Source organism: Streptococcus mitis, assembly GCF_000722695.1.
Taxonomy (GTDB): Bacteria; Bacillota; Bacilli; order Lactobacillales; family Streptococcaceae; genus Streptococcus; species Streptococcus mitis_O.
Genome location: NZ_JPFU01000013.1, coordinates 57,672 through 115,342, shown reverse-complemented (window position 1 = coordinate 115,342; position 57,671 = coordinate 57,672). Strand labels below are relative to the sequence as shown.

Sequence of the window (57,671 nt, the reverse complement as noted above, 5' to 3'; positions counted from 1 at the left end):
AATACTTGACAAGCTTTCTCTTGGTCAGCTGTCTTAAGTACAATATAATCCTCACTTAGTGTTTCAAATTCAGCTTTGCTGATTTCACGGATAATCTTTCCTTGATCTAAAATCCCAAAACGATTAGCTACGAGGTAGAGTTCTGACAAGATATGGCTAGAAATGAGAATGGTGATTCCTTGTTCTTGATTGAGGCGTTGAATCATTAGTCGAAATTCTTTGATACCGATTGGGTCGAGACCATTAATAGGTTCATCTAAGATTAGGAAATCTGGTTTGGATAGGAGGGCAATGGCAATACCAAGTCTTTGTTTCATTCCTAGCGAGAAATCACGAAAGACTTTTTTACCTGTATCTGTCAAACCTACATAGTCCAGCGTTTCTCGAATAACTTGATCAGCATTTGGAATATGACGAATCATACAGTAATATTTCAGATTTTGATAGGCTGTTAAGTGATTATGAGCTACAGGTGATTCGATCACTGAACCTACTCTAGATAGAGCCTTGGTCCACTCATTTTCCGTTTGGCTAGAGAAGAGGGAAACAGTCCCTTTATCTGCAAAGAGTAGTTGCGTAATAATTTTTATTAAGGTAGTCTTCCCAGCTCCGTTTTTCCCAATAAGTCCATAAATGTCTCCCTCTCTTATCGTTAGATGAAGATCCTGAAGGATAGCTTGTTTGTCGAAGTTTTTGGACAATCCATGAATGTCAAGTACTGTTTTCATGATTCTCTCCTTTTGATTTATTTTGTTAACTTTAGTATAAAGTATAGAAATCAAAGAAAGCTCAAGCATTTCTAAAGAGTTTCTAAAGTTTTAGGAATTCTTAAATATCAAAACCCAGTTGGTATGAACTGGGCTTCTTTACTATAAAATATATTTCTCAATGGCACGCGCAACGCCGTCTTCTTCGTTGCTTGCTGTAACGTCATCAGCTAGGGATTTGACATAATCGCTGGCATTTCCCATTGCAATCCCAAGGCCTGCAAACTGGAGCATTTCGATATCGTTATTGGCATCACCCATGGCCATAATTTCTGATGGTTTAATCTGCAAAATCTCAGCTAGACGAGAAAGAGCGGTAGCCTTTGTCGTACCAAGTGGCATAGCTTCATAAATGACAGGTTGCGAACGAACGCCACTGAATCGTTGACAGAGCTCTCTAGCAAAGCGCTCCTCAAAATCGTCTGTTTGCTCTTTGGTGCCCAAAAACATCCCTTGGAACATGCGATACTTGCCACTAGTCGCTTCCTCAAGAGAAATTTCAGTCAGGTCTGAAAAGACTAACTTGGCATCATTTTGAATGATTTCATTAGGCTTGCCACCGAGGACAAAATAATGCTCCTCATCAAAAAGAGTCAACTGAACATCACTTTTTTCAGCTAGGTCATAGAGGTATTCGATGTCTGTTGGACTAAGTTCTTGCCAGTCAACTAGTCCCCAGTCACTTGTCTGGTGAGTTGAACAACCGTTGTTAACAATCACATACTCATTCTGGAGGTCAAGTCCCAATTTTTTATAGTAGGGGAGGACACCAAAAAGTGGGCGACCCGTACAGAGGACCAGTTTGACACCTTTTTCAATAGCTTGGTGAATAGCAGTAATGTGAGCTTGTGGGATTTCCTTGACTTCATTGAGGAGGGTTCCGTCCATATCCAAGGCTAGTAGTTTAATCATAGGTTTTCCTTCTTTATCTTTTGGTATTATTATAGCATATTTTAGAGGAAAGGAGGAGGAATCTTTGGGCTAATCATGGTATAATAAAAGGTAATGAAAATTGCAACGAGGCAGAGATGAAATTACTTTATACTGATATTCGGACTTCTTTGACAGAAATTCTAACTAGAGAGGCAGAGGAGCTAGTTGCTGCTGGCAAGCGGGTCTTCTACATTGCCCCCAACTCTCTTTCTTTTGAAAAGGAACGCGCCGTGCTGGAATGCTTGTTCCAGCAGGCTTCTTTTGCGATTACCGTCACGCGCTTTGCTCAAATGGCTCGTTACCTGGTCTTGAATGACTTGCCTGCTAAAACCAGTTTAGATGACATCGGGCTTGGGATGGTCTTTTACAGATGTCTTGCCGAACTTGATCCTAAGGATTTACGTGTTTATGGAGCTATCAAGCAGGATCCTCAGTTTATCCAGCAGTTGATGGAACTTTATCATGAGATAGCAACTGCTCAGATGAATTTTTTGGACTTGGAAAGTTTGACAGATGAGGATAAGAGAGCAGATTTACTCTTGATTTTTGAGAAAGTAACGGCCTATCTCAATCAAGACCAGTTGGCTCAGGGAAGTCAATTGTCCCATTTGATTGAAGCTATTGAGAATAATAAGGTAAGTAGTGATTTTAGTCAAATCGCCTTGGTTATTGATGGATTTACCCGTTTTTCTGCCGAGGAAGAGCGGATTGTGGACTTACTTCATGGCAAGGGTGTTGAGATTGTCATCGGAGTCTATGCTAGCAAGAAAGCTTATACCAGTCCTTTTAGCGAGGGTAATCTCTACCAAGCTAGTGTGGAGTTTCTCCATCATCTAGCCTCTAAATACCAAACACCTGCTCAGGATTATTCTCAAACTCATGAGCAGATGGATAGTTTTGACAAGGTCTCTCGTTTGCTGGAATCTTCTTATGACTTTTCAGAACTCGCTTTGGATATCGATGAGAAAGACCGTGAAAACTTACAAATCTGGTCTTGCTTGACGCAAAAAGAAGAGTTGGAGTTGGTAGCCCGTAGTATCCGTCAGAAATTGCATGAGAACTCAGACCTGAGCTACAAGCATTTTCGTATTCTCTTGGGCGATGTAGCTTCTTACCAGTTATCGCTGAAAACCATTTTTGACCAGTATCAGATTCCTTTCTATCTTGGTAGAAGCGAATCCATGGCCCATCATCCCTTGACACAGTTTGTCGAGTCTATTTTAGCTTTAAAGCGCTATCGTTTCCGTCAGGAAGATTTGATTAACCTCCTCAGAACAGGTCTGTATACCGACCTTAGTCAGGCTACTATTGACTCATTTGAGCAATATATCCGCTATCTTGGTATCAATGGCTTGCCATCCTTTCAGCAAACCTTTACCAAATCCCACCATGGAAAGTTTGATTTGGAAGGTTTGAATGCCCTTCGTCTGAGAATTTTAGAACCTCTCGAAACCTTATTTACCAGCCGTAAACAAAAGTCTGAAAATCTTCTTAAAAAATGGACAGTCTTTTTGAAGGGAGCTTGTCTCAGCAAGCAACTGCAAGATTTGACAGCCACTATGGAAGCTGTAGAACAGGAAAGACAAGCCGAAGTTTGGAAGGCTTTCTGTCATGTTTTAGAACAATTTGCGACCGTTTTTGCTGGTTCACAGGTTAGTCTAGAGGACTTTCTAGCCTTGCTCCATTCTGGGATGAGTCTATCTCAGTATCGTACTATTCCAGCAACAGTAGACACCGTTCTGGTGCAAAGCTATGATTTGATTACGCCACTGACTGCTGACTTTGTCTATGCCATTGGTCTAACTCAGGACAATTTGCCAAAAATTGCGCAAAACACCAGTCTTTTGACAGATGAAGAGAGACAAAACTTAAACCAAACGACAGAAGAGGGGGCGCAATTGCTAATTGCCAGCAGGGAGAACCTCAAGAAAAATCGCTATACCATGCTTTCCTTGGTCAATTCTGCTCGCAAGCAGTTGGTCTTGTCAGCTCCAAGCCTTTTTAATGAAAGTGAAAGCAAGGAGTCAGCCTATCTTCAAGAGCTGGTCCATTTTGGATTTAGGCGGAAAGAGAAGAGGATGAATCACAAAGGGCTGTCTAAGGAAGATATGGGCTCATATCACAGTCTTTTGTCCAGTCTGGTTTCCTATCACCAGCAGGGCGAGACAAGTGATACTGAGCAAGATTTGACCTTTGTCAAGGTTCTGGCGCGTGTCATGGGGAAAAAACTAGACCAGCAAGGTTTGGAAAATCCTGCCCTCCCAACCAGTCCAAGCAGTAAGCAGTTGACCAAGGATACCTTACAGGCTCTCTATCCCGCTGATCAAGAGTTTTACCTGTCTACGTCTGGTTTGACGGAGTTTTACCGAAACCAATACAGTTATTTCCTCCGCTACATTTTAGGCTTGCAGGAGGAATTACGTCTACGTCCTGATGCCCGCAGTCACGGAAATTTCTTGCACCGTATCTTTGAACGCACCTTGCAGTTGCCTGACGAAGATTCCTTTGACCAACGTTTAGAACAAGCTATTCAAGAAACCAGTCAAGAACGCGAATTTGAAGCCATTTATCAGGAAAGTTTGGAAGCCCAGTTTACCAAGGAAGTTCTGCTTGATGTGGCGCGGACGACTGGACATATTCTCCGACACAATCCAGCCATCGAAACCATCAAAGAAGAGGCAAATTTTGGTGGCAAAGACCAAGCCTTTATTCAATTGGACAATGGACGCAGTGTCTTTGTACGAGGCAAGGTTGACCGCATTGACCGATTGAAAGCTGATGGGGCGATAGGGGTAGTAGACTACAAGTCGAGTCTGACTCAGTTCCAGTTTCCTCATTTCTTTAATGGGCTTAATTCTCAGTTACCAACCTACCTAGCTGCCCTAAAAAGAGAAGGGGAGCAGAACTTTTTTGGTGCCATGTACTTGGAAATGGCTGATCCTGTCCAATCTTTGACGGCCGTTAAAAGTCTGGCAGGTGCAGTAGTAGAAGCTAGCAAGTCAATGAAATACCAAGGTCTCTTTTTAGAAAAAGAAAGCAGTCATTTAGGCGAATTTTACAATAAAAACAAGGCCAATCAGCTGACGGATGAGGAATTCCAGCTCCTACTGGACTACAATGCCCATCTTTATAAAAAAGCAGCTAAGAAGATTTTAACAGGCCAGTTCGCCATTAACCCTTATACTGAAAATGGCAGAAGTATTGCACCGTATGTTCAGCAACATCAAGCCATTACTGGCTTTGAAGCCAATTACCACTTAGGTCAAGCCCGTTTTCTAGAAAAGTTGGACTTAGCTGATGGCAAGCGTCTTGTCGGAGAAAAACTCAAGCAAGCTTGGTTTGAAAAAATAAGAGAGGAGTTGAATCGATGAAGCCTATTCCCTTTTTAATCGAGAAGGAAATTCAAAAATTGCAAGAAGCAGAAGCAAATTCGAACAAGGAACAAAAGAAAACTGCCGAACAAATTGAAGCCATCTACACTTCTGGCCAGAATATCCTGGTCTCAGCGTCGGCTGGTTCTGGTAAAACCTTTGTCATGGCCGAGCGTATTCTGGACCAATTAGCGCGTGGAGTCGAAATTTCTCAACTCTTTATCTCAACCTTTACCGTCAAGGCTGCGACCGAACTTAAAGAACGTTTGGAGAAAAAAATCAGCCAACAAATCCAAGAAAGCGATGACGTTGACCTCAAACAACACTTGGGTTGTCAGTTGGCAGACCTACCCAACTCTGCCATCGGAACCATGGACTCTTTCACACAAAAGTTCCTTAGCAAACACGGTTATCTAATTGATATTGCGCCTAATTTCCGTATTTTACAAAACCAAAGCGAGCAACTCCTTCTAAAAAATGAAGTCTTCCATGAGGTCTTTGAAGCCCATTACCAAGGTAAACAGAAAGAGACCTTTAGTCATTTGCTGAAAAATTTTGCAGGGCGTGGCAAGGACGAACGGGGTCTGCGCCAGCAAGTTTACAAAATCTATGACTTCCTCCAATCCACCAGCAACCCTCAAAAGTGGCTGAATGAATCTTTCCTCAAAGGCTTTGAAAAAGCTGATTTTACCAGTGAAAAAGAAAAACTGACCACACAAATCCAGCAAGCCCTTTGGGATTTGGAAAGCTTTTTCCGTTATCATCTGGATAATGATGCCAAGGAGTTTCCAAAGGCTGCTTATCTAGAAAGTGTTCAATTAATTCTGGATGAAATTGACTCCTTAAATCAAGAGTCCGATAGTCAGGCTTATCAAACGGTTCTTGCGCGTGTTGTCGCAATTTCGAAAGAGAAAAACGGCCGAGCTCTGACCAATGCCAGTCGTAAGGCTGATTTGAAGCCACTGGCCGATGCCTACAACGAAGAGAGAAAGACCCAGTTTGCTAAACTAGGACAACTAGCAGACCAGATAACCATTCTCGACTATCAAGAACGTTATCATGGAGAGACCTGGGAACTAGCTAAAACCTTCCAAGCCTTCATGAGTGATTTTGTAGAAGCTTATCGTCAGCGTAAACGTCAAGAAAATGCCTTTGAATTCGCTGATATTAGCCATTATACCATTGAGATTTTAGAGAATTTCCCACAAGTTCGTGAGGCTTATCAGGAGCGCTTCCACGAAGTTATGGTCGATGAGTATCAGGATACCAACCATATTCAAGAACGGATGTTGGAATTGCTGTCTAATGGTCACAATCGCTTTATGGTGGGAGATATCAAGCAATCTATCTATCGTTTCCGTCAAGCAGACCCGCAGATTTTTAATGAAAAATTTCAACGCTATGTGCAAAATCCAAAAGAGGGCAAGCTCATTCTCCTCAAAGAAAATTTCCGTAGTAGTTCAGAAGTGCTGTCAGCAACCAATGATGTCTTTGAACGTCTCATGGACCAAGAGGTCGGCGAAATCAACTATGATAACATGCACCAACTTGTTTTTGCCAATACCAAGCTGACTCCCAATCCAGACAACAAGGCAGAATTTCTTCTCTACGACAAGGACGATACAGGTGAGGAAGACGAGAGTCAAACAGAAACGAAACTAACAGGCGAAATGCGTCTGGTTATCAAGGAAATTCTTAAACTCCATAAGGAAAAAGGTGTTGCTTTTAAAGAAATTGCCCTTCTGACCTCCAGTCGCAGTCGTAATGACCAGATTCTTCTCGCCCTGTCTGAATACGGAATTCCTGTCAAAACTGACGGAGAGCAAAACAATTATCTCCAATCCCTAGAAGTGCAAGTCATGCTAGATACCCTTCGTGTCATTCATAATCCCCTGCAAGACTATGCCTTGGTTGCCCTTATGAAGTCTCCTATGTTTGGCTTTGATGAGGACGAGTTAGCACGTTTGTCCCTTCAGAAAGCAGAGGATAAAACCCAAGAAAATCTATATGAGAAACTGGTCAATGCTCAAAAACAAGCAGCTAGCCAGAAAAACTTGATTCACTCAACACTAGCTGAGAAACTAAATCAATTCATGGATATCTTGGATTCTTGGCGCTTGTATGCCAAAACGCACTCTCTCTATGACTTGATTTGGAGGATTTACAACGACCGTTTTTATTATGATTACGTTGGGGCTTTGCCAAATGGTCCTGCTAGACAGGCCAATCTCTATGCCCTAGCACTGCGCGCTGATCAGTTTGAAAAGAGTAATTTCAAGGGCTTATCTCGTTTTATCCGTATGATTGACCAAGTCCTAGAAGCCCAGCACGATCTTGCGAGCGTGGCTGTCGCACCGCCAAAAGATGCAGTGGAACTCATGACCATTCACAAGAGTAAAGGGCTAGAGTTTCCTTACGTCTTTATCCTCAATATGGATCAAGATTTCAATAAGCAAGACTCTATGTCAGAAGTCATTCTCAGCCGTAAAAATGGTCTAGGTATCAAATATATTGCCAAGATGGAGACAGGAGCAGTGGAAGCTCACTATCCTAAAAGCATCAAACTCTCCATTCCTAGCCTAACTTATATACAGAATGAAGAGGAATTACAGCTGGCTAGCTATTCAGAGCAGATGCGTCTGCTGTATGTTGCCATGACGCGGGCTGAGAAAAAGCTCTATCTTGTCGGCAAGGGATCTCGTGAAAAGCTGGAAGCCAAGGAATACCCAGCAGCTAAAAATGGAAAACTAGATAGCAGTACTAGACTCCAAGCCAAGAATTTCCAAGATTGGCTTTGGGCTATCAGCAAAGTGTTTGCCAAGGATCATCTCAACTTTAGCTATCGTTTTGTTAGTGAAGACCAGTTGACTAGAGAAACTATCGGTCAATTGGAAAACAAGAGCCCTCTACAAGACAGCTCTCAAGCAGACAACCGCCAGTCAGAGATCATCAAAGAAGCCCTTGAAATGCTGAAAGAGGTTGAAGTCTATAATACTCTTCACCGCGCAGCCATTGAACTTTCTAGTGTTCAAACCCCAAGTCAAATCAAGAAATTCTACGAACCTGTTATGGATATGGAGGGTGTCGAAATTGCTGGTCAAGACCAGTCAGTAGACAAGAAAATCAGCTTTGATTTGCCAGATTTTTCAACTAAAGAAAAGGTAACTGGAGCTGAGATTGGTAGTGCTACCCACGAACTCATGCAGAGAATTGACCTCAGTCAGCGACCAACGCTTACTAGCCTGACAGAAACTCTCAAACAAGTTCAAACCAGCCCAGCTGTCAGAGACAAGATTAATCTTTTGAAAATTCTTGCATTCTTTGACACAGGACTCGGTCAGGAAATTATCGCTAATACCAACCATCTTTATCGCGAGCAACCTTTCTCCATGCTCAAACGAGATCAAAGGAGTCAGGAAGACTTTGTTGTCCGTGGTATCCTTGATGGCTATCTGCTTTACGAGGACAGGATTATTCTGTTCGACTACAAGACAGACCGCTATGATGAACCCAGTCAACTCATAGACCGCTATCGTGGTCAATTAGCCCTTTATGGAGAGGCTTTATCACGAGCCTATTCGATTGAAAATATTGAAAAATACTTGATACTACTCGGTAAAGACGAGGTTCAAGTTGTAAAAGTATAATCTAGAAAGGAGACCTCATGCCACTTCCAGTTAGAAAATCCCTGCATGATGCGGTTTTACAGGCTTCAAAAGCTGATACTTGGGAACAAGCTACCAAGGAATGGAATGAAGTTTCCTTGATTTTTAATGGTATTGGCCGTAGCAATTGTGTATGTGGGAATGCTATCAAATACGCTTACGAACTCTTTAACGGTGTCACAGGTCAACGCCTCTTTCCGATTGGTAGTGATTGTGTTCGGCATTTTCATCGATTAAGCCTTGACCAGCAACTGGAAGAGGAAGAAAAATTACTCAGAAAGGTTGAAAATCTAACCAAAAAAGCCCAGAAAAAGGAAAAAATCAAGGTCAATAAAAGTGACTTTGACGAGCGACTTCTAAAATGGCTCTGGGAAAAAGGTGTTTTCAAGCCCAATCGTGGTAATCAGTTCACACCTGAAAGAGACTACCATCTCTTCCTAGAAGTCTTTCAGGGAGGAAGTTGGACCAAGGCAGAGCCAAAGAAGAAGGCTCGCATGGAAGAAGTCCTAGAAAAATGTATTAAACCCTTTTTACTTGGAAAACCAGATGACCAACTCTATCTTGTCAAGCTAGGCAAGGAGAAAATTGATTACGAACAAGAACTCCGTACCCAGGCAGAGAAAGAGCGCAAGAAGAGAGATAAAATCGCTAAGCAATATGCAGACAATCTGGTTCTAGCTATGGGGCCAGCAGAGCGTGCCTATCAGGATTACTTTGGCTTTACAGAGACCCTGACTCAAGAAGAACGCAAGTGGGAGAAAATACTTTTTGGTAAAAATCGAACAGAACGGGCTATCAAGGCCAAACAATACCAAAAAGAGTTGGAAAAAGACCAACGAATTGCGAGTCAGGATCCAGTTGAAAGAAAGCAGAAGCAGACCTGGCTCCTCAATTCCTATTTCCGTGAGCTTCCTGAAGAAAAATCTCGATTTGCTCGCCTCTTATTAGCATATCGAAAAAGTGGAGAAGTTCCCTTTTCAACCGAGTATCTGTCAGATCATCTCATAGACTTTTTCTATAAAATGAAAGCTTTTGAGTTTGAAATTGCACCAGAACAAGTCCGAGACTTTTTAAAAGAAAGCCTTCAAGCAGAACATTTATCATCAGCCCAAGAAAGCTGGATAGAAGGAATTCTCCTCAACTGCATCAAACCATTTTTAGAACGATTATTGATATAAGCAACACCTACCGTGGAAATGCCATGGTAGGTTATATTTTATCCAAAAAGAGAAAATAGGAAATGGTAAACCTTGCTCCTTGGTATTTTATATATAAAACAAAGTATGAAAACGCAAGGCAATTTTAAGACTTTTTAGAAAATTAAGAGTATAATCAAGGTATATTGTCTTTTTTATAGATAATAGACTAATATAATAAAGGTTTTCGTAACATATATAAATTATATTTCAAGGAGGAATAATGGAAAAGTATTTTGGTGAAAAACAGCAGCGTTTTTCATTTAGAAAATTATCAGTAGGACTTGTATCTGCAACGATTTCAAGTTTATTTTTTATGTCTGTATTAGGTAGTTCATCTGTAGAAGCTCAAGAGACTAAAGGTGTTCACTATAAATATGTGACAGAGTCAGAGCTATCATCAGATGAGCAGAATAAGCTTGTCTATGATATTCCGACATACGTGGAGAATGATGATGAGACTTATTATCTTGTTTATAAATTAAATTCCCCAAATCAACTGGGAGAATTACCCAACACTGGAAGCAAGAATGATATGAAAACCTTAGTTGCTGGTGCTAGCTTAGCAGCTCTGGGGATTTTGATTTTTGCCGTTTCTAAGAAAAAGGTTAAGAATAAAACGGTATTACATTTAGTATTGATTGCAGGAATCGGGAACGGTGTCCTAGTATCAGCTCATGCTTTAGAAAATAATCTTTTGCTAAATTACAATACTGACTATGAATTGACTTCTGGAGAAAAATTGCCTCTTCCTAAAGACATTTCAGGTTACACATATATTGGATATATCAAAGAGGGAAAAACGACTTCTGATTCTAAAGTAAATAATCAAGAGAAATCAGTAGCTAGTCCTACAAAACAACAAAAGGTAGATTATAGTGTTACACCGACTTTTGTAGAGAGTCCATCAACAGTACAAGCTATTCAGGAAGAAAAACCTCTTTCTACTAAATTAACCAATCCAACAAAAGAAGAGAAACAATCTTCAAATTCTCAATCACAATTAGCAGAACATAAGGATGTACAAGCTGGAGATTTGATAACCGACAAAGGCACCCCAGAAGTCCAACCTGAATTGCCAAAAGCAGTTGTAACAGATAAAGACAAACCAGCAGTCCAGCCTGCGTTACCTGAATCAGTTATAACCGACAAAGGTGAACCTGCAGTCCAACCTGAATTATCAAAAGCAGTTGTAAGCGCCAAAGGCGAACCTGAAGTTCAACCAGCTTTACCAGAAGCAGTAGTAACCAACAAAGGCACCCCAGAAGTCCAACCTGAATTGCCAAAAGCAGTTGTAACAGATAAAGACAAACCAGCAGTCCAGCCTGCGTTACCTGAATCAGTTATAACCAACAAAGGTGAACCTGCAATTCAACCAGAGCTTTCCGAAGCGGTAGTAAGTGACAAAGGTAAGTCAGCAGTTCAACCTGCGTTACCTGAAGCAGTTGTAACCGACAAAGGTGAATCAGAGCAGGTAGCTCCACTTCCTGAATACACAGGAGTTCAGTCAGGCTCTATAGTGGAACCAGAACAAGTAGAACCGACAAGAGAATACACAGGAGTACAAGCTGGAGCGTTAGTAGAACCAGAACAAGTAACTCCACAACCAGAGTACAAGGGGACTCAGTCTAGTGCCATCGTCGAACCAGAGACCCATGCTTCCTTACCAGAATATACAGGTGAGCAATCGGGAGCTGTTGTAGCCCCTGAGACAGCTGAAAAACCGGAATATACCAGCACCCAGTCTGGAGCAATAGTCGAACCAGAGCAAGTAGCTCCACTTCCAGAATACACAGGAGTACAGGCTGGAGCAATAGCAGAGCCGGAGAAAGTGGAAGCTCCGAGAGAATATACGGGTATACAAGCTGGAGCTTTAGTAGAACCAGAAAAAGTAGAATCGCCAAGAGAGTATACAGGAGTACAAGCCGGAGCAATAGTAGAGCCGGAGAAAGTAGAGCCAACTAGAGAGTATTCTGGAAGTATTGAACAACCAAGTACAGAAGAGACTAAACCAAATAATGAAAATACGAATACACCAGAAGAAATGAGTATTCAGAAAAAATCTAGTGCGTTAATTAATATGACCTTTATTACAGATTCGACGAAGGGAACTGGAGTGGGATCAGCTACTTTTATTGCACCAAATGTACTTTTAACAGTAGCTCATAATTTTATTAGCAGTTCTTCTGATAATACTACAGGTAAGTTCATAGGGGATGAAACCAAAAATACATATGAATGGATAACTCCCGATGGGCGAAAAGGAAGATTTACTGCTAATGATATCCATTTTTATAATAAACAAGATTATCCAAAAGGATTTATCTATGATTTAGCAGTGATTAAGCTACCTGAAACAACTGGCAGAGAACATGTAGAATTAGTTAAAAATTATACTAAAGTAAATCTTAATGACAAACTAAATGTTCATGGATATCCAGCTGGGAAATACACTCACTTAAAAGATGCTACGGTAGAAATGGAACAAGAATATGCGAATAATACCTACGGTGTCCAATATCAAGGTGGAAATCCTGGTATGAGTGGTGGAGGAATATTTAATGCTAATGGTGAAGTCATTGGGGTCCACCAAAATGGAGCACAAAATCGTTCAGGCGGATTGATTTTATCTCCTACACAATTAGCTTGGATTAAGAGTATTATAGCAGGTAATGAAATTCCACCAGTATACGATGAACTTTATCGTCATAAAGATGAGAAAAAAGATGACGCTAAAGATAAAAAAGAAGTTATTAAGAAATTAGAACTTAGAAATATATCTTCTGTAGAACTATATTCAAAAGATGGTGATAAGTATCGTCATGTAACTTCACTTGCTTCTTTACCAAGTAATGCAGAAGATTACTTTATGAAAGTTAAATCAGAGAACTTTAAAGATGTGATGCTACCAGTTATAAGCATTACTAATGCTAATAAAGATAATAGAGATGTTTATAAAATAGTAGCAAGTGCAAATAATCTGATACATCATGAAAATAATAATGTATTAGAAAATTATACTTACTATTTACCAAAAACTCAGCAAAGTGAAACTGGTGTCTATACATCATTTAAAAATTTAGTAGATGCAATGAATAGCAATCCTAATGGCACATTCCGTTTAGGAGCAACTATGGATGCTCGTGAAGTTGAACTTCCAGATGGTCAAGAAAGTTATGTGAATAATGTATTCCATGGAACATTAGTAGGAACAAATAATGAGAAATATTACGCTATTTATAATTTGAAAAAACCATTATTTGGGGGATTAAATGGTGCTACAGTAGAAAAACTTTCACTAAAAGATGTCAATATTTCAGCAAAAGAAGATGCTGCAACACTTGCAAAAGAAGCGAATAGCAATACCCATATTGATAATGTTCATGCTGATGGAGCAATAGCTGGGGAACATGGAATTGGAGGATTAGTATCACAAGTTAATAATTCTACTATTTCTAACAGTAGCTATACAGGTAGAATAACTAATACATATAAAACAGTTGCTAGTTATCAAATCGGAGGTTTAGTAGGTAAACTTTCTGGTTCGAGGGGATTAATAGATAAGTCGTTCGCATCAATTGATTTAGCATCAAACGCAACTAAAGGGGATCAATCTATTGGTGGAATAGTTGGTGCAGTAGAAGATAGTGCGCTAATTAGTAATAGTTATGCTGAAGGAAATCTTAATAATGTGCAACGTTTTGCAAACGTTGGTGGAGTAGTTGGTAATCTTTGGGACCCAGTAGGCGGATTAGAAAAATCTGGTCGACTTTCTAATGTGCTAAGCGATGTTAATGTTACGAACGGTAATGCAATAACTGGAAAAGATTTCACTGACATGAAAGCAAATCATGTGTATAGCAACAAAAATAATAAGGTTGTAAACGTAGTACAAGAAGATGATGAAATCTTAACTAAGGATTCTGATGTTCAAAGAGGAGAAGTATTAGAAGACGCACAAATTAGAGAGAAAAAAGCTGCTTTTGTATCTAAAAATACTACTAAAACAGAAGATTTTAACTTCTCTTCTAGATATGTAACTGACTATAGAAGTCTTGAGAATGCTGATTCATCAAAAGAAAAAGTATATAAAAATATAGAAAAACTATTACCGTTCTATAATAGAGAAACAATAGTTAAGTACGGAAATTTAGTAGAGGCAAGTAGTAACCTTTATAATAAGGAATTATTGTCAGTAGTTCCTATGAAAGATAATGAAGTAATTAGTGATATTAACAAAAACAAAGAAAGTATAAATAAACTGTTACTATATTACGCGGACAATACATCAGAGACAAAAAATATAGAATATCAAAGTGATTTTTCAAGTGTAGCAGAGTATAGAATAGGCGGTACAAATTTAATTTACACACCGAATACATTACTTCGCAATTATAATAATATTTTAGGAGAAGTTTTACCAGCATTAAATAGTGTAGAATACAAATCAGACGCCATTAGAAAAGTATTAGATGTTTCTAATGATGTTAGCTTAACGGAGTTATATTTAGAAGATCAATTCAATACTACAAAAACTAATTTGAAAGATAGTTTGACAAAACTTCTTACTGCAGATGCTGCAATAGCGGAAAATAACAGTAGGGTAATAGATAATTATGTAATCGAGAAAATTAAAAATAATAAAGAAGCTTTACTTCTAGGATTAACATACTTAGAGCGTTGGTACAATTTCAAATATGGTGAAACAAAAGCAAAAGATTTAGTTATGTACCACTTGGATTTCTTCGGTAAATCAAATAGTTCAGCGTTAGATAATGTTATCGAATTAGGTAAATCTGGATATAATAATTTACTAGCGAAAAATAATGTTATAACTTATAAAGTTTTATTAGCGAAAAATTATAAAACTAATAATTTATTTGATGCATTAGAAAAATATAGAAAAGCTTTTGTACCAGATAAAACAAATAATGAGTGGTTCAAAAATCAAACTAAAGCCTATATTTTAGAAGAAAAATCTTCTATTCCAGAAGTTAGCGAAAAACAATCAAAAGCAGGTACTCCACAATCTATAGGGGTATATGATAGGTTAACTAGCCCATCATGGAAATATCCAAGTATGGTCTTGCCGCTATTAACATTACCTGAAAAATCGGTGTTTATTATAGCCAACATTTCAACAATAGGTTTTGGTGCTTATGATAGATATAGAAGTAAAGATCATCCAGCAGGAAATAATTTAAATGAGTATGTTGAAACAAAAGCTAAAGAAGCGGCTGTTAGATTTAGAGATCACTATGATTATTGGTATAAAATATTAGATGATAAAAATAAAGAAAAATTATATAGAAGTGTTCTAGTCTATGATGCGTTTAGATTTGGTACAGATAAAAGTGAAGATAAAGTTACATATCAAGCAACTTTTGAAACAGATCATCCAGCGATAAAACATTTCTTCGGTCCAGCAGGAAATAATGTTGTTCATAATGCTAATGGAGCCTATGCTACAGGGGATGCATTCTATTATATGGCATATCGCATGCTTGATAAAGATGGTGCGGTAACTTATACACACGAAATGACGCATAACTCAGATAGAGAAATTTATCTTGGAGGATATGGAAGGCGAAATGGACTTGGACCAGAGTTTTATGCTAAAGGACTGCTACAAGCTCCTGATCATCCAGATGATCCTACTATTACGATTAACTCTATTTTGAAATATGAAGACTCAGAAAATCCAACTAGACTTCAGGTGAAAAATCCTACAGAACGATTTAATAATGCAGAAGATTTGCAAAAATATATGCATAATATGTTTGATGTAATTTATATGCTAGAATATCTAGAAGGAAATGCTGTTGTTAACTTAGATATTTCTAAGAAAAATGAGTTATTGAGAAAAATAGAAAATAAATTTGAAACAGATCCAGATGGAAGTAAAGTTTATGCAACCAATGTTATTCGTTATTTAAATGATAGTGAACTTAGCAAATTAACTACATTTAATAGTTTAATTGAAAATGATGTTATTACTAGAAGAGGATATGAAAATGACAATGATAATACCTTTAAACGAAATGGCTATTATACAATTAAACTATTTTCACCAATATATTCTGCTCTAAGTAATGATAAAGGAACTCCGGGTGATTTAATGGGTCGTCGTATGGCATTTGAATTGTTAGCTGCAAAAGGTTTTAAAGATGGAATGGTACCATATATTTCTAATCAATACGCAGAAGAAGCAAAAGCAAATGGTGACGTTATTACATCATATGGTAAAAAAATCGGTAATGTAACTGATGATTTAGTGCTTAAGAAAGTGTTTAATAATGAATATAAATCATGGGTTGATTTCAAAAAAGCAATGTATAATGAGCGAATAGCTAAATTTAATAAATTAATGAGCATTAGCTTCATTAACCCAAATGGAGATTGGTTCAGAAAAGATAGAGTGACAATAACAAATATAAAAGAGCTTCAAAGTATGATAACTGCTGCTGTCAAAGCTGATGCAGAGGATGAACGTGTAAATATTTATCCTGAATATAGTAGAGTTCTAAAATTGAAAAAAGCAATATATAAAGCTTATCTAGATCAAACGAATGATTTTAGAAGTTCAATTTTTGAGAATAAAAAATAGTGTTTGCTATTAGGAAATAAAAAGTAAAGGTAGAGGATTACAATTGTCATTATTAAAAAAAGATAAATTTTCCATTAGGAAAATAAAAGGTATTGTTGGCTCAGTATTCTTGGGAAGTCTTTTATTTGCTCCGTCAATTGTTGGTGCATCGACTTATCACTACTTAGATTATAGTAATTTGACACAAACTGAACGTGATCAGCTCAAACAAGGTAGACCTGACGAATCAAAAGAATCATATGCTTTGGTTTATGAGAAAGACGCACTACCAAATACTGGTCAATCACAATCTATTATGACTGTATTTGGTTTATTGACCATCGGTAGTCTTGTTGTAGTTATTACAAAAGATAAGAGAAATAAAAAAATAGCTACATTTTTGATTATAGGGGCGACAGGTTTAGTTACACTATCAACTACTTCAGCACTTAATTTGAATGCTAACATCCATGAGTCTGGACGTGATGGTGTGTTGCAAATTTCTGGTTATAGATATGTTGGTTACTTGGAACTTGATGATAGAACGGTTTCGTCGGTTTCTACGGCATCAACTGTTTCGCCAGTTGAGCAACCCAAAGTTGTGGCAGAGAAAGGCGAACCTGAGGTTCAGCCAGAATTGCCAGTAGCCGTAGTCTCAGAAAAAGTAGAACCAGCAGTTCATCCTGAATTGCCAGCAGCTGTAGTTACTGGAAAGGGGGAACCTGAAGTTCAACCATCCTTATTCGAAGCAGTCGTAACCGACAAAGGTGAACCAACAGTTCAGCCAGAATTGCCAGCAGCTGTAGTCACTGAAAAGGGGGAACCTGAAGTTCAACCATCCTTATCCGAAGCAGTCGTAACCGATAAAGGTGAACCAGCAGTTCAACCAGCATTATCAGAAGCTGTTGTAACTGAAAAAGGTGAACCGGAAGTTCAGCCAGCGTCACCAGAAGCTGTAGTCACTGAAAAGGTAGAACCAGCAGTTCAACAAGAATTGCCAGTAGCCGTAGTCTCAGAAAAGGTAGAATCTGCAGTTCAACCAGTATTACCTGAAGCCGTAGTATCAGAGAAGGTAGAACCAGCAGTTCATGAAAAATCAGAATATACGGCTCCTTTAAGTACAGTCCCAGACGAAGCGCCTAAAGTAGAGAAAACTGAGTACACAGCTCCTGTAGGTACAATTCCAGATAAAGCGCCTAAAACTGAGAAACCAGAATATACTGAACCTGTAGGTGCAACAGGAGTGGATGAAAAAGGAAACTTGATTGAGCCACCTGTTAGCGAAAAGCCAGAATATACTGAGCCAGTAGGTGCAACAGGAGTGGATGAAAAAGGAAACTTGATTGAGCCACCTGTTAGCGAAAAGCCAGAATATACTGAGCCAGTAGGTGCAACAGGAGTAGATGAAAATGGAAACTTGATTGAACCACCTGTCAGCGAAAAACCAGCATACACGGAACCAGTAGGTGCAACAGGAGTGGATGAAAATGGAAATTTGATTGAACCACCTGTTAGCAAAAAGCCAGAATATACTGAGCCAATATCTACAGTTTCAGAAGTTGCATCAGAAAGAGAAGAGTTGCCTTCTTTACATACCGATATCCGGACCGAGACTATTTCTAAAACGACTATAGAAGAATCTGATCCTACCAAATTTATAGGCGATGATTCTGTTAAACAAATTGGTGAGGATGGCGAACGTCAAATTGTTACTAGCTATGAAGAGTTACATGGCAAAAAAATTAGTGAACCAGTTGAAACAGTAACTATTTTGAAAGAAATGAAGCCTGAAATTCTTGTAAAAGGTACAAAAGAAAAGCCTAAAGAAAAAACGGCTCCTGTTTTGACTTTGGAGCGAACAGATACAAATGTATTAGACCGCTCCGCAAATCTTTCTTATCATTTGGTTAATACAGATGGAGTCAAGATCAATAAAATTACTGCGACAATTAAAGATGGAAATGAAATTGTCAAAACAGTAGATTTAACTTCAGAGCAATTAGATAAGCAGGTAGAAGATTTAAAATTCTACAAGGACTATAAGATAGAAACCACTATGACCTATGACCGTGGTAAGGGAGAAGAAACTGCAACATTAGAAGAGAAACCACTTCGCTTGGATTTGAAAAAAGTTGAAATTAAAAATATAGCATCTACTAATTTAGTGAAGGTAAATGATGATGGTACTGAAACACCTAGTGATTTCATGACTGAAAAACCTTCAGATGAAGATGTGAAGAAAATGTACTTAAAAATCACTAGTCGTGATAATAAAGTAACACGTTTAGCAGTTGATAAGATTGAGTTGGTAACTGAAAAAGAAAAAGAACTTTATAAAATTACAGCAACTGCTCAAGATTTGATTCAACATGTGGATCCATCTAAGACTAGAAATGAATACATTCATTACATTGAAAAACCTCGCCCTAAAGATGATAATGTTTACTATAACTTTAAAGATTTAGTAGATGCTATGAATGCCGATAAAAATGGTACATTTAAAATCGGAGCAGATTTGAATGCAACGAATGTACCAACACCCTTTAAACAATATGTCCCAGGCACGTTTAAGGGACACTTATCAAGTGTTGATGGTAAACAATATACGATTCATAATATTGCCCGTCCCTTATTTGATCGTATTGAAAATGGTTCAGTGAAGAATATTAATTTAGGTAATGTGGATATCAATATGCCTTGGGCTGACGGAATAGCACCTGTTGCTAATATGGTGAAAAATGCAACTGTTGAAGATATTAAAGTCACAGGTAGTGTTATCGCTAATAATAATATTGCAGGAATTGTGAATAAGTTAGACCGTGGAGCAAATATGCGCAATGTTGCATTTATTGGTAAATTACATGCTGGTGGAGATAAGGGGCAAAACCTAGCAGGGATTGTTGGAGAAATTTGGAAGGGTAACCTTGATAGGGCCTTTGTAAATGCCACAATTACTGGTAAACGGGCAAAAGCAGCTGGTATTGTATCTGTTTCAGGTAATGGTATGGACAATTATACTGTTGGAAGAGAAGGTAGTGTACGTCACTCTGTTGCGAAAGGGACGATTGATATTGAAAATCCTGTTGATGTGGGAGGATTCATTAGCACTAACTGGGTCTTGGGAGCTATTGAAGATAATGTTTCCATGATGAAAGTTTCCAAGGGTGAAATCTTCTTTGGTTCACACAATATTGATGATGAAGACGGATATTTCTCTGGAAATCGATTGAATCGTGATTATGTCGTGAAAGATGTTAGTACAGGTCTGTCTTCTTATCAACGCTCAAAACGAATCTCAACGATTTCCCAAGTAGAAGCAGATAAGAAAATTGAATCTTACGGTATCTCAGCAGACAAGTATGAAATCCATGACCCTATTGTTAATACCTTAAACCTCTTAACAAGAAAAGAAGATGAATATAAGTCAACCCAAGACTATAAAGTAGATCGAGATCTAGCTTATCGCAACATTGAAAAGCTTCAACCGTTCTACAACAAAGAGTGGATTGTTAACCAAGGTAACAAACTTGCAGAAGATTCAAACTTAGCTAAGAAGGAAGTCCTTTCTGTTACGGGTATGAAGGATGGTCAATTTGTGACCGATTTATCAGATATTGATCATGTGATGATTCACTATGCAGATAAGACTAAAGAAATCAAAGCTGTTCATCAAAAAGAGTCTAAAGTAGCGCAAGTTCGTGAGTATAGTATCGATGGATTGGGTGACATTGTTTATACACCAAACATGGTTGATAAAAATCGTGATCAATTGATTAAAGACATTAAAGATAGGTTAGCGACTGTTGAATTAATTTCTCCTGAAGTACGTGCCTTGATGGGTAATCGGGATAGAGCTGAAGAAAATACAGAGGAACGTAAAAACGGTTATATCCGAGACCTTTATCTCGAAGAAAGTTTTGCTGAAACGAAAGCTAATCTTGATAAATTGGTCAAATCTTTGATTGAAAATGCTGACCATCAATTAAATAGTGACGAAGCGGCTATGAAAGCACTTGTTAAAAAAGTGGATGAAAATAAAGCTAAAATCGTGATGGCTCTTACTTACCTTAATCGTTACTATGATATCAAGTATGGGGATATGACTATCAAGAACTTGATGATGTTTAAACCTGACTTCTATGGTAAGTCAGTTGACCTTCTTGATTTCTTAATTCGAATTGGATCAAGTGAGCGAAATATCAAGGGCGACAGAACTTTGGATGCTTATCGTGATATGATTGGTGGAACTATTGGTAAGTCTGAATTACATGGCTTCTTAGATTACAACATGCGTCTCTTCACTAACGATACTGATTTAAATGATTGGTTTATCCATGCGGCCAAGAACGTATACGTTGTGGAGCCTAAAACAACGAACCCAGATTTTGTTAACAAACGACATCGTGCATTTGATGGTTTGAACAATGGTGTTCATAATCGTATGATCTTACCTCTATTAACTCTTAAGAATGCACATATATTCTTGATTTCGACTTACAATACAATGGCTTATAGCTCATTTGAGAAATATGGTAAGTTAACAGAAGAATCTCGAAACGAATTTAAGAAAGAAATTGATAAAGTTGCTAAAGGGCAACAAACTTATCTTGATTTCTGGTCAAGATTAGCTCTACCTAATGTACGTGATAGACTTCTTAAGAGTCAAAATATGGTACCAACACCTGTTTGGGATAATCAGACCTACAATGGTTCTCCTGTAGGTCGTCGAGGATTTGACAGTAAAGGTAACCCTGTAGCCCCAATTCGTGAATTATATGGTCCAACATGGAGACACCATGATAGAGACTGGCGTATGGGCGCTATGGCCTCAATATTCCCTAATCCAAATAATGATGACAAAGTCTTATTTATGGTAACGGATATGATTAGTCAATTTGGTATTTCAGCATTTACACATGAAACAACTCATGTTAATGACCGTATGTTATATTTTGGAGGAAATAGTCATCGTGAAGGCACCGACGTTGAAGCATATGCTCAAGGTATGTTGCAAACACCTGATAAATCTACAGGTAACGGTGAGTATGGTGCTCTAGGTCTTAACATGGCCTATCATCGTGAAAATGATGGTGACCAATGGTACAATTATAATCCTGATAAGCTTCAAACTCGTGAAGACATTGATCGATATATGAAAAACTATAATGAAGCACTAATGATGCTAGATCATCTAGAAGCAGATGCAGTTCTAGAATCAGGGGTATCAGATATTAATACGAAGTGGTTCAAGAAAGTTGACAAGGCAATACGGACTATTGACAATTTGAATAAGCTCAAAGCGCCTAATCAATGGGATAAAGTTCGTGATTTGAATGAAGAAGAAAAAGCTAAGAAGTTATCAAGCATCAATGATTTAATCGATAATAATTTTATGACAAAACATGGAAATCCAGGGAATGGAATTTATCGTCCAGAGGATTTCACTCCAAACTCAGCTTACGTGAATGTCAATATGATGGCTGGTATTTACGGTGGGAATACGAGTGATGGTGCACCTGGTTCATTATCATTTAAGCATAATGCTTTCCGTATGTGGGGTTATTATGGTTATGAAAATGGCTTTATCAGTTATGTATCTAATAAATACAAAGCAGAAGCAGATAAAAACAACCATGGTTTACTAAGCGATAAGCTAATAATTAATAAAGTATCGCAAGGAAACTTTAAAACCCTTGAAGAGTGGAAGAGACATTGGTACGGGGAAATTCTTGTTAAAGCTAAGAAAGGTTTTGAGGCTATCGATATTGATGGAACCCATATTAGCAACTATGATGAGTTACGCACTTTATTTGATAAAGCAGTTCGCAAAGATTTGGAGGGAATGTCAGATCCGAAAATTAAAGATCATTTCAAAAATACAGTGGACTTGAAGTCCAAAGTATTCAAAACTCTACTAAAAAATACAGATGGTTTCTTTAATCCTTTGTTTAAATGAATATAACAAATTGCTACTTAATATGATGTTGGGCAAAAACTAGCTTCAAAATAAAACCACACAGTGATTTCAGTTTTATACTCAATTAAGCTGAAAGAAACATTGTGTGGTTTTGTTTTAAAATATATAGTATTTTGAAAAGCCACCGAAAAAGGAATTACTCTTTAGGTGGCTTTTATAGAAGTAAAGTTTAGACTAGAAAAACAAGAAACAACGCACCAAAATTGGTGCGTTATGCTTTTTTATGCTATAATTGAATTATAAAAATAGAGGAGTTTGCCATGATTGGAAAGAACATAAAATCCTTACGTAAAATACATGACTTAACACAACCCGAATTTGCCCGAATTATAGGAATTTCTCGAAATAGCTTAAGTCGGTATGAAAATGGAACTAGTTCAGTCTCTACGGAACTAATAGATATCATTTGTCAGAAGTTTAATGTATCTTATGTCGATATTGTAGGAGAAGATAAAATGCTGAATCCTGTTGAAGATTATGAATTGACTTTAAAAATTGAAATTGTGAAGGAAAGAGGTGCTAATCTATTATCACGACTCTATCGTTATCAAGATAGTCAGGGAATTAGCATTGATGATGAATCTAATCCTTGGATTTTAATGAGTGATGATCTATCTGATTTGATTCATACGAATATCTATTTAGTAGAAAATTTCGATGAAATAGAGAGATATAGCGGTTATTTGGATGGAATTGAACGTATGTTAGAGATATCTGAAAAACGAATGGTAGCCTAATGGAAATCCAAGATTATACCGATAGTGAATTCAAACATGCTCTAGCGCGGAATCTTTGTTCTCTGACAAGAGGAAAAAAGTCCAGTAAGCAACCTATAGCGATTTTGCTTGGAGGGCAAAGTGGTGCCGGTAAAACTACAATTCATCGTATTAAACAGAAAGAATTTCAAGGAAATATTGTTATCATAGATGGCGATAGTTTTCGTTCTCAGCATCCACGCTATTTAGAACTGCAGCAAGAATATGGCAAAGATAGTGTAGAATACACCAAAGATTTTGCAGGGAAAATGGTAGAGTCTTTAGTAACCGAATTGAGTCATTTGAGATACAATCTTTTGATTGAGGGAACTTTACGAACGATTGATATTCCAAAGAAAACAGCACAACTCTTGAAAAATAAGGGATATGAAGTACAATTAGCCTTGATTGCGACAAAACCTAAGCTGTCCTATCTGAGCACTCTTGTCCGATACGAAGAACTGTACGCTATTAATCCAAATCAAGCTCGCGCAACACCAAAAGAACATCATGATTTCATTGTAAATCATCTAGTTGATAATACACGACAATTGGAAGAACTAGCTATCTTTGAAAGAATTCAAATTTACCAACGAGATAGAAGTTGTGTATATGATTCAGGAGAAGATAAGACTGCAGCAGCAGATATTCTTCAAGACTTACTGTTTGGCGAGTGGAGTCAGGTAGAGAAAGAGATGTTGAAGGTGGGACAGGAACGGTTGAGAGAGTTGTGTGATAGAGATAGAGATAGAGATAGAGATAGAGAGGGAAATTATGAAAATTAAAAAAATTTATGTACAAAATTATCGATTATTGAAGGATTTTTCTCTAGAGTTGAAAAATGATTTATCTTTAATTGTTGGTAAAAATAATTGTGGTAAAACTTCGGTTTTATCTGTGTTAGAAAAGATATTCAATAAGAATTCTAGTAATACCTTAACATGGGAAGATATTAGCTTAAGTCATAGAAAAGAAATTTATGAAAAAGTAAAGTTATTTTCTGATATTTCTGAGAAAGACTGGGAACCTATTTTAGGTACTAGTCTTCAAATTTGGATTCAATATTCGGAAATAGATTCGTATCAAAATATCCAAACATTCATGATGGATTTAAATCCCGATAACAATTTTATTATTCTTGAATTTACGTATATAATCCCTATTCAAAAACTTCGTGACTTAAATCTTCAAGTTAGTGATTTTATAGATGATTTTTCAAGATTTGAGTCGTTCATGAAGAAAAATATGAGTAAACTTTTCGAAATGCAGATTTACTCACTGGGATACAATCCTTCTACTCAAAAATTAACAGAAGAAAAATCTGATTTACTTGAAATGAAAGATGTTCATAAAATTATTAAAGTAAGAGGGATCAGTGCTAGTCGAGAAGTATCTAATAAAGAAAATAACCATTCATTGTCTAAGACGTCAAATCGATTTTATAAATTAAATAATGGCGAAGCTATTGACAGTAATGCAATTAATTTACTTCAATCTGCAATTTTAAAGGCGGATGAAACTTTAACGAAAGCTTATAGTGGTGATGATAGTAACGAAGGAATATTTACTCCAGTTTTTGAACGAGTAAAAAGATTTGGTGGAAATAATAGTGAAGCAGAGTTGGCAATTTATTCATCACTGTCTGAGAAGGATATTTTAAGTAATAATACGACGTTGTATTATAAACATGATGATAGTCTATTACCTGAGACATATAATGGTTTGGGATATTTAAATCTATATGGAATAATTTTTGAAATTGAGACTGTAATGGCAGATATAAAACAAGACCCTGCAGATATTAACCTAGTTTATATTGAAGAGCCAGAATCGCATACGCATCCACAATTACAGTATATTTTTATCAAGAATATCAAAGATTTATTAGCAGAACATGTAAAGGAGCTTAAAGAAAAAAGTAGTGCATGTGACATCCAGTCCTTAATTACAACTCATTCATCGCATATTGTATCTGATTGTGATTTTGATGATTTAATTTATTTTAAGCGCAATAATGGTACTGCCACAGCGAAGGCTTTTAATTCTTTAAAAGAAGAATATGGTACAGATAGACTCGGATATAAATTTGTGAAGCAATATCTGACTTTAAATAGTAGTGAATTATTTTTTTCTGATAAAGTTATTTGTATTGAAGGTGATACAGAAAGAATTTTACTACCAACAATGATGAAAAAAGTGGATGTAGCTAACCCAGTTCAACAAAATTCTACTATCATGCCCTTGCTTTCGCAAAATATCTCTATTATTGAAACAGGTGCTCATTCACAAGTATTTAGGAAATTATTTGAATTTTTAGAGCTTAGAATATTGATTATTACTGACATTGATCCAGTAAAGAAGAAAAAAAACGGTCGTCTTACTTCTTGTTCAGCCCAAAAAGCAACAACTACTTCAAATTCATCAATTAAAAATTTTTTTGATATTTCTGGGGATAATAATTTTTTAGCAGTTAGTAATAAACGTTTTGAAGACAAAATCAATTCAGATAATAGCATTCGTATCGCATATCAAATTGGCAATCCAGAGAGTAGCTATCAGCCAGCTAGTTTTGAAGATGCTTTTATTAGCTTGAATAGTCAGTTTATCTTAGATAATAAAGAGAATTTAATAGAATATGAGGCGCTTAAGAGTTTTAGTAAAAGTGATATTTACGATTTGTATCATTTTGCTAGGGATAAAGTGAACAAAAAATCTGCCTTTGCATCAAGTCTATTGTATTTTGAAGATGACCAAAATACTTGGAAAGTTCCTAAATACATTTCGGAGGGATTATTATGGTTGAGAGAACAATAGAGCCAGAGGTAGAAAAGGTATTTGAAGCAATCAAAGAAGATAAAAATTTCATTCTTGAAGGTGGTGCTGGAAGTGGAAAAACTTTTTCATTAATTTCTATAATTGAAAAAATATCAAGAGATGAACCAGATAAATCCATTGTATGTATTACATATACTAACAATGCTGTTGCTGAAATTAGAGAGCGGATAACTAATGATAAATTAAAAGTATCAACGATTCATGAATTTATCTGGAGTATCATAGAACAATTTCAAAATGAAATAAAATGCTGTTTAATTGATCTAATAAATGATGATGAGCAGAAAGCATTTATTAGACCTCTTGATTACCCGAGTGAAGATCCACTTACAGATACTTATTTTGAAAACATTCGTGTAGATTATGATGAGCGTTATTCAATGAGTATAATTGATAATCGCGTTCAAATTAGTCATGAGCATATTTTAATAGTTGCTGAAAAAATGTTTTCTACATATCCTAAGTTATGCGATATTTTGATCGATATAGCTGATTATATTTTTGTAGATGAATACCAGGATACTAGTCCGTTAGTTGTAAAAATTTTATTGGAATATATACAGAATAGAACAAAGAAAAATATTGTGGGATTTTTTGGAGATTCTATGCAAGCCATCTATGACTCAGGAATAGGAGATTTAAGTTCATATAATTTGGAAAAGATAGCAAAAGCTCAAAATCGTCGCAATCCTAAAAAAGTTATTGATTTAGCTAATAAATTTAGAGATGATGGATTGATTCAAACTCCCTCCGACGATGATACGGCACCTAATATGGATAATGGGAGTATCATTCCGGGAACAGTAAAATTTGTCTATGGGAATGATATTAATCAACTTGAAATTCTTAGAGGTAGTCAACTTTATAGAGAGTTAGAATTTAATGCACCCTCAAAAACAAAAGAATTGCGCCTGACGCATAAACTTAACGCAGAAATGGCAGGTTTCTCTAAGTTATTTGAATTATATAATTCTGACATATTTGTGAAATTAGTTGCAAATTTGAAGAAGAAAATTGACACAAATCAGGTAATTGATGATGGAAAATCATTTGAAGAGTTAGTAGAAGAAGATCAAATAGTTGTTGGAAGGGGTGGTCCATTAATAATTGATGTTGTTAAATCTACCCCAGAACTTTTAGATTTTTATGATGAAGTTAAAACATATTCGTTTGAAGAAGTGATTAGTAAGAGTAAAGTTAACAAAGATTCTTTATTAGCATATAAATTTAATGGATCAAGCAGTAGATATGAAGCGGGTACAGATAGAGATAGGATTCTTAGAAGACTAGATCTAATCCATGAACTATTAGATCTATATAAAACAGGTAAGCATAATGAATTTTTACGTATTACTAAATTTAATATAACTTCGTCAGAAGATAAAATTACTCTATCTGAAGTTATGACAAAAATCTCTGTTGATGATATTACAATTGGAAAAGTCATAGAACTTGCAGAGGGAAGTGGATTAATTTCAAAGGATGACTTATTTACTAATTTTATTGAAAATAGAGGATATTATTTATGGTTACGACTTAAGAAATTACCATTTAAAGAATATATAAATAGTATTGCTTATCTTAGAGAATATGTATCTGTCATAACTCAGCATAAAGTTAAAGGTAGTGAATATGAGAATGTCTTAGTTTTGTTAGATAATGGAAGGTGGAATCAATATAATTTTGATACCTTATTTGGTATGGGGGCTACTAGTGAGAAGGTTCAAGATAGAACGAAGAAATTATTCTATGTCGCAATCACTAGATCTATGAAAAATTTAATCGTTTATATGCCGACTAGTGATAGTCAGATTATTAAAAAAGCACAAGATTACTTCGAATTAGATGATATTGTTGATATTTTGTCTTTCGTTGATGAGTAAATTTTGGTAAGGAGGAAATATGATTACATTAGACACTAAATTGTTGGAATTTGATATTACTGGTATTTTAGGTTTTGAAATTAATCAACACATTGATTTTTATAATGATGGGGTTAATGAAGCCTATATGGCAATTAAAAATAATGATAAGAGTACTGCATTATCTATTTTACGAATACTAAAATCACAATTAGATAGAGAATATAAGTATTTTGATTCTAAGAGGTTTTGGGATTTTAATTCTCTAAACGATGCATATAGCTATGTTGATGGTATAAATAGAGCGAGTAGAGCATTAGTAGGGGCACCAAATTATAGAAATTTGGAATCTATGCTCTATGATATTAATGATTATATGACTAGGCATAGATATGAAGAGGATATGTTTTATGGGAATATATTTGCCTTAGCTGTGGATAATCGATTAGATGAGATGACAAATCAAGAATATCATTCTTGTGCTGGACAATTACTTCAAAGGATTAGAGCATTTTATCTGCAACCAGGAAAAGGTACTGCAAAAGAATGTATTAAACTTTCTAAAGGTTTTTCACAAAAGAGTTTAGAACCGTATGTCTTTAAAGAATATTTTGCTAAGTATTTAAGATAGTTTTCTGAGAGCTCAGGCTCTCTTTTTTTTCCCTCATTTTTCATGCTGTGATACCTTTTCCAAATCTTCCCTGTTATCCTAATATCATCCTAAGAAAATCAAGTGTTGATTTTCTACTGGGGATTTGGGGGCGAAGCCACCAAGTTATCTTATCGTTGGCTGTCACAACTAGAATGTTTTGGTCGGCTGGCGATATGATTTTTGGGATATTGTGGACACAATATCTGAGATCACAAAGACCGAACAAGAAGAAAGTGAGGTCTTTAGGAAGCGTACTGACAATGTGAGGTAGACTTACACTGTCAGATAAGTAGAATGTTGAAGGGATATCAGAATGGGACAAGAAATTAAGTCAATCCGAAAGCAATTTAGAATCACGAAACAAGAAGAAAAACAGATAAAAGAAATGATGAGGGAACAAAAAGTGGATAGTTTCTCAGAATTTCTTCGTCAAAATTTATTAAAAAAGAATTATCAGGATAGAATTTTTGAAAGTTGGTTCTCCCTTTGGCAGTCTCAAAAGTTTGAACAGATTAGTCGAGATGTGTATGAAGTTCTGGTTGTCGCAAGAGAAAATCATCAAGTGACTCAAGAGCACGTCTCAATCTTATTGACTTGCATTCAAGAATTGATTGCAGAAGTGAATCAAGTGCAGCCTCTCAGTCGTGAGTTCCGTGAAAAATATATTGGTTAGGAGGATGTAATGGTTTATCGCTATCGTACCAATCTCAAAAAAGTATTTCTAACTGATCCAGAATTACACCAATTGAATGAACAGATTACTAAGAGCAATTGTCAAAATTTCTCAGTCTATGCCAGAAAAGTTTTGCTTAATCCCAATATGTCATTTGTCACGATTAACACTGATACTTATGACCAGTTAGTTTTTGAATTGAGACGGATTGGAAATAACATCAATCAAATTGCACGTGCGATTAATCAAAGCAATCTGATTTCTCAGGACCAATTACAAGAATTGAGTAAAGGAATCGGAGAGTTAATTAAGGAAGTGGACAAAGAATTTCAAGTGGAGGTGAAAAGAATGAAGGAGTTTCATGGTAGTTACTAAACACTTTGCGACGCACGGGAAAAAATATCGTAGGCGTTTAATTAAGTATATTCTCAACCCTGATAAAACGGACAATTTGAAATTGGTATCTGATTTTGGTATGAGCAATTACTTGGACTTCCCTAGTCATGCAGAAATGGTAGAGATGTACAATGTCAACTTCAGCAATAATGACAAGTTGTACGAATCCAGAAACGACCGACAAGAAAAACATCAACAAACGATTCATGCCCATCATCTCATCCAATCATTTTCTCCTGAAGATAATCTGACACCTGAAGAAATTAACCGCATTGGTTATGAGACCATGATGGAATTGACAGGAGGTCGTTTTAAGTTTATCGTAGCAACTCACACAGACAAAGATTATGTTCATAATCACATCCTAATCAATGCTATTGACCGCAATTCAGATAAAAAGTTGATATGGAACTAAGCCTTGGAACGAAATCTCCGTATGATTTCTGACCGTATTTCTAAAGTGTCTGGTGCAAAAATTATTGAGAAACGTTATTCCTATCGAGATTATAAAAAATATAGGGAATCTAGTCATAAGTTTGAATTGAAACAACGTCTTTATTTTTTGCTGCAGCAATCTAAATCGTTTGATGATTTTTTAGAGAAAGCAAAGCAGTTGCATGTTCAGATTGATTTTAGTCAAAAGCATAGCCGTTTTTTGATGACAGATAGAACGATGGTAAAACCAATTCGAGGTCGCCAACTTAGTAAACGAGATTTATATGATGAAGACTTTTTTAAAACATATTTTGCCAAACAAGAGATTGAAAGTCGTTTAAAATTTTTACTAAAGTCTGTTTATTCATTAGAAGAATTGCATGTAAAGGCTAAAGAGTTGAATCTAACCATCGAGTTAAAACAGAAAAATGTGATGTTTACCCTAGAAGAAGATGGCAAAAAGATAAGCCTGAGTCATAAAAAAATTAGCGATAAGAAATTGTACGATGTTCAATTTTTTAATCGTTATTTTGAAGATAGAGAAGTTAGAGATATTCAAGCATTAGAAAATCTTCAGGAAGATTTTCAGACTTTTCGAGAGGAGCAGCATAAGGAGAAAGTCTCCACTGAAGAAATCGAGGAAGCCTTCAAGAAATACAAGGAAAAACGAGATGCTATCCATGAGTTTGAGATTGAACTTACGGATAATCAGATAGAGAAGTTGGTTGATGATGGTGTCTATATCCAGGTTTCGTTTGGTATCAAACAGAGTGGACTCATCTTTATTCCTAACTACCAGCCAGATATTTTTGAGGAAGACAATCATAAAAAATATAAAGTCTACATTCGAGAAACGTCTTCTTACTTTGTCTATAATAAAGAAAACATGGATAATAATTGTTTCATCAAGGGTAGGACCTTAATCAGACAATTGAGCAACGATAGCCAAAAACTCCCCTATAGACGACCAACTTTAAAAAGTCTTCAAGAGAAGATTTCTGAAATTAATCTTATGATTGAACTATCTAACACGAACAAACAATACCAAGAAATCAAAGATGAGCTTGTATTAGAAATTGCAGAGATTGATATGCAGCTAGAAGAAACCCAAGAAAAAATCGCCACCTTAAACAAGATGGCGGAAGTCCTTATCAATTTGAAGAGTGAAGATCATGAGACTAGAAAATTAGCTAAGTATGATTTTGCCCAAATGAACATGACGGAATCAATAATGTTAGATCGACTCAATACAGAATTTTTAAAATTACAACAGGAACTTGGTAATGAAATTAATAAATATGAGGAGATAGCTAGAAGATTGGATTTGTTTGTGAAAATTATTAATACCAATAAATTTACAGTTCTAAAATTTCACGAGAATGCCTTACTAGAATAATATTATTTACGACTAATTCGTTAAAAGATAGAGAATAATTTCATTTATTTTTTGTTTACTAGTTTATTAAAATGGTCAGTATAGTGTAATTTTAACTTATCTTCTTCTAAAATATCGAAGACTTGTATGGCTTGTTTCATTTTTTCAATTCCACTGGTTGATTGGCAACGTTTAAATTCAAAGTAACCAGTTGCATAGAGAAAAACTGTTTGTTCATAAAAGTTTAGTTCATTATCCAACAATGTCTTTATCTTACTAATTAAATAGGAGCAATTAGAAAATTCTTCCTTACCAATGCTTAGAATGAAGCAATTAATAGCAAGCTGAGAGACAATCTGCTTATTAGTTTTATTCAGAGATGAGTAAATATAGTTATTTAACATCTCTTTAGTTAATAAGAAGTAGGAGTTGTAGTTAATTGTGCGTACACAGTTACCTAATAAAATGATTTCATAATAGCCCCATTTTTCAACTTTGAAAAGATAGTCTGTCAGATGAAGAATCTCTTCATCTGATGGAATGATGTTCGAATCCATTGTGTGTAAAATAGATTTTACCATTGTTTTCTCAAAAGAATTTAGAGTGTAATCAGAAGTATCAGAAAGTAGACATGCTATATTATTGATACTTTGTGATGAATATTGCTTACGAATGTACTGTACTAGATTAGCAAATGATTCGGAACTGGTATAGTCGTCATTGTGTAAAACAAGGAACTCATCCAAAGTAATATGTAATTTGTCTAAAATATTGATTAGTCGAATACAAGATATCTCTGACTCCCCACGTTCAAAACGAGATATTTGTGATTTTGAAAGATGTTCATCTGCTACAGAGCATAGACTAATTTGTTTTCCTTTACGAACTTTTCTAAGTGTGATGCCAAGTTTTGATTTCATAATTTCCCATTTTCCCAACAAAAATTAAATCCGTTTTTATTTATTGTACAATAAATAAAAACGGAAAGGAAGTCCAAGTATGAAGAAAATTTCAAAATTTTTACCGATTTTGGTTTTGGTGATGGATATTATCATCATTGTTGGTGGGTAAGATGCTTAGGTGTACACCTAAGTCTTTAGATGATATCTAAAGACTTAGTACTGAAGAGATAAAGATGAAATTAAGGAGCGTATAGGATTCAATTTTGATGATGGAATCAAAGAAATTGTACTTTCTACTGGTGATAGGCATAACGGGGGAAAGACTGCAGTTATATTTAAAAATAATAATGATGATAAAATTTTATATAAGCCTCATTCATTAAATAATGACGTATTTTTGGAGAATTTTTTTAGTTTAGTTAATAGAAGTTTACCTTTAAAATTATACCATCCTAAATCAATTTCAAAAAAAATTATGGATGGCAGGAGTTTATAGAGTTTCAAGAATGTAATCTTGATAATGATTACGAAGATTACTTTTATAGATATGGTGAACTTCTTGCAATAGCTTATGCACTGCAAGTGACAGATCTCCATAAAGAAAACATAATAATGAGTAAGAATTATCCGATTGTTATTGATTCTGAGACTTTATTTACAAATCCAGACTTAAACTGCAACAGGAATTCAACTATTCAAAACCCTGAAACTGTACATGATCTATTTCAAAAGTTTATCAAAGACTCAGTTTTAGACACATTATTGTTACCAAATAATTTTCAAAGCTCTTTATTTGATTTTGATTTAAGTCCGCTGACTAATTATCAACAATTATCTGAAAATATTACTAGATTTACAATAGAAAATGATTTTTCACATAATATTCATTTAAAAGAAGTACATGTAGTACTTCCGAGTAGTAATGTCAAAAAAGAAACTAATAAATTTTATGGTAAGATAATTGATGGATTCAAAGCTTGTTATACTATACTTGAAAATCGTAAGAATTATTTTATTGAAGAAATAAAATTATTGTCAGAAAAATATCCTCTATATCTGAGACAGGTTCTAAGACCAACTATGGTATATGTTAAGTTTTTAGAAGCTTCAACTCACCCAGATTACCTTACGGATATCAAAAATCAGAGAAAGCTATTTCAAAAACTTAATAGCTCGTCATATAAATTAGACAGTACTTTAGGCAAGCAAGTAGAAATTGAAATTAATAGTTTAATGAAAGGAGATGTACCGTACTTTTATACAAAATTTAATAGTCTGAGTATTTATTCTATGGAAAATAAAATTTGTAATTTTTATGCTACATCTATCCAAAGTAAACTACTTGAAAGATTTCAAAAACTGGGAAATAAGGATATGTTAAAGCAGTTGCATGTGATTTTTTTATCTTTATCGACAGTTAAAGATACGACTTTCTCTGACATAAATCAAAGCCCATTACACGATTTTATTATTCCTGTTAATGACGAAAATTCTCTAGTATTAAAGGTCGGCGACTATGTTAATCATCAAGTCGTTTGGAATAATAATAATGAGTTTTGCATACTTCCTTCTGTTAGTCAGATTGATGATAAGAAAGTTATTTTACCAGTTTCTTATTGCCTGTATGATGGTGGTGGAGTAGTTTTACTATTATATTATCTATATTTAAAATTCAACGAAGAAAAGTATAAGATAGTTGCGGATGGTTTACTAAAGGGGTTCGAGTCAATGATTGAAATTGAAACAAATAGAAACTTTTCGGCGTTTAATGGCATTGGATCAGTAATATATATATATTATTGCCTTTTTACACTAACATCGGAACCAGACTATCATGAAAAATATAAGTTTTACTTAGCAATGCTAGAAAAACAAGATATTCCGTTAGATCAACCAATTGATTTTTTAGGAATATCCAGTTTAATTATTTTATTATGTAATATTTATAAGATAGAACATAGCTCAAAACTTTTTACACTATTAAAAAAGTGTATTAATTATTGTATTTCACAATTAGATAATATAACAGTAACAGGTTTAGCACACGGTTATTCTGGAGTGGCAATGTCATTATCATATTACTATGAAATAAATCCTAGTACAGATATATTAAAATGTATAGAGAAATTACTACATAAAGAAGATGAATGTTTCAATAGTATATTAAAAAATTGGAAAGATATAAGAAGAAATCATGATGACTCCTTTCCTAATTTTTGGTGTTATGGAGCTCCGGGCATTTTGTTAGCTAGAAAAGAAATTTTCGATAAAACTAATATTGGGAATAATGATTTATCAATAATTGAAAATGTATTATCTAATGTAGAAAAAATAAGAGAATTGAATTTATGTCATGGTTCTGTAGGTACTATCAGTTGTCTTGATGCAATATTGAAAGATGAAGAAAACCTATTAATAAAAGAATCTATAGATTTATATTTTGATAATGTCGTTTCTCAGGTTATCAAACCAGAATTAAGTACGGATTTGAATACTATGAATACATTTTCTTTTATGCTAGGAGTATCTGGAGTTGTCTATGAAATATCTCGAAAACAAGATGATAGATTACTGAATGTTTTATTACTAGAGTTAAAGAGGACATGATGACTAGAAAAGTACCTAATATTGAGCAAATGTCTCAAATAGAATGTGGTTTATGTTGCTGTTTGTCCATACTACATTTCTATAAGAGCAAAGAGACATTACTAGATTTAAGACGTGATATAGAAAAAGGGAGAGATGGTTATAGTATAGGTGACTTGAAACAGTTATTGAATAAACGAAATTTTGATACTGGTTCATATCAAGTTAAAGATGTAAATAAAATTAGTGAACTTCCGTTACCATTAATAGCATTTTGGGATAATCAACATTATGTAGTTATTTACAAAGTAAAAAAGAATAAGGTCTATATAATGGATCCTTCTAAAGGATATGTAAATTATGAGTTTAAGGAGTTTTCAAAACATTTTAGTAATATAGTACTGCTATCATTTCCTAACGAAAATTACCAATCTTTGAAGTCACAGTTTCCTTCACCATGGATAAGAGTATTCTCTAGTTTTTCAAAGGTAAAAGGTCGATTGATTTTGACGTTGCTATTTTCAATAATAAGTTACTTAATAATACTTTCCGTACCAGTAATGACTTCAAAGTTTATTAATTCTGCATTAGGTAATACATTTTCTTTTCAAACCTCGTTTTTAATTTTATTTTCTCTACTTTGTTTGTACCTTATTTCTATCTTGGCTAGGAGTATGGGAATTCTATTTTCTAATATATTTTTTAGTAGAGATATTGAAAGTTTTACATTTAAGCATTTGCTTAAACTACCATATAGTTTTTTTGAACTCAGGGCAAAAGGAGATATTTTATACAGAATCTCTAGTCTTAGTGGTTTTAGGGAGTTATTTACTAACCAAGTTGTTGGGGGAGTAGTAGATATTGGAATTATTCTAAGTGTTGTAATATATATGTTTCTTAGTTCAAAAACACTAGCAATTATAGCTCTTATATTGAGTTTAATCAATTTTTTGTTTCTGTTTAGTACTAGAAAAATAATGTATGATACGGTTAATAGAGAATTACAAGAACAATCATTGATTTACTCAGTAGAAACAGAAGCATTAAATACTATTTCTTCAATAAAAATATCGGGATTAGAAGATGAAATATATGAAAACTGGTTTAAGCATTTAAAAAACGTATTGACAAAGTATAAGGAACGAAGTATTGTGTATATTTTATACAATTCAGCTACTAATGTATTTCAATTGTTCGCTCCTATAATTATATTGATTTTTGGACTTGATAATGTTTTAAATGGAAAAATTTTATTGGGTGAGGTTGTCGCATTTCAAACTATGGCATCAATTTTATTTAGTTCAGAAATCTCAATATTTAATGCTTATACGCAGTATATTTTGGCAGCAGGATACTTAAATAGAGTAAATGATATCTGGCTTGAAAATGAAGAGAATGTTGAAAATGGTCTTAAAAAGTGTTCTTTAGAAGGTAGAATAGATATTAAGGACCTATCTTTCTCTTATTCCAAAGACTCAGCTCCTGTAATAGAAAATTTAAATTTGACTATTGAGTCAGGACAGAGAATTGCACTAGTCGGTCAATCGGGGTCAGGAAAAAGTACGTTATTAAAAATACTATCAGGATTATATAAGATTGATACAGGAAAAGTTTTATTTGATGGTATAAATATTAATCAAATAGATAAAAAAATATTAAGTCAAAATTTAGGAGTAGTTCCACAAGATTCGTTTTTATTGAACAGAAGTATTCTTGATAACATAACTTTAAAGCACGAAGTTACTTCACAAAAGATAGAGGAAGTTTGTAAAGCAGTTCAAATCTATGATGAAATCATGGCTATGCCGATGAAATTTAATACTATCATCTCAGAGATGGGTTCAAATATTTCAGGTGGTCAAAGACAACGGATAGCACTGGCACGTGCATTAATAAATAATCCTAGTATTGTAATTTTAGATGAAGCAACTAGTGCATTAGACACTATTAATGAGGAAAGAATAACAAAGTATATAAAAAGTCAGGGCTGTACTCAAATAATTGTAGCTCATAGATTGTCAACGATTAAGGATGCGGATATTATTTTTGTAATGAAAGGTGGTAAGATTGTTGAGTCAGGAAATCATAAGTACTTAATGGCTCTTGGTGGAGAGTACTACAGCTTATATACAAAAAGGAAATGAGGTGTAAAGAAAATGAAGAAAGTAAATGAATATGTAATTTCAACAGCAGCCTCACTAGGGGTGATGATTGGAATAGTATTTGCAATTTTTTTAGATTTTCCAGTTGAATATGGTATTTCTTTAGGCTTGTTGAATGGAATAGTATTGGGTTCGCTGATTTTTTACAAAAACAATAAGAATTAAGCACAATTTTTTGCTGTAAACTAAGGAGTAGAGATGGCTATAGTTGAAATTATAAATCTAACAAAAAGATTTAAAGATATTGAAGTTATTCATAACACTTCATTTTATTTAAATAAGGGAAAAGTATATGGTTTTGTTGGACCAAATGGGGCTGGAAAAACTACAATTATCAAAATGATTCTAGGGATTTTAAAACCAGATTCTGGGAAAATAACTATTTTTAATCAAACCGTAGAACAGAATTCCGAAAATATATTATCTAGGATAGGATTAGTCTTGGGACCTTCATTTTATGGTCATCTTGATGCTTATAAAAATTTGAAGTTAATAGCAAATATGAAAGGGCTTAGTTTAGATACTGAAAGACTTAATGAATATCTATCAATGGTAGGATTAAAAGATGTTAAAAAGAAAAAAGTGAAAAATTTTTCAATGGGTATGAAACAACGTCTAAGTATAGCTGCATCATTGTTAGGTAGTCCAGAAATATTAATTTGGGATGAACCAATCAATGGACTTGATCCACAGGGTGTAATTGAAATTAGAAGTTTAATCCGTTTTCTACAGGAGAAAAAAGGTATTACATTTTTAATATCAAGTCATATTCTTAGTGAACTGGATAAAGTGATATCTGATATTATAATTATAAATTATGGGAAAGTTGAATTTTTTGGTTCTTGCCACAACCTTTTACAAAAGTATAATTGTCGAAATCTGGAAGAAGCCTACTTAGCTTGTTTAGCTGGAGGTGAATATGATTAAATTAGAGTTTCTAAAGCAGAAAAAAAGCATCTTATGGTTTGTTATTATTTTTCCAATAATTCTGAATGCTTTGTTATATATAGACTTAACTTTTAGGTATCGAGGTTATTTATTGGTGCATCAAAATGAACTTGCTTTATCTAATTGGCAGTTAATTTTTAAAGAACAAACAATATTTTATTTTTCTGAACTATTTTATTTAGTTCTATCTTTAATAATTTACGAAGTGTTTGCAGTAGAATTTAAAAATGATGCATGGTTAACCGTAATTTCATTGCCATTTAGAAACAAGTACACAATAAATTCTAAATTACTCATTACAGTGGTTTACACATTTACTTTTTGGTTGTCTGATTATATTAGCTTATACGTTATTGGGAAGGCTATTGATAACAGTTTAGAGATTGGTTTGATTTTCTTTTTAAAAACATTTACCATTCAATTAATTTCCTCGTTGATGATAATGTTATTATATTTTCTAACTTTAGTACTTATAAGGAAAATTTCTGGAATAATACCAATTGGTATTATAATGATGATATTAACAATTAGCATATACTACAACGATTATAATTTTAAGATTTACTTACCATTTACTTATCTTTCTCATGCTTTTAGAGTGACTGAAAGTCAATTTTATATGATTTTACTATCTAATATAATAATCATCGTACTTTTTTATATATTAATTCGTAAATTGAACGAAAGAAGTTTTGAGATGAAACTTTAATAGGTAATAAAAATGAAGTTACTTAAAAATGAATTGATTAAGAGTAAAATATTTTTATTTATTATTGTTGACATCTGTATTCAGATTCTAGTCATTCTAGCTATAAAAACATATATTTTAGATATTTCAGCATCATACTCAGAACTTGCTTATAATAAGTATTGGTATGTTTTACACACTGTAATATATATGCTAATGATCTTTCCGATACAAATTTTGTATCAAAATCTAAGAGAGGCATTGATTGAAGATAATAATAATGGTTGGAATATCATGGTGATTAACACTAATAATCTCGCGAAAATCATCTATATAAAAGTAACGATAAATATCGTAAGATGTTTTATTTGTTATTTTGTTTATACAATTTTTTCTTTAATTCAATTAGGTGGTATGGGAACTGATATGTTATTTCCAAATATAATATTTCCCAATATAATGTCATTTCTTTTATTTTTACCTATAGCTATCTTTATGCAAATTTGCTGTATAAGATTTGATTCCATTTTAGCTAAGGCCCTACCTAATATTTTGCTGATACTTATTGTTTTAACCACGTTTCAGAGTGATTGGAATATATTTATACCTGCAACTTATTATTATACAGCAATTCAGTCAACTACAAGCTTAGGTATTAAATTATTAGTTTGTATCTGGATTATGGGATTTGAATTTTCCCTTCTTCCAAAACTAATAAAATTGAAAGAACAAAATCTAGTTTAAATGTTGCTCGAAAATTAAATAATTTAATACGATTAACAATGAAACAATAAAACGTGAGTCATGACTTAAAAGTAATTGACTTTACGATTTTGGTTTTTTACGCTTAATTAAGCAAATTGTATTCACTTTATCAAGTTGTTATTACTCTAAAAAACGTCTAACAGCTATAGAGTGTCTGTTTGTTTCTCTTTACTTTTATTTTAAATAATTCATTAACCTTCCGTAAATTCCCAATAACAAGGTGTATTGAAGAAGTCTGAGACAAAATAGTTCTCAGTCACAAAAAAGCTAGAGATTCCCATTGGTGAACAGCTCCCTGTCAAGTAGACAGTAAATAATATAAAATCTTAAGCGACCTGATTCCTGAATTCCAGTGGAGTCAGGTTGTTTTTTGACCGTCTTTTTTAATATTGTCTTACCCATAATAGATATGCTTATGAGATATGTTTAATAAATTAATCTTAGTTCAAAATGTCCAGTTTGGACACTTTGAATGATTTCTTAGTTTTATATTTATACTTTTCTCAGGAGAAAGCTAGATGTACAGACGTTTGAGAGATTTGAGGGAAGATCACGATTTGACCCAAAAACAAATAGCTAAAATACTTTCGTTTACAAACTCAGCTTATGCTAAAATTGAACGGGGTGAGCATACGTTAACAGCAGATGTATTGGTAACTCTCTCAAACTTTTACGATGTCAGTACAGACTATCTATTGGGATTGACAGATTTTCCTGATAAAATTCGCTTTAGAAAATAATCTCCTCAATTTCATAGAGTGTGAAAATGAGGAGATTTTTTATTTGTTCTTTGACAATTGAATAGTCCAAAATGGTACTTTCCTCATTTGTGGAGCAGTTTTGAATGGCTCGCCATGATAAGAGCGATATTAAAACCATCAATAAAATAAAGTGATACTTTATATGCCATGATACAAATGATATACAATGATACTTCTGACCGTTCAGGCTGCCATCGTAAAAGAGCAGCAAGTGTAATTCTTATGATGACTTCATCAGTCATGCCATGGAGGTAAAAATATTTTTTAGGAAGGATGATGACATGAATATAAAATATATATCTGTCGAAAATTCCATTGCAGAATGGGCCGATAAGAAAGGAATTCTAAAAAGATGGGATGGTTTAAATCAATATACATTGAACAGATGGATTAAAGAAATGCGAGAAAACAGAACATTTTCCATGTATGTAATTAACTCAACCCATAAACTTGTTTTCATTAATCTAGAAGGATTCGAAAGTTTCTTAAGATGGAAGCAAAAGCGGACAAAATAAGGAAGTCATGGTATAATATAGGGTAGTTATTTATTCTATACAACAATGATTTATTTCTTTTTAAGAGTTAAGATGAATTAAATTATGTATTATGTAACTAAAACAAATTCAAAAGGGCAACCCTTATATCAAGTGGTTGAAAAGTACAAAGATCCACTAACAAGAAAGTGGAAATCAGTAACTGTAAGTTATACTAAGAATACTAGTAGGGCGAGGAGACAAGCTGAAAGAGAGGTTCTTGATAAAATAGATAGACTAACTACTTCATTTGAAAGTCAGTTTAGCCCTGAACTGATTACAACATTTGGAGAGTTAAAAGAAAATTGGTTTCAGACTTGGTGTGTCTCTGTTAAACCACAAACAATTCAGAGAGAACTACTGGTTATGAAACGACTTGGGAAAATTATAGGAGATGATTTTTTGTTAGATAGGATTACTCCACTTCTGATGAAAAATAGTCTCAATAAATATTTAGAAATATATGATGCATCGCCTTCAACAATGACTCATATAAAAAGTACTTGTAATAAGATTTTTAATCATGGTGTGTTATATAATGTCATTAAGTTTTCTCCAATGACTGCGGTAAAACTAGATATTTCACTAGAGAAAAGGCGTAAAGCAAAAGAAAGACATGATTCTAAATTTCTAGAAATCCATGAATTACATGCATTTTTTGATGTGTTACGCCAATGCAGAAATGCAAACTATTATGATCTTGCTATAGTATTGTTGCTTACAGGTATTCGAATTAGTGAAGCAGCATTTTTACCATCAGATATTGATTTTGAAAAAGGAATCTTGCATATTGATAAGGCACTTCAATATCATTGTTTAAAAGTTGAACAATTTCATTTTGATACAACTAAAACACTCAATTCAATTAGAGAAGTAGCTTTGCCTGAAGCTGCAAGCGAAGCTATTAAAAGGACAATACAGAGAAATAAAGAGTTTGATGCTTATATGGAGAAACATCCCTGTCCTGCTTTTACACATTCTGAAAGTGTATTTAGAACAGAATACGGCTCTCCAATAACATCAAGCACTTTTCGTCAAATTTTGAAATGAATAGAAGGAAAATTATTGACAAATTGTTTAAGTGACTATGGTTTTAAGTGGGTAAAACATGTTACTCCCCATTCGTTTAGGCATATGCATATTAGTTACCTTCAAAGTAATGAGATGCACATAGCAGTGAAAGATATTATGACTAGAGTAGGACACGCTAACTTTGAGACAACAATGGGTTATACACATAATATAAATCGTTCACAAGAAAATACTGTAAAAGCCTTAAATTAATTTGTAGAAAATCACAATTTCCATTTTGAAGAATTGAAAAGTTATACCTGTAAATATTCCAGAATGATTGAAAAATTCATTGAAACTAGTGATAATAGCAATAAAGTAGAATTAAGTGTTGATGAGTTCAAAGACTTGTTACATCTTAGTCTACGTTACTCACCTAAAAATATTGTTTCAAATTTACTATTAAAAATCAAAAAAATATTGTCAAATACCACCCACAGTTTGATATAAAGATTGTGAAATCAAGTGAGAATCAAATCAGAGGTTTTTCCATTGCATGGTAGTTTTGGTGTTCGCTTGGTGTTTAGACAATAGTAAAATAAAATAGGGGCTCTAAACCCTTGCTACGAAAGGAAAAAAACTCAATGGCTACTATTCAATGGTTTCCTGGTCACATGTCTAAGGCTCGTCGACAGGTGCAGGAAAATTTAAAATTTGTTGATTTTGTGACGATTTTGGTAGATGCACGCTTACCTTTATCTAGTCAAAATCCTATGTTGACCAAGATTGTTGGTGACAAACCAAAACTTTTGATTTTAAACAAGGCAGACTTGGCCGATCCAGCAATGACCAAAGAATGGCGTCAGTATTTTGAATCACAAGGAATCCAGACGCTAGCTATCAACTCCAAAGAGCAAGTAACTGTAAAAGTTGTAACCGATGCTGCTAAGAAACTCATGGCTGATAAGATTGCTCGCCAAAAAGAACGTGGTATCAAGATTGAAACCCTGCGTACCATGATTATTGGGATTCCAAATGCTGGTAAATCAACTCTCATGAACCGTTTGGCTGGTAAGAAGATTGCCGTTGTCGGAAACAAACCAGGGGTTACAAAGGGACAACAGTGGCTTAAAACCAATAAAGATTTGGAAATCTTGGATACACCAGGGATTCTCTGGCCTAAGTTTGAAGATGAAACTGTTGCTCTTAAACTAGCCTTGACAGGAGCTATCAAAGACCAGTTGCTTCCTATGGATGAGGTGACCATTTTTGGTCTCAATTATTTCAAAGAACATTATCCAGAAAAGCTGGCTGAACGCTTCAAACAGATGCAAATTGAAGAAGAAGCGCCTGTTATCATTATGGATATGACCCGTGCCCTCGGTTTCCGTGACGACTATGACCGTTTTTACAGTCTCTTCGTGAAGGAAGTTCGCGATGGCAAACTCGGTAACTATACCTTAGATACCTTAGATACATTGGAAGACCTCGATGGCGACGATTAAAGAAATCAAAGAACTCCTTGCTACAGTCAAGAACCTTGATAACCCTATTTTTTTAGATCTTGAAAAGGACAATCGCTCTGGAGTTCAAAAGGAAATCAGCAAGCGTAAAAAAGCCATTCAGGCTGAATTGGATGAGGATATTCGCTTGGAATCCATGCTTTCCTATGAAAAAGAACTTTATAAGCAAGGATTGACCTTAATTGCTGGTGTTGATGAGGTCGGCCGTGGTCCTCTGGCTGGACCTGTAGTCGCTGCAGCCGTTATTTTACCTAAAAATTGTAAGATTAAAGGTCTCAACGACAGCAAAAAAATCCCTAAAAAGAAACATCTGGAGATTTTCCAAGCCGTTCAAGACCAAGCCTTGGCAATCGGCATTGGTATCATGGATAATAGAGTCATCGACCAAGTCAATATCTATGAAGCAACCAAACTGGCCATGCAGGAAGCAATCTCCCAGCTCAGTCCTCAACCTCAACACCTTTTGATTGATGCCATGAAGTTGGAGTTGCCAATTTCACAAACCTCTATCATCAAGGGTGATGCTAATTCTCTCTCGATCGCAGCAGCTTCTATAGTAGCCAAGGTGACACGTGATGAATTGATGAAGGAATACGATCAGCAGTTCCCTGGCTATGATTTTACTGCTAATGCAGGATATGGAACTGCTAAACACCTAGAAGGCCTCAAAAAACTAGGAGTTACCCCAATTCACCGAACCAGCTTTGAACCCGTTAAATCACTGGTTTCAGGAGAAAAAGAAAGTTAAGTTAGAAGGAATGATTATGGAGGAACAGTCAGAAACACTCAGTTCCAAGAAAGAATTTGCCTTTGCCTCAAGTACTATATTATCCCAAGTTGGACGAGGAATCATTGTTGGTCTCGTCGTAGGGATCATCGTCGGATCCTTTCGGTTTTCAATCGAAAAAGGCTTCCACCTGATACAAGGACTTTATCAAGATCAAGCGCACCTAGTGCGCAATCTTTTTATCATTGGTCTATTTTATTTAATAGTTTGTTGGCTCAGTGCGAAATTAACTCGATCAGAAAAAGATATCAAAGGTTCAGGAATTCCTCAAGTCGAAGCCGAATTAAAGGGATTGATGAGTCTCAACTGGTGGGGAGTTCTTTGGAAAAAATATATTCTAGGAATTTTGGCTATTGCAAGTGGACTCATGCTGGGGCGTGAAGGGCCAAGTATTCAACTCGGAGCGGTTGGTGGTAAAGGTATTGCCAAATGGCTCAAATCCAGTCCAGTAGAGGAACGCTCTCTGATTGCCAGTGGAGCTGCCGCAGGGCTAGCCGCAGCCTTTAATGCACCAATTGCTGGACTTCTCTTTGTCGTAGAAGAAGTTTATCACCATTTTTCACGCTTTTTCTGGGTCTCAACTCTAGCAGCCAGTCTCGTAGCAAACTTTGTCTCTTTACTCATATTTGGCCTAACACCCGTACTGGATATGCCAGACAATATTCCACTTATGTCCTTAGATCAGTATTGGATATATCTCCTTATGGGAGTTTTTCTGGGACTATCTGGTTTTCTCTATGAAAAAGCTGTACTCAATGTTGGTCGAGTTTATGACTGGCTTGGTCAAAAAATCCATTTGGATAGAGCTTATTATCCAATTCTAGCTTTCTTTCTCATCATACCAGTTGGAATCTTCTTACCCCAAATCCTTGGTGGTGGAAACCAGCTGGTTCTTTCCCTAACTGAGCAAGATTTTAGTTTCCAAGTTCTATTAGCTTACTTTTTGATTCGCTTTGTTTGGAGCATGATTAGCTATGGAAGTGGCCTTCCAGGAGGAATTTTCCTACCAATTTTGGCGCTAGGTTCCTTACTCGGTGCCCTAGTTGGTGTTATTTGTGTCAATCTTGGACTTGTCAGTCAGGAGCAATTCCCTATATTTGTCATTCTGGGAATGAGCGGCTATTTTGGAGCCATTTCTAAGGCTCCCTTAACTGCTATGATACTCGTAACTGAGATGGTAGGAGATATTCGCAACCTCATGCCACTCGGACTTGTGACCCTAGTTGCCTACATCATCATGGATCTGCTCAAGGGTGCTCCAGTCTATGAGGCTATGTTGGAAAAAATGCTGCCTGAAGAAGCGTCAGATGAAGGAGAAGTCACACTTATTGAAATCCCTGTTTCAGATAAAATAGCAGGAAAACAAGTACACGAACTCAACTTGCCACATAACGTACTCATCACCACCCAAGTCCATAATGGCAAGAGCCAAACAGTTAACGGCTCAACAAGAATGTATCTGGGGGATATGATTCATCTGGTTATCCCCAAAAGTGAAATTGGAAAAGTCAAAGAATTGTTGTTGTAGTTCTTTTTACATAATTTACATTATGTAAACATTTGATTAATACTCTTCTTCAAACCACGTCAGCTTCGCCTTACCATACTCAAGTACAGCCTGCGGCTAGCTTTCTAGTTTGCTCTTTGATTTTCATTGAGTATAAATACATTAGAAAACCGATTCTCAGTAATGAGATCGGTTATTTTTTACTGATGAGGCATTTCACATACAAATAATTGAACTTTGGTAAAATAAGACTATAATTAAGTTAGAAATAGTAAACCATAAAAGCTAGAAAGGAGTTTACTGTATTTAATCTATACAGTAAGATTAAGAATCATGAAAAAGAAAACGATAGCAATTATACAATGTATTTTGTATCTCATGGCTCCTTATATAGCTCTTCAGTTATGTAGAATGAACAGAAGTTTAGTGGGTGAGTTCTTTATTATTTTCCTTATTCTGTTGACTATTTCATTCTGGTTTAGTATTTGGAAACTAGAAAAAGCACTAGATAATGATTCACAATAATAACTCCAAAGATTTATATCCGTTTTATACAGGTTTAAGTCTTTTTTTAAAAGCTTTATAACATCTTTCCGAAAAACTATAATTTTCTTGAAAAATATATAAACCTATGCTATACTACTAGTAGACTTATTTATGGAGAAAATACATGAAACGTGAGATTTTACTGGAACGAATCGATAAACTAAAACAAATCATGCCCTGGTATGTTTTGGAATACTACCAATCTAAGCTTGCTGTTCCCTACAGTTTTACAACCTTGTACGAATACCTCAAGGAATACGATCGATTTTTCAGCTGGGTTTTAGAGTCTGGAATTTCAAACGCTGATAAACTGTCTGATATTCCTTTATCGGTCTTGGAAAATATGTCAAAGAAAGACATGGAAGCTTTTATCCTATATCTGCGTGAACGTCCTTTGCTGAATGCCAATACAAGCAAACAAGGTGTTTCTCAGACAACCATCAATCGGACCTTGTCAGCCCTTTCTAGTCTTTACAAGTATCTGACCGAGGAAGTTGAAAACGACCAGGGTGAACCTTATTTTTATCGTAATGTAATGAAGAAAGTTTCAACCAAGAAAAAGAAAGAAACGCTTGCTGCTAGAGCTGAAAATATCAAGCAAAAACTCTTTCTAGGTGATGAAACTGAAGGTTTTCTAACTTATATTGACCAAGAGTACCCACAACAGCTCTCAAATCGGGCTCTCTCATCATTCAGTAAAAATAAGGAACGAGATTTAGCCATTATTGCCCTTCTCTTGGCATCTGGTGTCCGTTTATCTGAAGCTGTTAATCTGGATCTAAGAGATCTCAATCTTAAAATGATGGTTATTGATGTCACACGTAAGGGTGGAAAACGTGACTCAGTCAATGTCGCTGCTTTTGCTAAGCCTTACCTAGAGAATTATCTAGCCATTCGAAATCAACGCTATAAGACGGAAAAAACAGATACAGCCCTCTTTTTGACACTCTACAGAGGTGTTCCCAATCGTATCGATGCTTCCAGCGTGGAAAAAATGGTTGCTAAGTATTCTGAGGACTTCAAAGTGCGTGTAACTCCCCACAAACTCCGCCATACCCTAGCCACTAGGCTCTATGATGCAACTAAATCACAAGTTTTGGTTAGCCACCAGCTAGGACACGCCAGTACACAAGTCACTGACCTCTATACCCATATCGTTAATGATGAACAAAAGAATGCTCTGGATAGTTTGTAAGCTACATAAAATAAATTATGTAATACACAGTCAACTGAAACAAGAACAAGACAAAAGAGCCTCGAAAAAAGTACTACAACTCGGTAATGCCTTTTTGAGGTGCTTTTTAATATGAGCCCATGTTTTCTCAATAGGATTGTACTCAGGTGAGTAGGGAGGAAGAGGTAAAAGTTTATGCCCAAACTCTTCACACAAGAGTTCTAGCTTACCCATTCTATGGAATCTTGCATTATCCATAATGATAACTGATGGTTTGTTTAAGGTTGGTAAGAGAAACTTCTGAAACCAAGCTTCAAAAAAGTCGCTCGTCATCGTCTCTTCGTAAGTCATTGGAGCGATTAACTCACCATTTGTTAGCCCTGCAACCAAAGAAATCCTCTGATATCTTCTTCCAGATACTTTACCTCTTATTAACTGACCTTTTAAAGAGCGACCATATTCTCGATAAAAATAAGTATCGAATCCTGTTTCATCAATATAAACAGGTGCTAGATGCTTTAAACTATTAAAATTTTTAAGAAATAAAGCTACTTTTTCTGGGTCTTGTTCATAGTAGGTGTGGTTCTTTTTTTTCGAGTGTAGCCCATAGCTTTGAGAGCATAGTGAATGGTAGTTAGGTGACATCCGAATTCAGCAGCTATCTCAGTCAAATAAGCGTCTGGATTGTCAGTAAGATAGTTTTTAAGTCTATCTCTATCAACCTTTCTTGGTTTTGTTCCTTTTACTTCTTGATGGTTTAATTCTCCTGTTTTCTCTTTTAGCTTTAACCAGCCATAAACGCAAACCAAACTCCCACATAACGGGTCATAGCATGAAAGATACCTTCCCACATAGGAGAAACGATTCCAGTGATATGAGGGATATGATCTAGAAGCATTACTGACGCCATCAGGTACTTCAACTACGTCGCATTCCATTTTTTCATAATAAATCTCTTTATAAATCTCTTTCTTTTTGACGTACATAGAGTATAGCATACATTTTCACGCATAATTGTACACCTATCTTACATTTTTGTAAGACAGACGTAAATATCCAGAATTTATCTTCTAATCCGTAATTCGTTGATACATTTCTGGTCTTCTATCTCGAAATAAGCCCCAGTTTAGGCGTTCGCTTGCTCCCTTGTCTAGGTCATAAGTAACTAACAGAACAGCTTCACCTTGTCTTTCAGCTCGCTCTAGAATAGCGCCTGTTTCATCCGTCATAAAGGATGAACCGTAGAAGTCAAGACTGGAACTCTGTCCGCCATTTTCCTCACTAGGAGTAACTTCTTCCAAACCATAGCGATTGGCTGCAATGACTGGAACAATATTTGCTGCTGCGTGTCCTTGCATGGTACGTTGCCAGTGACCACAACTGTCCGTATCTAGGATAGGCTCAGAGCCAATAGCAGTTGGATAAAAGAGCAATTCTGCCCCATTTAATGCGAGACAACGGGCTGTTTCAGGGAACCATTGATCCCAACAGATACCGATCCCAATCTTAGCATAGCGAGTATCCCAGACCTTGAAACCAGTGTTACCAGGCGTGAAATAGAATTTTTCTTGATAGTAATGGTCATCTGGTATGTGGGTTTTTCGATAAACGCCCAGCACTTCCCCATCTGCATCAATGACAGCAATAGAGTTATACAAGACATTGCCATCTTTTTCATAGAAACTGATTGGTAAAACAACTTGTAGTTCCTTAGCAATGGTTTTAAAATGCTGAATAGCTGTATTGTCTGTCACCGACTGGGCATGCTGGTAGTAGTCATACTGTCGTTCCTGACAAAAGTATGGACGTTCAAATAATTCGGGTAAAAGAATAATTTGTGCACCTTGTTCTGCAGCCTGACGTACTAAACGATCTGCGGTTTGGATATTTGTTGCCACATCCTTGGCGCATTGCATCTGAATGGCTGCAACTCTTACATTTCTCATCTTTTTCTCCTATTCTGGGATTTGTTGGGTGATACAGTGGATATTGCCACCACCTAAGAGAATATCTCTGGCTGGAATTCCGACAACTTTACGGTCTGGGAAACACTTACTGAGGATATCTAAGGCCACTTGGTCGTTTACATCATCAAACTGTGGAACCAAGACAGCCTTGTTAGCGATATAAAAGTTTACATAGGAAGCCGCTAGTCGTTCACCTGCGTATCGCTCTTCTTCTCCTTCTTCATAGATGTAGCCTGGCAAATCCTCTTCTATCACAACTTGTCGAACTGCAGGGATAGGCAATTTATGAATGGTGAAGTGACGACCTTTTGCATCTGTTTCATTTTCTAAAAGCGCTAAATCAGCTGCTGACATGGCATATTGAGGATCGCTTTTGTCGTCTGTCCAAGCCAAGACAAGCTCTGCAGGGCCAACAAAGGCAGCAACATTGTCAACGTGTTCATTGGTTTCATCCTGATAAATACCATAAGGAAGCCAGATAACTTTTTCAGCACCAAGGCTCTCTAATAAGGTGTTTTCGATTTCCTCTTTACTAAGATAAGGATTGCGACCAGGACTAAGCAAGCAACTTTCAGTCACGAGAATGGTTCCTTGTCCATCGCTATGGATTGCGCCGCCTTCCAATACAAAAGTTTTAGCATCATAAACAGGTATTTCCAAGGCCTCAGCAAAACGACTGGCTACTTGGTCATCGGCTTCATAGTCTTGGTAGAGACCATCAACAGCACCACCCCAAGCATTGAAAGACCAATCGACTGCCAACTTTTCTCTTTTATCATTGACAAGAATAGTCGGACCTGTATCACGGGCCCAGGCGTCATTGGTGGGAATGTCTAGATAAATAACGCTATCTCCAAGGTAGTCTTGGGCTTCAGATAGATAGTCTTGCTCCACCAAGAGATAAACTGTTTCCCCTTCTGCTATAGTCTTGATAATTTGAGTAAATGCTCTTTTGGCAGCTTTTCCTTGAAAGGGCCATGAACCTGGTCGAGTCGGCCATATCATGAGGGTACCATGGTGTGGTTCGTACTCTGCTGGCATACGATAGCCTAATTTTTTGGGACTGTCCATCATGATAATCTCCCTTTAAAATCTTGATAGCCAAAGGCTTTAACTAAACTACAGTCACCTCGCTCGTCCATGAGATAGAGACTTGGCAAGCCAATACCGTTAAATGTATTATTTTTTACAAATGAGTAGATTGCCATGTCCTCAAAATAAAGTCTGTCTCCTATTTGGACTGGATTTTCAAAGCTATAATCACCAATTACATCGCCCGTCAGACAAGTATTGGAAGAAAGTCTGTAGGTATGAGCTTTTTCCTGTGCATCAAAGCCATTTCTCAAAGGTGGACGATAGGGCATCTCAAGTACGTCAGGCATATGGCAGGTCGCAGAGGCATCTAAAACCAAGATTTCCATACCGTTTTCGACAATATCCAATATTTCAGTCGCTAGATAACCCGCATTGAGCGCAATGGCTTCACCAGGCTCGATATAGACTTCAAGATTGTAAGTTTCTCGGATACGTTTGACCTCAGAAATCAGCAAATCCACATCATAGTCTTCTCTTGTGATGTGGTGGCCGCCCCCCATATTGAGCCATTTAACGTGATGTAAGTAGGGACCAAACTGCTCTTCTACTGCTTTCAAAGTTGTCTCTAAATCATCTGCTCCCTGCTCGCAAAGGGTATGAAAATGAAGGCCGTCAACCAAGTCCAGCAAATCACTCGGTATCTTGTCTAGAGTGACTCCAAAACGGGATCCAGGGGCACAAGGGTCGTAGAGCGCGTGGTCACCCTGTGTTGAACATTGAGGATTGAGACGTAAACCAACACTGATACCAGCAGCTCGACAACGCGGACCGTGTTTACGCAATTGTCTATCCGAGTTGAAGACGATATGGTCTGTTATCTCAAGCAATTCCTCCATGTCCTCATCCTTGAAGGCAGGCGCAAAGACATGGACTTCCCCTGGAAATTCTTCCCTTGCTAATTTAGCCTCGTAGAGACCACTTGCAGTTGTACCAGATAGATACTGGCTAATCAAGGGATAGGTTTTGTAGAGGGAATAAGCCTTCTGTGCAAGCAAAACCTTGCAACCTGCTTCTTCCTGAACATATTGTAGAACGCGACAGTTTGCTTCTAACTTGGCCAAGTCAATGACATAAGCTGGTGTTGGTACTTGTTCTAACTTCATCAGTCCACCATTTGTGGATTTTCAACCACAACCCATGGCAAACCATACTCATTCAAAGCTTCCATGAACGGATCTGGATCCAATTCTTCAAGGTTATACACTCCAGCTTGTTTCCAAGTACCGTTCATAACCAATTTTGTTCCAATCATGGCTGGAACTCCTGTCGTGTAAGAAATGGCTTGTGAACCAACTTCTGCGTAACATTCTTGATGGTCGCAGACATTGTAGATGTAGATGGTCTTTTCAACACCATCTTTAACACCTGTAAAGATACAGCCGATATTGGTTTTTCCAACAGTACGTGGACCAAGACTGGCAGGATCTGGAAGCAAGGCTTTTAAGAATTGGATTGGTACAATTTCTTGTCCATTAAAGTTAATAGCATCTGTACGAAGGAGACCAACGTTTTCCAAGCATTTCATATGGGTTAGATAAGATTGACCAAAGGTCATAAAGAAACGAATACGTTTGACTTCTGGAATGTTTTTAGCCAATGATTCAATTTCTTCATGGTGAAGGAGATACATGTCTTTTTGTCCAACCTGAGGAAAATCATACTCGCGCTTGATTGACATAGCTTCCACTTCGACCCATTTCCCATCTTCCCAGTAAGAACCTGGCGCAGAAACCTCGCGTAGATTGATTTCTGGGTTGAAGTTGGTCGCAAATGGATAACCGTGGTCACCACCATTACAGTCTAAAATATCGATATAGTGGATTTCATCAAAATAGTGTTTGAGGGCATATGCTGAAAAAACACTAGTCACACCTGGATCAAAACCAGAACCAAGAAGAGCGGTCAAGCCAGCTTTTTTGAATTTCTCTTGATAAGCCCACTGCCATGAGTAGTCAAAGTAGGCTGTAAAACCAAGTTCCTTGCAGCGTTTTTCGTAGATAGCACGCCATTCAGGGTCTTCTGTATCCTCAGCCTCATAGTTGGCTGTATCGATATAGTGCACACCTGTTGCCAAACAAGCGTCCATAATTGTTAAATCTTGATATGGTAAAGCTACATTCAAAACAGCTTCTGGTTTGTAGCTTTCAATCAAAGCAATCACTTCTTCTACCTTGTCAGCATCAAGAGCCGCTGTCTCAATCTTTGTACTTGTTTTACCTTCTAGCTTCGCTTTCAAGTCATCACATTTTGACTTGGTACGGCTAGCAATCATAATCTCTGTAAAGGTTTCGCTATCTTGACAAATCTTTGAAATAGCAACTTGGGCAACGCCCCCACATCCAATAACTAATAAACGACTCATTTTTTTCCTTCCTCTTCTTCTAAAATGTCCTCAACATACTTGGGCAACATAAAGGCTCCCACGTGTAAGTTTGCAGTGTAGTATTCTGTGAAAAGCTGGCGTTTTTTCCAGCCTTCCTTGTCAAAATCTTTGACAGGGTGGTATTTTTTCGAAGCAAATCCAAACAACCAATAGCCAGCTGGACTGGTTGGGATATGGGCCTGATAAACTCGGCTAATTGGAAAGGCTTGATTGACCTTACGGTGCATGCTTCGGCAAGCTGACTCATCCTCATCAAAGAAGGGACTCCCATGCTGGTATATCATGATGCCGTCCTCTTTCAAGGCCCTATAACTGTTACCGTAAAATTCCTTGGTAAAGAGCCCTTCCGTATGTCCAAATGGATCTGTCGCATCGTTGATGATAATATCATAGTCATCTTCACAGTTTCGCAAAAAGCGTAGCCCATTTTGATAGTAAATGGTAACACGAGGATCATCTAGACCTGCAGCAAAGTCTGGAAAATACTCACGACAAACCTCTACCAACATTTCATCAGGTTCTACAATATCGATTTGTTCCAGCTCAGGATAGAGTGTTAATACTTGGGCAACACCGCCGTCGCCACCCCCTATTACCAAAATTTTCTTGGGATTTGGGTGGACAGCCATGGGAACGTGGACGGTCATTTCGTTGTAGACAAAATCATCCGCATCTGAGAACAAAACATGCCCATTTAAAATCAAAATCTTTCCAAAAGCTGGTGTATCTAAGACTTCGATATCCTGCCATTCACTTTTTCCAGCGTAGAGTTGCTTGGCAGTTCTCAGGGACAATTTCACATCTGGAGTATGAACTTCAGAAAACCATAAATCCATCTAGTTCTCCTTTCTCTTAATGACGTTGATGTGATTGACCTCAGGATCTTCCGTCCCTTGGAGGGAACAACCACGTTCCTTGGCAAATTGGATATAGTCTACAATTTCTCGTGTAATGCGTTCACCAGGAGCCAAGATAGGGATTCCTGGAGGATAGCACATGACAAATTCCCCACAGACATGTCCAACAGATTCGTCTAAAGACAAACTTCTTCTCTCTGAATAGAAGGCTTCCTGAGGAGATAACACCAACTCGGGCTGAATATATTCTCCAGCTATCAAGTCCTTCCCATCTCGTGAATAGAGTCTCTTGATATCAGCCAAAGCGCCGACTAAACGCTCGATGTCTTGGATCCGGTCACCAATCGAAATATAGGCCAAGATATTGCCAATATCACCAAACTCAATCTGAATGTCGTATTCGTCTCGTAGGAGGTCGTAAACCTCGATACCTGTTAAGCCAATACCCTGAGTGTAAACTGACAGCTTGGTTACATCAAAATCACATACCGACACACCATCTATTAACTCTTTTGAGTAGGCGTAATAACCGCCAATAGCATTGATTTCACGGCGAGCATACTCTGATAGTTCAATAACCTTCTCAAAGGATTCTTTACCGCGTAGGGCCAAGTTGCGACGCGAAATATCCAAGCTAGCCATCAACAAATAAGAGGCGGATGTTGACTGGGTAAGATTGATAATCTGACGTACGTATTCAGGATTCATCTGCTCCCCGATTAAAAGAAGCGAACTTTGTGTCAAACTCCCACCAGACTTATGCATGGAAACTGCTGCCATATCAGCCCCTGCGTCCATAGCAGAAATTGGAAGTTTATCAGTAAAATGCAAATGCGCTCCGTGGGCCTCATCTACTAAAACCATCACACCAGCTTCATGAGCCATTTTTGTCAATCCCCTTAGGTCTGAACAGATTCCGTAGTAAGTAGGATTGTTAATCAAAATGGCCTTGGCATCTGGATGGTCCTTTATGGCCTGGGCTACTCGGTCATTTTCAAGACCTAAAGCGATACCAATCTTAGGATCTACACTCATCTCGATATAGATGGGAATGGCACCACATAGAACCAGTGCATTAATAGCAGATTTGTGGACATTTCGTGGCAGAATAATCTTATCTCCTGCCTTGCAGGTTGACAGAATCATAGTCTGCACCGATGAAGTTGTTCCCCCAATCATGAGAAAGGCATGGCTAGCTCCAAAAGCATCTGCAGCCAGCTCCTCTGCATCTCGAATAATCGAAATAGGATGCCCTAAATTATCCAAAGGTTTCATCGAATTGACATCAATGCCTACACATTTTTCTCCTAACAGTTCGACAAGTTCTGGATTTCCCCGTCCACGCTTGTGACCTGGAACATCAAAGGGAACAATCCGTTTCTTGCGTAACTTCACCAAGGCCTCATAAATTGGAGCTTGGTTTTGATCTAACTCTTTCAAGACATACTCCTTTACCGTATTTATAGCGCCTCAAGAAGACGAAGGCGACCAAAGGTTGACTCATGAAAAAAGAGCAGGTTTTCACCTGCTCTGCAATCTTCTGACGTTTTTATGTTTGTTTCTGTTGAGTATGTCTGTTCCAGATGTTTCCAAACTCTCTAGTAGCAAATATTACGTACTTTATTGATCGTTTCACAAGATGACGTGTGCTTTCACCACACTAAAAATTTATGAATTAGGACAAGTATCCTAACATCAACTTATAAAAGTAGGCTTTTAACCCTATCAATAATGTGGTTTTTCAACCACGCTTCGGCATTCAACCCTGCCTGTCCGTAGGCATTTTTTACTCGGGTTTATATTTGCTAGAAAACATCATCTCATTTTCTAAGCTTTATTACTATAACATGTTTTTAAGAACTTGTAAAGCATTTTTTGATAAAAAACAAAAATATGTTCGTAAACTCTTTGGTTTATGTAAAAAATATCAATAATTATTTTCTTGTAAACGATTATAAAGTGAACAAAATGATTTTCATATTTAATTTTAAATTTTTTATGCAATTCTATACTCATTACCCTCGGTGTTTGATTTATCAGAAAAAATGCTGAAATTTCTACATCATTAAAATCGTGCAACTTTTTTCAGATAGTTTTAAAAGATTGATTTCCTTATATTTTTCCTTTATACTGGATAAAAAGGAGAATAATATGTCAGAAACAAATCACGAAATCGATTCAAATTTTGCAGGTCGTTTAAATATCCTGCGTGCGGGCGTTCTTGGTGCCAATGATGGGATTATTTCCATTGCTGGTGTGGTTATCGGGGTTGCCAGTGCCACGACCAATATCTGGATTATCTTTTTATCAGGCTTTGCAGCTATCTTGGCAGGTGCCTTTTCAATGGCTGGTGGAGAATATGTATCTGTTTCAACTCAAAAAGATACTGAGGAAGCAGCCGTTGCGCGTGAGCAAGTCTTGCTAGACCAAGATATGGAACTAGCCAAAAAGTCCCTCTATGCTGCCTATATTCAAAATGGCGAGTGTGAAACATCAGCCCAACTTCTCACCAACAAAGCCTTTTTAAATAATCCTCTCAAGGCTTTAGTAGAGGAAAAATATGGGATTGAGTATGAAGAATTTACCAATCCTTGGCACGCTGCCATTTCTAGCTTCGTTGCCTTTTTCCTTGGAAGTTTACCTCCAATGCTCTCAGTAACCATTTTCCCAAGTGAATACCGCATCCCTGCTACTGTCCTGATTGTAGGAGTTTCACTCTTGGTGACTGGATATACAAGTGCTAAACTTGGAAAAGCCCCAACCAAAACAGCTATGATTCGGAACCTCGCTATTGGTCTCTTAACTATGGGTGTTACCTTTCTGCTAGGACAACTTTTCAGCATTTAATACTCTTCGAAAATCTCTTCAAACTACGTCAGCTTCGCCTTGCCGTATATATGGTTACTGACTTCGTCAGTTCTATCCGCAACCTCAAAACAGTGTTTTGAGCTGACTTCGTCAGTTCTATCTACAACCTCAAAGCAGTGCTTTGAGCAACCTGCGGCTAGCTTCCTAGTTTGCTTTTTGATTTTCATTAAGTATAAAATACAAGAAATACCTCGATTTTGAAGTCGAGGTATCTTTTTTTATATTTGTACAATCTTGCGATAGCTTCTTGAAGTAATCATGAAAATCAACACATAGGCGATGAGGAAGATAGCGCAGATAGACAAGGTCACAGTCAACATCATAGTCGTATCCAGTACACCAATCACTTTTAGAATCAGACTAAGCATATGATAGGCAAAGGCTAGATGTATGAAGGCAAAAAGCAAAGGAAGGAAGAAAACAGTTAAAACCTGTTTGTTAATGGTTTGCTTGATTTGCTTTTGATCTAAACCAACTTTCTGCAAGATAATAAAGCGCTCACGGTCTTCATATCCTTCAGAAATTTGCTTGTAGTAGATGACCAGAACGGTTCCGACCATAAAGATAATGGATAGGAAAATACCAATAAAGAAGACACCGCCAAAGAGGACACTCATTTGAGCACTAGCATCTGCTAGAGTGCTACCATACACATAGTTACCTTCAGTGTTTAATTGAGCATTAAACTTTTGTAAGTATTTTTCATATTCTTCAGCGACTTTGAGTTGCTCTTCTTCACTGATACTTACATTCATACCACCGTAAAACTGATTATAGATAGCCGAATCTGGGAATTGGTCCAAAAAGGCTTGTAAATTAGGTACAACAAGGTAATTGTAATCAGAAGTCAAAATATTAAACTGATTTGGGACATGGTTCACAATGAAATCTTTAGTAAATTCTTCTTTTACAGAAAATTGATGATCGTTTAGAGTTAGAGCTTTCTGTTCTTTAACTCCCTCATTCTTGGCAAAGAGTCCAACCTCATTTCCTGATAGAGAAAGTTTTTGACCAGCCATAGTTTCATAATCTTTTTGGTCAAATACCATAAAAACTGTTTTGACTTGGACACGGTTTTGTCCTTTTTCAAATATGGTTAACTTGCTACCTTCTTGGTTTGCAACACCAAA

Annotated in this window: 35 protein-coding genes and 5 pseudogenes (2 of these 40 cut by a window edge); 28 read left to right on the top strand and 12 right to left on the bottom strand. The window is 36.1% G+C overall.

Annotated elements, in window-relative coordinates; translation table 11 throughout:
- Positions 1-728, bottom strand: the 5' portion of a protein-coding gene (locus SK629_RS05835) for an ATP-binding cassette domain-containing protein (RefSeq protein ID WP_042901005.1). The gene continues 181 nt to the left of window position 1, outside the view; only the first 728 of its 909 coding nucleotides appear in the window; it begins with the start codon at positions 726-728; its stop codon lies beyond the left edge, outside the window.
- Positions 729-869: 141 nt separating this feature from the next.
- Positions 870-1,679, bottom strand: coding sequence for a Cof-type HAD-IIB family hydrolase (locus SK629_RS05830; RefSeq protein WP_042901004.1), 810 nt, complete (start codon positions 1,677-1,679; stop codon positions 870-872).
- Positions 1,680-1,795: 116 nt separating this feature from the next.
- Between SK629_RS05830 and rexB the strand changes: the two genes are divergently transcribed.
- The 13 genes and pseudogenes from rexB to SK629_RS11545 all read left to right on the top strand — a co-directional run bounded on the left by rexB (position 1,796) and on the right by SK629_RS11545 (position 31,499).
- On the top strand, positions 1,796-5,071 hold the full coding sequence (gene rexB, locus SK629_RS05825) for an ATP-dependent nuclease subunit B (RefSeq protein ID WP_042901003.1): 3,276 nt from the start codon (positions 1,796-1,798) through the stop codon (positions 5,069-5,071).
- Positions 5,068-8,718: a helicase-exonuclease AddAB subunit AddA gene (addA, locus tag SK629_RS05820; RefSeq protein WP_042901001.1), complete on the top strand. Its 3,651-nt coding sequence runs from the start codon at positions 5,068-5,070 to the stop codon at positions 8,716-8,718. Before rexB ends, addA begins: the two co-directional genes overlap by 4 nt.
- Positions 8,719-8,735: 17 nt before the next feature.
- Positions 8,736-9,914 (top strand): hypothetical protein, encoded by a 1,179-nt coding sequence (locus tag SK629_RS05815; protein WP_042901000.1) that lies wholly within the window; start codon positions 8,736-8,738, stop codon positions 9,912-9,914.
- 241 nt (positions 9,915-10,155) lie between these two features.
- Positions 10,156-16,539: a ZmpA/ZmpB/ZmpC family metallo-endopeptidase gene (locus tag SK629_RS05810; RefSeq protein WP_042900999.1), complete on the top strand. Its 6,384-nt coding sequence runs from the start codon at positions 10,156-10,158 to the stop codon at positions 16,537-16,539.
- Between the two features lie 43 nt (positions 16,540-16,582).
- Positions 16,583-22,474: an SIALI-17 repeat-containing surface protein gene (locus tag SK629_RS05805; RefSeq protein ID WP_042900998.1), complete on the top strand. Its 5,892-nt coding sequence runs from the start codon at positions 16,583-16,585 to the stop codon at positions 22,472-22,474.
- Positions 22,475-22,755: 281 nt separating this feature from the next.
- Positions 22,756-23,232 (top strand): type II toxin-antitoxin system antitoxin PezA, encoded by a 477-nt coding sequence (gene pezA / locus SK629_RS05800; protein WP_042900997.1) that lies wholly within the window; start codon positions 22,756-22,758, stop codon positions 23,230-23,232.
- The gene (pezT, locus tag SK629_RS05795; RefSeq protein ID WP_050492356.1) at positions 23,232-24,035 is read left to right on the top strand and encodes a type II toxin-antitoxin system toxin PezT; all 804 of its coding nucleotides are present in this window, start codon (positions 23,232-23,234) and stop codon (positions 24,033-24,035) included. The genes pezA and pezT overlap by 1 nt, the downstream gene beginning before the upstream one ends.
- Positions 24,025-26,064, top strand: coding sequence for an ATP-dependent nuclease (locus SK629_RS05790; protein ID WP_042900996.1), 2,040 nt, complete (start codon positions 24,025-24,027; stop codon positions 26,062-26,064). Before pezT ends, SK629_RS05790 begins: the two co-directional genes overlap by 11 nt.
- A complete protein-coding gene (locus tag SK629_RS05785; protein ID WP_042900995.1) occupies positions 26,046-27,968 on the top strand; it encodes a UvrD-helicase domain-containing protein in 1,923 nt (640 codons plus the stop codon). Before SK629_RS05790 ends, SK629_RS05785 begins: the two co-directional genes overlap by 19 nt.
- Before the next feature lie 19 nt (positions 27,969-27,987).
- A complete protein-coding gene (locus tag SK629_RS05780) occupies positions 27,988-28,578 on the top strand; it encodes a hypothetical protein (RefSeq protein ID WP_042900994.1) in 591 nt (196 codons plus the stop codon).
- Between the two features lie 334 nt (positions 28,579-28,912).
- Complete coding sequence (locus SK629_RS05775; protein WP_042900993.1) at positions 28,913-29,272, top strand: SAG1252 family conjugative relaxosome accessory protein; 360 nt, start codon at positions 28,913-28,915, stop codon at positions 29,270-29,272.
- A 9-nt stretch (positions 29,273-29,281) separates the two neighbouring features.
- Complete coding sequence (locus SK629_RS05770; protein ID WP_042900992.1) at positions 29,282-29,647, top strand: MobC family plasmid mobilization relaxosome protein; 366 nt, start codon at positions 29,282-29,284, stop codon at positions 29,645-29,647.
- Positions 29,634-31,499: pseudogene (locus tag SK629_RS11545) on the top strand (SAG1250 family conjugative relaxase). Before SK629_RS05770 ends, SK629_RS11545 begins: the two are co-directional and overlap by 14 nt.
- Before the next feature lie 44 nt (positions 31,500-31,543).
- On the opposite strand, the gene SK629_RS05750 reads toward SK629_RS11545, so the two are convergent.
- Positions 31,544-32,398, bottom strand: coding sequence for a helix-turn-helix domain-containing protein (locus SK629_RS05750; RefSeq protein WP_042900990.1), 855 nt, complete (start codon positions 32,396-32,398; stop codon positions 31,544-31,546).
- A 79-nt stretch (positions 32,399-32,477) separates the two neighbouring features.
- Between SK629_RS05750 and shp3 the strand changes: the two genes are divergently transcribed.
- From shp3 to xerS, 14 genes and pseudogenes are all read left to right on the top strand, one after another.
- Positions 32,478-32,549: a peptide pheromone SHP3 gene (gene shp3, locus SK629_RS12130; RefSeq protein WP_001812431.1), complete on the top strand. Its 72-nt coding sequence runs from the start codon at positions 32,478-32,480 to the stop codon at positions 32,547-32,549.
- Between the two features lie 69 nt (positions 32,550-32,618).
- A pseudogene (locus SK629_RS11535) lies at positions 32,619-34,987 on the top strand (type 2 lanthipeptide synthetase LanM family protein).
- Positions 34,987-37,110, top strand: coding sequence for a peptidase domain-containing ABC transporter (locus SK629_RS11530; protein ID WP_080710225.1), 2,124 nt, complete (start codon positions 34,987-34,989; stop codon positions 37,108-37,110). The pseudogene SK629_RS11535 and the gene SK629_RS11530 overlap by 1 nt, the downstream one beginning before the upstream one ends.
- 12 nt (positions 37,111-37,122) lie before the next feature.
- Positions 37,123-37,293 (top strand): hypothetical protein, encoded by a 171-nt coding sequence (locus SK629_RS05725; protein ID WP_000757485.1) that lies wholly within the window; start codon positions 37,123-37,125, stop codon positions 37,291-37,293.
- 33 nt (positions 37,294-37,326) lie between these two features.
- A complete protein-coding gene (locus SK629_RS05720) occupies positions 37,327-38,055 on the top strand; it encodes an ABC transporter ATP-binding protein (RefSeq protein ID WP_042900987.1) in 729 nt (242 codons plus the stop codon).
- A complete protein-coding gene (locus SK629_RS05715; protein WP_042900986.1) occupies positions 38,048-38,785 on the top strand; it encodes an ABC transporter permease in 738 nt (245 codons plus the stop codon). Before SK629_RS05720 ends, SK629_RS05715 begins: the two co-directional genes overlap by 8 nt.
- A gap of 12 nt (positions 38,786-38,797) precedes the next feature.
- Positions 38,798-39,508 (top strand): hypothetical protein, encoded by a 711-nt coding sequence (locus SK629_RS05710; protein WP_042900985.1) that lies wholly within the window; start codon positions 38,798-38,800, stop codon positions 39,506-39,508.
- A gap of 539 nt (positions 39,509-40,047) precedes the next feature.
- The gene (locus SK629_RS05705; protein ID WP_016397755.1) at positions 40,048-40,269 is read left to right on the top strand and encodes a helix-turn-helix domain-containing protein; all 222 of its coding nucleotides are present in this window, start codon (positions 40,048-40,050) and stop codon (positions 40,267-40,269) included.
- A 302-nt stretch (positions 40,270-40,571) separates the two neighbouring features.
- On the top strand, positions 40,572-40,805 hold the full coding sequence (locus SK629_RS05700) for a hypothetical protein (RefSeq protein ID WP_042900984.1): 234 nt from the start codon (positions 40,572-40,574) through the stop codon (positions 40,803-40,805).
- An 84-nt stretch (positions 40,806-40,889) separates the two neighbouring features.
- A pseudogene (locus SK629_RS05695) lies at positions 40,890-42,397 on the top strand (tyrosine-type recombinase/integrase).
- Positions 42,398-42,478: 81 nt separating this feature from the next.
- Entirely contained in the window at positions 42,479-43,339 is an 861-nt protein-coding gene (gene ylqF, locus SK629_RS05690) for a ribosome biogenesis GTPase YlqF (RefSeq protein ID WP_042900983.1), read from the top strand.
- On the top strand, positions 43,326-44,105 hold the full coding sequence (locus SK629_RS05685) for a ribonuclease HII (RefSeq protein ID WP_042900982.1): 780 nt from the start codon (positions 43,326-43,328) through the stop codon (positions 44,103-44,105). Before ylqF ends, SK629_RS05685 begins: the two co-directional genes overlap by 14 nt.
- 16 nt (positions 44,106-44,121) lie before the next feature.
- Positions 44,122-45,672, top strand: coding sequence for a ClC family H(+)/Cl(-) exchange transporter (locus tag SK629_RS05680; RefSeq protein WP_042900981.1), 1,551 nt, complete (start codon positions 44,122-44,124; stop codon positions 45,670-45,672).
- A gap of 649 nt (positions 45,673-46,321) precedes the next feature.
- Positions 46,322-47,392, top strand: coding sequence for a tyrosine recombinase XerS (xerS, locus tag SK629_RS05670; RefSeq protein ID WP_042900979.1), 1,071 nt, complete (start codon positions 46,322-46,324; stop codon positions 47,390-47,392).
- Positions 47,393-47,422: 30 nt separating this feature from the next.
- Here xerS and SK629_RS11520 read toward each other — a convergent pair.
- The 8 genes and pseudogenes from SK629_RS11520 to SK629_RS05625 form a co-directional block, all read right to left on the bottom strand.
- Positions 47,423-48,171, bottom strand: a pseudogene (locus SK629_RS11520) (IS630 family transposase); the annotation flags it as partial.
- Positions 48,162-48,281 (bottom strand): annotated as a pseudogene (locus tag SK629_RS11515) (beta-carotene 15,15'-monooxygenase); the annotation flags it as partial. The pseudogenes SK629_RS11520 and SK629_RS11515, both read right to left, overlap by 10 nt.
- A 160-nt stretch (positions 48,282-48,441) precedes the next feature.
- A complete protein-coding gene (aguB, locus tag SK629_RS05650; protein WP_042900976.1) occupies positions 48,442-49,317 on the bottom strand; it encodes an N-carbamoylputrescine amidase in 876 nt (291 codons plus the stop codon).
- Between the two features lie 9 nt (positions 49,318-49,326).
- Complete coding sequence (aguA, locus tag SK629_RS05645) at positions 49,327-50,412, bottom strand: agmatine deiminase (protein ID WP_042900975.1); 1,086 nt, start codon at positions 50,410-50,412, stop codon at positions 49,327-49,329.
- The gene (gene nspC, locus SK629_RS05640; protein ID WP_042900974.1) at positions 50,409-51,536 is read right to left on the bottom strand and encodes a carboxynorspermidine decarboxylase; all 1,128 of its coding nucleotides are present in this window, start codon (positions 51,534-51,536) and stop codon (positions 50,409-50,411) included. Before nspC ends, aguA begins: the two co-directional genes overlap by 4 nt.
- Positions 51,536-52,795: a saccharopine dehydrogenase family protein gene (locus SK629_RS05635; RefSeq protein ID WP_042900973.1), complete on the bottom strand. Its 1,260-nt coding sequence runs from the start codon at positions 52,793-52,795 to the stop codon at positions 51,536-51,538. Before SK629_RS05635 ends, nspC begins: the two co-directional genes overlap by 1 nt.
- Complete coding sequence (speE, locus tag SK629_RS05630; RefSeq protein ID WP_042900972.1) at positions 52,792-53,652, bottom strand: polyamine aminopropyltransferase; 861 nt, start codon at positions 53,650-53,652, stop codon at positions 52,792-52,794. The genes SK629_RS05635 and speE overlap by 4 nt, the downstream gene beginning before the upstream one ends.
- Positions 53,653-55,113, bottom strand: coding sequence for an aminotransferase class I/II-fold pyridoxal phosphate-dependent enzyme (locus tag SK629_RS05625; RefSeq protein ID WP_042900971.1), 1,461 nt, complete (start codon positions 55,111-55,113; stop codon positions 53,653-53,655).
- 711 nt (positions 55,114-55,824) lie between these two features.
- On the opposite strand from SK629_RS05625, the gene SK629_RS05615 reads away from it, so the two are divergent.
- Positions 55,825-56,520 carry a VIT1/CCC1 transporter family protein gene (locus SK629_RS05615; RefSeq protein WP_042900969.1) on the top strand — a complete coding sequence of 232 codons (696 nt, stop codon included), beginning with the start codon at positions 55,825-55,827 and terminating at the stop codon, positions 56,518-56,520.
- 239 nt (positions 56,521-56,759) lie between these two features.
- Here the strand turns inward: SK629_RS05615 and SK629_RS05610 are convergent, their stop codons facing one another.
- Positions 56,760-57,671: the 3' portion of an ABC transporter permease gene (locus SK629_RS05610; RefSeq protein WP_042900968.1), read on the bottom strand. The gene runs 1,077 nt beyond the window's last position; the window shows 912 of its 1,989 coding nt (coding positions 1,078-1,989); its start codon lies beyond the right edge, outside the window; the stop codon is at positions 56,760-56,762.

Excerpts from the sequence above, each read along its gene's own strand:
- SK629_RS05815 (WP_042901000.1), top strand. The coding sequence starts at position 8,736 with ATGCCACTTCCAGTTAGAAAATCCCTGCATGATGCGGTTTTACAGGCT.
- SK629_RS05705 (WP_016397755.1), top strand. The coding sequence starts at position 40,048 with ATGTACAGACGTTTGAGAGATTTGAGGGAAGATCACGATTTGACCCAA.
- nspC (WP_042900974.1), bottom strand. The coding sequence starts at position 51,536 with ATGAAGTTAGAACAAGTACCAACACCAGCTTATGTCATTGACTTGGCC.
- SK629_RS05785 (WP_042900995.1), top strand. The coding sequence starts at position 26,046 with ATGGTTGAGAGAACAATAGAGCCAGAGGTAGAAAAGGTATTTGAAGCA.
- pezA (WP_042900997.1), top strand. The coding sequence starts at position 22,756 with ATGATTGGAAAGAACATAAAATCCTTACGTAAAATACATGACTTAACA.
- SK629_RS05615 (WP_042900969.1), top strand. The coding sequence starts at position 55,825 with ATGTCAGAAACAAATCACGAAATCGATTCAAATTTTGCAGGTCGTTTA.
- SK629_RS05635 (WP_042900973.1), bottom strand. The coding sequence starts at position 52,795 with ATGAGTCGTTTATTAGTTATTGGATGTGGGGGCGTTGCCCAAGTTGCT.
- rexB (WP_042901003.1), top strand. The coding sequence starts at position 1,796 with ATGAAATTACTTTATACTGATATTCGGACTTCTTTGACAGAAATTCTA.
- SK629_RS05780 (WP_042900994.1), top strand. The coding sequence starts at position 27,988 with ATGATTACATTAGACACTAAATTGTTGGAATTTGATATTACTGGTATT.
- SK629_RS05725 (WP_000757485.1), top strand. The coding sequence starts at position 37,123 with ATGAAGAAAGTAAATGAATATGTAATTTCAACAGCAGCCTCACTAGGG.
- SK629_RS05710 (WP_042900985.1), top strand. The coding sequence starts at position 38,798 with ATGAAGTTACTTAAAAATGAATTGATTAAGAGTAAAATATTTTTATTT.
- ylqF (WP_042900983.1), top strand. The coding sequence starts at position 42,479 with ATGGCTACTATTCAATGGTTTCCTGGTCACATGTCTAAGGCTCGTCGA.
- SK629_RS05775 (WP_042900993.1), top strand. The coding sequence starts at position 28,913 with ATGGGACAAGAAATTAAGTCAATCCGAAAGCAATTTAGAATCACGAAA.
- SK629_RS05685 (WP_042900982.1), top strand. The coding sequence starts at position 43,326 with ATGGCGACGATTAAAGAAATCAAAGAACTCCTTGCTACAGTCAAGAAC.
- aguA (WP_042900975.1), bottom strand. The coding sequence starts at position 50,412 with ATGATGGACAGTCCCAAAAAATTAGGCTATCGTATGCCAGCAGAGTAC.
- SK629_RS05790 (WP_042900996.1), top strand. The coding sequence starts at position 24,025 with ATGAAAATTAAAAAAATTTATGTACAAAATTATCGATTATTGAAGGAT.
- SK629_RS05720 (WP_042900987.1), top strand. The coding sequence starts at position 37,327 with ATGGCTATAGTTGAAATTATAAATCTAACAAAAAGATTTAAAGATATT.
- SK629_RS11530 (WP_080710225.1), top strand. The coding sequence starts at position 34,987 with ATGACTAGAAAAGTACCTAATATTGAGCAAATGTCTCAAATAGAATGT.
- SK629_RS05700 (WP_042900984.1), top strand. The coding sequence starts at position 40,572 with ATGAATATAAAATATATATCTGTCGAAAATTCCATTGCAGAATGGGCC.
- aguB (WP_042900976.1), bottom strand. The coding sequence starts at position 49,317 with ATGAGAAATGTAAGAGTTGCAGCCATTCAGATGCAATGCGCCAAGGAT.
- SK629_RS05810 (WP_042900999.1), top strand. The coding sequence starts at position 10,156 with ATGGAAAAGTATTTTGGTGAAAAACAGCAGCGTTTTTCATTTAGAAAA.
- SK629_RS05680 (WP_042900981.1), top strand. The coding sequence starts at position 44,122 with ATGGAGGAACAGTCAGAAACACTCAGTTCCAAGAAAGAATTTGCCTTT.
- speE (WP_042900972.1), bottom strand. The coding sequence starts at position 53,652 with ATGGATTTATGGTTTTCTGAAGTTCATACTCCAGATGTGAAATTGTCC.
- SK629_RS05830 (WP_042901004.1), bottom strand. The coding sequence starts at position 1,679 with ATGATTAAACTACTAGCCTTGGATATGGACGGAACCCTCCTCAATGAA.
- SK629_RS05770 (WP_042900992.1), top strand. The coding sequence starts at position 29,282 with ATGGTTTATCGCTATCGTACCAATCTCAAAAAAGTATTTCTAACTGAT.
- xerS (WP_042900979.1), top strand. The coding sequence starts at position 46,322 with ATGAAACGTGAGATTTTACTGGAACGAATCGATAAACTAAAACAAATC.
- SK629_RS05715 (WP_042900986.1), top strand. The coding sequence starts at position 38,048 with ATGATTAAATTAGAGTTTCTAAAGCAGAAAAAAAGCATCTTATGGTTT.
- pezT (WP_050492356.1), top strand. The coding sequence starts at position 23,232 with ATGGAAATCCAAGATTATACCGATAGTGAATTCAAACATGCTCTAGCG.
- SK629_RS05750 (WP_042900990.1), bottom strand. The coding sequence starts at position 32,398 with ATGAAATCAAAACTTGGCATCACACTTAGAAAAGTTCGTAAAGGAAAA.
- addA (WP_042901001.1), top strand. The coding sequence starts at position 5,068 with ATGAAGCCTATTCCCTTTTTAATCGAGAAGGAAATTCAAAAATTGCAA.